Origin of the sequence: Paucihalobacter ruber (genome assembly GCF_006494535.1) — a bacterium.
GTDB lineage: Bacteria > Bacteroidota > Bacteroidia > Flavobacteriales > Flavobacteriaceae > Paucihalobacter > Paucihalobacter ruber.
Genome location: NZ_VHIQ01000003.1, coordinates 57,672 through 115,342 on the forward strand (window position 1 = coordinate 57,672; position 57,671 = coordinate 115,342).

A 57,671-nucleotide genomic window follows, 5' to 3' on the forward strand; every position below is an offset into this window, starting at 1 on the left:
AAGTATCGCCACACGCTGGGATATTGATAGTTCTGCAACCTCTTACACATTTACACTAAGAAACGATGTCTATTTTCACAAACATCAACTGTTTGGCAATGATTCAACCCGCCGGGTAACCGCAAAAGATTTTGAGTATAGCTTAAACCGACTCACCAATCCTAAAATAGCATCGCCGGGTAGCTGGGTTATGCAGCAGGTTGACAACATAGAAGTTTTAAACGATTCAATGCTAACGATTAAACTTAAACAGCCATTTCCTGCTTTTTTAGGCTTGTTGAGCATGAAATACTGCAGTGTTGTACCAAAGGAAGTAGTTGAGCATTATGGTGATGCTTTCAGGTCGCACCCAATCGGTACCGGACCATTTAAATTTAAACGTTGGGAAGAAAACATTAAATTGGTATTCAGAAAAAATGAACTGTATTTTGAAACCGATATCAATAATCAACAACTACCCTACTTAGAAGCAGTTGCCATAACTTTTTTACCTGATAAACAAAGTGAGTTTTTACAATTTACGCAGGGTAATTTAGATTTTTTAAACGCTCTGGACACCTCTTACAAAGACGATATTTTAAATGCCGACGGCAGCTTAAACAGCAGATACGAAACAACAACACAAATGCTGCGTGGACCGTATTTAAATACAGAGTATCTGGCGTTTTTTCTAAAAGCCGAAGTACCCGAAATACAATCAGAACAATTGCGTAAAGCCATTAACCTGGGTTTCGACCGAAAAAAAATGATGCAATACCTGCGCAATGGTGTTGGGATTCCTGCTAATGGCGGATTTATTCCAAAAGGACTCCCGGGATTTAATCCATCTGCGGGATACTCTTACCAACCCGAGCAAGCCAAAATACTGGTCGAAGATTTTAAAAAAACTACCGGTATCGCCAACCCAAGTATTACCATTACCACTACCAGTAACTATTTAGATTTTTGTGAGTTCATTCAGCGGGAATTGCTTAAAATTGGTATAGATGTAAAGGTTGACGTTATGCCGGCATCGGCATTAAAAGACGCCAAAGCCAATGGTAAATTAGATTTATTCAGAGCCAGTTGGGTAGCCGATTACCCCGATGCTGAAAATTATCTGTCACTTTTCTACAGTAAGAATTTCGCACCTAACGGACCCAATTACACACATTTTGAAGATGAAAGTTTTGACAAACTTTACGAAGCATCACTCAGTGTAGCCAATTTAAAAGAACGCGCCACCTACTATGCCCAGATGGATAGCCTAATCATGAAGCAAGCGCCTGTTGTAGTATTATTCTATGATGAAGTTGTAAGATTTACCAGAAAAAATATCGAAGGTTTGGGCATCAACCCCATTAATTTACTCGATTTAAGACAAGTCAGAAAAATACCTTAATCTTTGCGGTATTTCTTGGTCAACTCAAACACGTGCTGTAATATGGCAGCGTCATCTTCGGTAAACGTAACATGCCTTCTTTCCATAACAATTTTGGCAACTTCAAATGCTTTATCGGTTTTGTAGGTGATAAATCCGCTGCTGCCGCCCCAAGAGAAACTTGGAATGAAATTTCGGGGAAAACCGCTGCCAAAAATATTGGCACTAACGCCTACAACCGTTCCGGTGTTAAACATGGTATTGATACCACACTTACTATGATCGCCCATCATTAAACCGCAAAATTGCAAACCTGTTTTAGCAAATCCTTCGGTATTGTAATCCCACAGTCTTACTTCGGCATAGTTATTTTTAAGATTCGAATTGTTGGTGTCGGCTCCTAAATTACACCATTCACCCAACACCGAATTCCCCAGAAATCCGTCGTGGCCTTTGTTGGAATAAGCAAACATCACAGAATTATTAACTTCGCCACCAACACGGCAGTGTGGGCCAACAGTGGTTGCGCCGTAAATTTTTGAAGCCATTTTTACAACAGCATGATCACATAATGCAAACGGACCGCGAATGACGGAGCCTTCCATAATTTCGGTATCCCGACCAACGTAAATAGGGCCATTTTCGGCGTTTAAGGTTACAAAATTGAGCTTGGCGCCCGACTCAATAAAAATATTTTCGGCATTAATCACATTCACAGTTGGCGGAATGGGTTGCGATTTCCTGTTGTTGGTAATCAAGTCAAAATCGTCTTGAATAGCCAAATGATTTTTCGAAAATATATCCCAGGTGTTTTCAATTACAATGCATTCACCTTGATATTCTATAGGTTGAAAGTTGTCAAAATTTTCAACCTCAACATTCTCTTCAGAATAAAAGGCAATGACTTGTTCATTGTGAAAAATGGCCTGATTACTTTCAAGAGACTTAATCATTTCAACCAATTCGGCATTGGGCAGATATGAAGCATTGATCATGATGTTTTGCGGCATTTCAACCATGGGAAACTTTTCAGATAAATAATCTTCGGTAACGGTGGTAATCACGCTACATAAATAAGATTCCCATTTTTCTCTAATAGTTAAGATCCCAACTCTAATATCGGCAACCGGTCTGGTAAAAGTAAAAGGCAATAAATTATTGCGAAAGGGTCCGTCAAAAAGAATGTAGTTCATGAATATCTATTGCTAAAATTACTTAATAATCAAAAGTAGTTCAATTAGGGCACAAAAAAAAGCCTTTCATTCGCGTTTGAATAAAAGGCTTGTATATGCTTTTACGTAGTTTATTTGCTAAACTTGGCGTATTTGTTTTTAAATTTATCGATTCTACCTGCGGTATCAACCAATTTGGCCTTACCTGTGTAGTATGGATGAGAGGTTCTTGAAATTTCCATTTTAATTAACGGATACTCTACACCATTAACGTCAATAGTCTCGTTGGTGATGGCAGTTGATTTTGTTAAAAACACATCTTCGTTAGACATATCTTTAAATGCTACAACTCTATAGTTTTCAGGGTGTATACCTTTTTTCATTACTTCGCGCTTTATAATCGTTGCTTTTTAAGAGGTGCAAATTTAGATAAATTTTGTGAGATTGCAATTATTTTTTCAGATTTTCAGTAGAAAATAAATTTTTACCTATTTACTAAAACTAAATAGAATTGATATTGTAACAAAATTGTAAATTTATTGACCAACTAACAAACTAAAACAATCAACTATGGAACAACAATTGAAATCTTCAGCTATTAATTACGGTATTTATCTGGGTCTGTCTTTAGCCCTTATAAGTGTTTTAATTTATGTAATTAACGCAGAATACGCTATTGCTTGGTGGATTGGTATCATAATGTTATTGTTAATTTTAGCATTCGGAATTGTTTCCACAGCCAAATCCAAGGATTTTTTAAATGGTTTCATTTCATTTAAACAGGCCTTTTCATCCTTTTTCATAACCGTAGCGATAGGCGTTATAATTAATACCGGAATTGGAATTTTAATTTACGGCGTTATCGATACTGAAGCTGCCGTATTCCTTCAGGAGAAAGGTATTGAAAATACTGTTAGTATGATGGAACGATTTGGCGCACCTCAATCTGAAATTGACAAAACAATCGATTCCATGTCCGGTGAAAACTCGTTTTCTATTATGAATCAATTAAAAGCAATTGCTTATCAATTGGTTTTTTACGCAGTAATTGGATTGATTGTCGCTGCCTTTATGAAAAAAAAGAATCCTGATTTAGCTTAATTTTTTTTAACTATTTTTGACTGCAGATAGTTAAACTATGGATATATCGGTAGTCATACCTTTACTTAACGAAGAAGAATCACTCAAAGAACTACACGATTGGATTGCAAATGTTATGCAAGTCAATCGTTTTTCTTATGAAATTATTTTTATTGACGATGGTAGTACTGATAATTCGTGGGAAATCATTGAAAAATTGGTCAAAGCCAATTCAAATGTAAAAGGTATTCAATTTTTAAGAAACTACGGAAAATCTCAGGCCTTACACGCTGGTTTTGCCAAAGCACAGGGCAATGTGGTGATAACCATGGATGCCGATTTACAGGACAACCCCGAAGAGATCCCCGAACTATACCAAATGATTGTTGTCGATCAAATGGATATGGTTTCAGGTTGGAAGAAAAAACGGTACGATGCTGTTTTTACCAAAAATCTACCTTCCAAATTATTTAATTGGGCCGCTAGAAAGACATCGGGTGTAAAACTTAAAGATTTTAATTGCGGACTTAAAGCCTACAACAAGAATGTTGTTAAAAATATTGAAGTTAGAGGCGAAATGCATCGTTATATTCCGGTGTTGGCAAAAAATGCCGGATTTCAGAAAATTGGCGAAAAAGTTGTAAAACACCAGGCACGTAAATATGGTAAAACCAAATTTGGTGCCGAACGATTTATTTACGGATTTTTAGACTTAATAACCATATGGTTCTTATCGCGTTTCGGCAAAAGACCAATGCATTTATTTGGTGCTTTGGGTGTGTTAATGTTTATAATTGGTTTTGCTTTCGCACTGTTTTTAGGGATTGATAAGCTGTTTTTTAATCCCTTAGGAAGACTTATTACACAACGACCCCAATTTTATCTGTCGCTCGCCACCATGATTATTGGCAGCCAATTCTTTATTGCAGGATTTTTAGGCGAACTGATACTAAGAACTAAAGATGCCAAAAATCGCTACTTAATCAAAAAGGAATTAAACCTTAATTAATCACTTTTTTTTGCTAAAGTCTTAGCGCTAATTCATTAAATTTGACAATCAAAACCTAATTGAAATGCTTTATATAGAACCCGACATTTTAGAGAAAGTAAATAATTGGCTTACTCCAACTTTTGATGATGATACCCAAAATAAAATCAAAACACTCATTTCATCCAATCCAACCGAACTTAAAGAAAGTTTTTATAAAAATCTTGAGTTTGGCACCGGCGGTATGCGCGGTATTATGGGTGTTGGCACCAACAGAATAAATAAATACACCTTGGGCAAAAACACACAAGGTTTAAGCAATTACTTGCATCAAAGTTTTAAAGACGAACCTATAAAAGCAGTCATTGGTTACGATTGCAGACACAATTCAAAAACCCTGGCTAAAGTGGTGGCCGATGTGTTTTCGGCCAATGGCATTACGGTATATTTATTTGAAGATTTAAGAGCAACACCAGAGGTTTCGTTTGCTTTAAAACACCTGCATTGCCATTGCGGTATTGTGTTAACTGCCTCTCATAATCCGCCGGAATACAACGGTTATAAGGTGTATTGGCAGGATGGCGGCCAACTGGTGCCACCACAAGACGAAGACATTATAGAAGTTATAGAAACGGTAGCTTACCCCGACATAAAGTTTGAAGCCAACAATGATTTAATTCACTACATAGGCGAAGACATTGATAATGCTTTTATTGACGGTTCTATTAAAAATGGCACTTTTGATACTTCAGATAAAGCACGTGAAGACCTTAAAATTGTGTTTACGTCGCTTCATGGCACTTCGGTAACATCAATTCCTGAAACCCTGAAACGCGCCGGATACACCCAAGTATATCAGGTTGAAGAACAGGCAGAGCCTAATGGCGATTTTCCAACGGTAAAATCGCCTAACCCCGAAGAACCCGAAGCACTTGAAATGGCTTTAAAATTGGCCAATGAAGTCAATGCCGATATCGTGATTGGCACCGACCCCGATGGCGACCGACTTGGTATTGCCGTGAGAAATTTAAAAGGAGAAATGGAATTGCTCAACGGCAACCAAACCATGGTATTAATGACAAGCTTTTTACTTGAAAAATGGCAGCAACAAGGAAAAATAAAAGGTAGTGAATTTATTGCCACCACCATAGTATCAACGCCAATGATGGTAGAAATTGGCAACTATTACAATGTTGAATGTAAAGTAGTTTTAACCGGATTTAAGTGGATTGCCAAAATGATTAAAGACTTCCCTGAGCTTAAATTTATTGGTGGTGGAGAAGAAAGCTTTGGCTATATGGTAGGCGATTTTGTAAGAGATAAAGACGCTACCACTTCTACCCTCTTGGCATGCGAAATTGCAGCACAGGCTAAGTCTAAAGGCAGTAGTTTTTATGAAGCTTTAGTTCAACTCTATGTAAAACACGGCTTTTATAAAGAAAAACTAATTTCACTCACCAAAAAAGGTATTGAAGGTGCTCAAGAAATCAATCAAATGATGGTGGATGCACGCAACAATCCGCTTACTGAAATTGCAGGTGAAAAGGTAGTACGCGTTGAGGACTATAAATTATCGATCGCTAAAAATATTGTAGAAGGCACACAAGAAAACCTGGATATCCCAAAATCGGATGTGCTGATTTACTACACCGAAAAAGGTAGTAAAATTGCTCTGAGACCTAGTGGTACTGAACCCAAGATTAAATTCTATATGAGTGTGAATACTACACTAACCCATAAACATGAATTTGAATCTGCCTCTAAAAAAGTGGATGAGAAGATTGAATCAATTTTAAAGTCTCTTGGATTGTAAGCGTACCTTATCTGTTAACTAAAATAGTTTTACTTAAATTTACACCACATTCGTTCATAAAATGAAAGCAAATTCATTAAATAGAGAGACTTTAATTGAAATTCTCAAGCAAAATAAGACTCAGCTTGAGGAGTTTGGAGTTTTAGAAATTGGTTTGTTTGGGAGTTATGCAACCAGCAATGAAAATGATGACAGTGATGTTGATATTTTAGTAAATTTAAACAAGGATAAAAAAACTTTTAGAAATTTCTTATCTCTAAATTATTTTCTTGAGAAGTTAATCGGTAAAAAAGTAGATTTAGTGACAAGACAATCATTAAGTCCATACATCGGACCACATATTTTAAATTCTATTGTTTATGTACCCTTCGACAATTGAATTTTTGAAACATATACAATCAGAATGCCATTATCTTATAAAAGAATATCATACAAGTTCTTTTGAGGAATTTAAAAATAATGAAAGACTTACTAAAGCTATTTGTAGAAGTCTTGAAATTATTGGAGAAGCAGCCAATAAAGTTGATCTGGATCTTAAAAATCAGCATAGTGAAATTCCTTGGAGGGAAATTAGCGATTTAAGAAATCGTATCATTCATCATTATTTCGGAATTGATTACGAAATCATATGGGATGTTGTTGAAAACGAAATTCCAATTTTATCAAAACAAGTTGAACATATCATCAATAACAACTAACAACTGCTTAAAAGCATTAGAAATATTCAGGAAAAATTACTCTAATAAATGAACTACTTTAAACAAATTCTTCATTTTGCCATTCCTTACAAGCGTTATGCCTATCTAAATATTCTGTTTAATATTTTTTATGCGCTTTTTAGCGCTTTGGCTTTTGTAGCATTTATACCAATGCTGGATGTTTTGTTCAATGAAGAAAAACAAGCCGTAGCAGAAAAGCCGGTTTATTCGGGTATTACAAAACTTGCGTCCTTTATTGAAGATACCTTATCCTATTACATCCATTCGCTAGCCGAAACCAATAAAATGAATGCCTTACTGTTGGCTATTGGTTTAATTATTTCGCTGTTTTTACTGAAAAACATCTCAAATTACCTCGCGATGTTTTTTATTACCTTTTTACGAAATGGTGTTTTAAAAGACTTGCGGAACGCCCTTTACCACAAGTTGGTTGAATTGCCACTGGCATTTTTTTCAGAAAAGCGAAAAGGTGATTCTATTGCGAGAATCTCCAATGATGTGCAGGAAATTCAAGTGTCTTTTCTATCTATTTTAGAACTGATCATACGCGAACCCCTAACCATTATCTTTACCATTATTTTAATGTTTAAGATAAGTACAGAACTCACTTTTTTTGTGTTTATCTTCTTGCCAATTTCAGGATTTATTATTTCAAGAATAGGCAAAAGCCTGAAGAAAAAATCAGACCGAGTTCAAAAGGAACAAGGGGAATTTTTATCTATTGTTGAGGAAACATTGGGCGGATTAAAAGTCATTAAAGGCTTTACAGCCGAAGGTGTTTTTCAGCGTAAGTTTGAAGAATCCACCAACCGTTTTTATAAATTTTCAAATACTTTATTAAATAGGCAGAACTTAGCCTCACCAACCAGTGAATTTCTGGGTATTGTGGTTATTGCCATCATATTGTGGTTTGGCGGTAAAATGGTCTTAGTCGATGATGTTTTAAAAGGTAGTGAGTTTTTGGCTTATTTAGGCTTAGCATACAACATTTTAACACCTGCAAAAGCCATTAGTAAAGCCAGCTATAGCGTTAAAAAAGGTAATGCAGCCGCAGAGCGCGTTCTGGAAATATTGAACACCAAATCACCTTTGGAAGATCAACCAAATGCCAAAATTAAAACAGATTTTAAAGACAATTTAAGCATCAACCGGGTGTCTTTTAAATACGAAGATGATCTGGTGCTTAAAAACTTCAATTTAACGGTACCAAAAGGAAAGAGCATTGCATTAGTAGGCCAATCTGGAAGCGGAAAAAGCACCATTGCCAATTTAGTTACCCGATTTTACGATGTCAACCAAGGCGATATTACTATTGATGGCGAAGATATTAGAAACCTTACCAAACAGTCGCTTAGAAGTTTAATGGGATTAGTTACCCAAGACTCCATCCTATTTAACGACACCATTAAAAACAACTTATTAATTGGTAAAGAAAGTGCCGGTGATGAAGAAATTATCGACGCGCTTAAGATTGCCAACGCATGGGAGTTTGTTGAACAATTACCCAATGGCATTAATACCAACATTGGCGATTCGGGAAATAAGCTTTCGGGCGGACAAAAACAGCGTTTGAGTATAGCCAGGGCAGTGCTTAAAAATCCGCCAATCATGATTCTCGACGAAGCCACATCGGCCTTAGATACCGAGAGTGAGCGACTGGTGCAAAACGCTCTGGAAAATATGATGAAAAACCGCACTTCTATCGTCATTGCGCACCGACTTTCAACCATTCAAAATGCCGACGAAATAGTAGTGATGCACAAAGGTGAAATTGCCGAACAAGGCACACACGCCGAACTTCTCGCTAAAAACGGTGTCTATAAAAAACTGGTGGACATGCAAAGTTTCGATTAACGCAAAAAAGGATAACCATGATGGCTATCCTTTTCGCTTCTACTACCAGATTTGGGGACACTGGTAATATTAGTTAGGTTAAGACGATGTAAACATATAACATAATTTATTATAAAACAAGAAAAAAATGCATTTTATCGGTATTATATTGCATTTCATCGATGATATTAATACTTAGTTACTGTTTATCAGCATTTTAAAAAATATAATAATTTTGATTAAACTTTTCCTACCTTTCAATGTCTAATATCTGTAATACAAAGAAAACGTGATTGACGAAGTTGAATTAATCAACTCATTAAAAACCGAAGCCACGCGCGAAAAGGCCTACCGCTTGTTGGTTAGTACCTACAAAGAACGTTTGTATTGGCATATTAGAAAAATAGTCATAACACACGACGACGCAGACGACGTACTTCAAAACACATTCATTAAAATTTTTAGAAACATCAATAATTTTAAAGGCGAAAGCAAATTGTTCTCCTGGATGTATCGAATAGCCACTAACGAAGCCATTTCGCATTTAAATCACAACGCCAAAATACTTCAGTTAAATTCAGAGGAATTGATCAGTCAAAAAGTTAATAACTTAAAATCTGATGTCTATTTTGAAGGAGATGCCATTCAACTCAAACTACAACAAGCCATCGCCACTTTACCTCACAAGCAGCAGTTGGTATTTAATATGAAGTATTTTGAAGACATCACCTATAAAGATATGGCCGAAATATTAGAAACCTCCGAAGGAGCCTTGAAAACATCATACCATTTGGCCAAACAAAAAATTGAAAAGTTTTTAATAGACAATTAAACTATTTCATTTAAAATGAGTCTTAATAACAAATGAAAAAACAACAATTACATAAAAATCATCACAGCGGGTTTAAAACTCCGGAAAACTACTTCGTGAGTTTTGAAGATAAATTGTTTGCCAATATTGAAACTAATAAACTCTCAAAACAAACGCATGCTTCAGGCTATACAACACCCAACAACTATTTTGAGAGTGTAGAGTCTAAAGTTGTTTCACAAAGCATCAAAAAACAACCCAAAGTAATTTCGATATTTAAAAACCGTTGGACAATATCTTCGGTTGCAGTAGCAGCTTCAGTTACAATCGTATTATTCTTGTTTTTCAATCAACCGGATGACTTGAGCTTTAATGATCTTGAAATGGCTGCTATAGAAAATTATATATTAAACTCAGATGTAAGTGCCGGTGAAATTTCTCAATTTCTTAACGACGAAGATTTTAATAATTCACTAACCGATCATTCAATTTTAACGGAAGACAATCTTGAAAATTATCTTATCAACAATACAAACTTAGAAGACCTTTTAATAGATTAAACAATGAAATATATCATCATAACTTTATTATTATTGCTATTTAGCTTAGATACAACAGCTCAAAACCCGGAAAAATTAGAACGTATCAAAGCCCTTAAAGTAGCTTTCATAACCGAAAAATTGAGCCTTACCGAAACTGAGGCTCAACAATTTTGGCCCGTTTATAACAAATATGAAGAAGCTACCTTCAAACTGCGCAGGGAAAAAAGAGCAGAACGTGCCGATTACGATTTTGCATCGCTCAGCGAAGCCGATGCCAATAATCTGCTCAATTCAATGATGGATACCGAGCGTGAAAAATTTGAATTGCGTAAACAATTGGTAAACGATTTGAAAAAAGTGCTTCCGGCTACAAAAATATTAAAACTGCAATGGACCGAGGATCAATTTAACCGCCGACTCTTAGAAGAAATGAGAAACAGACGTGGTGGAAACACTGGCGGCCAGCAAGAAGGCATTAAGCAAAGAGAACGCCAAAATTAGGATACAATTAGGCCATTCAGCTCAATGCAATAATTGAAAATTGTGTTTTGATTCATCTAACTTTTAGCCCAATCGAATAGCGTTGATAAGTATGTTCAAAATCAATCTGATATTCATAAAAATATTACTAGCACACATGAGTTAATACTTGTGCAACTTGTCTTCAGGGCACTTGGTAAATTCGTGGCTATATTTTAATGACATTTACTTAAAATTCAACTTTGAAATACCACCTTTGCCTGCTGCAAAAGCCGTGGTATCATCAATAAATCTAACAGTGTAAAAAGAGGCATCAGATAATTGCGTCCAATTCAATCCGCTATCAAAACTGTAATCAATACCTTTAAAACCAACAGCTACCATTTGTTGAGCCTCAGAATTTGGCACAAATTGAACACAACTCCTGTAACCGGGAGCTGCGTTGTTAGCTATTAACTGCCAGGTTTTGCCACCATCATCTGTAATTATTTTATTGGCTTCGTTAGCATCAGGATTGGTGTAATCGCCGCCAATGGCCACACCATTCAATTCATCATAAAAATCGAGAGAATAAATACCCGTGGTTTCTAGTCCGCCAATCATTGGGGTTTCAATAACTTTCCAGCTATAACCCTTATCTTCCGAATAAAAAACTCTGCTAACCTTTCCACCGGTTGCTACCCAGGTTTTATCTCCAACAATGGCAATATTGGTATTACTGGCTGCAAAAGCCGCTTCGCCGTCTTTAATTGCAGGTAATTGTTCACAAGGTATTTTTTGCCAGGTATACCCACCGTCTCGAGTAATAATGATACTTAAACAACTATCTGTTGGATCGCCTATGGCAATACCTTCCAAATCATTCCAAAATGTCATGGCATCGTAAAACGCCTTGGGATGGTCTTCTTTATAGACCACTTGCATTTTGCCATCGTCTCCGGTTTTAAAAAGTAGTGCCGGACTGCCAACACTCAACATAAAAAAATCGGTTGAAGTATGTGCAACGGCTCTAAATTCTAATTTCAAGCTGTCATACGGCTGCTGTGCAATTTGCCATTTTTTATTTACTGTTTGATACATCCCGTATGTACCATCATTAGCGGCAAAAACTAAATTGCCGTCATCTAAAATATCAATAGCTCTGATGCTTAAAGTCGAATCTATTAAAATTGGTTCAATTTCAACCTTTGTAAATGGTTCAAAATTTTTGGCTTTTTTGTTACAGCTGCTAATCAATAAACAGGTTATAATAAGTAATAGGAATCTCATTTGTAAAGTTTATTCAAAAATAGCTAATTAAATGTACCTTTGTAGCCTTAATTTTTACTCCATGCGTTTACATAAAAACCTGTGTTTTGCGGTAATTGACGGACTGCACATTATATTTAATGAAGATGAATATGCCGATAAAGTGGTGCAAGCCTTACTCAAGCGCGACAAACGCTGGGGAAGTCGCGATCGCGGTTTTATAGCAGAAACGGTTTATGAAATTGTTCGTTTCAAACGTTTATACGCCGAAATTGCAGAAGTCAAGGAGCCCTTTAACAGAGATAATTTATGGCGAATGTTTGCCGTATGGGCAACCTTACGTGGCATACCTTTACCCAAATGGAAGTATTTTGAAGACACGCCTGCCAGAAAAATAAAAGGAAAATTTGACGAACTCTTAAAAATCAGAAAATACCGCGAATCCATCCCGGATTGGTTAGACCAACTGGCTGTTGAAGAATTGGGCGAAACACTATGGACCAAGGAAATAGCTGCACTCAATCAACAAGCCGATGTTATCTTAAGAGTCAACACCTTAAAAACCAATATCAAAGATTTACAGAACCGCCTTCAATCGGAAAATATTGAAACGGAAACCATTAATGGTTATCCCATGGCGCTCAAATTAAAAGAGCGTGCCAACGTATTTCAAACCGAATGTTTTAAAGATGGTTGGTTTGAAGTGCAAGATGCTTCCTCTCAATTGGTAGCTACCATGCTCGATGTAAAACCGGGCATGAAGGTTGTTGACGCCTGTGCAGGTGCCGGCGGAAAATCACTGCATTTGGCTGCACTTATGGAAAATAAAGGACAGATTATTGCCATGGATATTTACGCCAATAAGCTTAAAAACTTAAAAGTGCGCGCCAAACGAAATGGGGCCTTCAACATAGAACTTAAAGAAATAGATTCTACCAAACCCATTAAAAAACTTCACGATAAAGCTGATAGATTGCTCATTGATGCGCCTTGTTCGGGGTTGGGAATATTGCGAAGAAATCCCGATGCCAAATGGAAACTACAACCTGAGTTTATTGAAAACATCAAACAAACACAACAAGACATTCTCCAAAATTACAGCAAAATGCTAAAACCCGGAGGTAAAATGGTATATGCTACGTGCTCCGTTTTACCGTCTGAAAATGCACAACAAGTTGAGAGATTTTTAAATTCAGAAAATGGTAGCAACTTTAAATTGGTGGAAGATAAACGTATATTTGCTCATGAATCAGGCTACGATGGTTTCTATATAGCTGTTATCGAGAAAAATAAATAATTACAACATCGAATGAAACAACTTTACTTTATCATTTTTTTAGTTTCAACTTTTGCATTTGCGCAACCCCCGGAAGGCTACTATAACTCGGCAACCGGTACAGGTTTTACACTCAAAACACAATTATACACCATTATTTCAGGCAGTCATCAACCACAACCCTTTAATACACATTGGACTTTCTTTGAAACTGCTGATGTCTTACCAAATGGTAAAGTATGGGACATTTATGCCAATTGCAACTTCGAATTTGGAACTCCTGATACCGGTGGTAACCAAGATATTGGTTCAGGCGGCAATGTTGAATGCGAATTTTTTAACAGAGAACACACCTTCCCGACCAGTTGGTTTGGCAATATTGAACCTGCCAGATCAGATGTTGTACAATTATTACCGGTTGATAAAAAAGTAAACAGCGAAAGAGGCAATTTACCATATGGCGAAGCGTCAAGTGCCTTTTTTACAAGTAGTAACGGTACTATTCGCGGAAGTTCAGAAATTACTGAAGTGAACGGACAAGTTTTTGAGGTCATTGATGAATACAAGGGCGATATTGCCAGAATTTTCTTTTACATGGCAACACGATACGAAGACCTTGTTGCCGGTTGGGAAAATTTGAATACCGATGGCGATAAAATGCTGGATGGTTCAAGTAATAAGGTATTTGAACAATGGGCACTTGATATGTTGTATAGCTGGCATTTGAACGACCCCGTAAGCCAAAAAGAAATTGATAGAAATAATGCGATTTACAATTACCAAAACAATCGCAATCCCTTTGTTGATAATCCCGGATATGTGTTTCAAATTTGGCAGAATGTTTTGTCTGTTAATGAATTTTCGTTAAACAGTTCCATTACCATGTTCCCAAACCCTGCTGCTACTAACGAAATTAATATCATTTCTAATCGTGAAATTACAGCCGAAATTTTTGACATTTTTGGCAAAAAAGTTCTTGCGAGAAAAATTAACGCCACCCATAAAACAATTGATATTTCAAATCTCACCAGTGGCGTTTACTTAGTTAAACTAAGCAACCAAAGTCAAAGTGTTACAAAAAAATTAATTCGGCAATAAACTGATAATCATTATTTGTAAAAGGCCATTTTTTAATGGTCTTTTTTTATTTTTATAAGAATGAAACAGAATCTTATAGATCACCTATCAAATACGCTAAACATCAGTATCAAGAGCATCCAACCTGTTACCGGTGGCGATATATCTCGGGCTTATAAAATTGAATCTTCTCACAATACTTATTTTTTAAAGGCGAACGACAAGGCATCAGCATTGAAAATGTTTCAACAGGAAGCCAACGCTTTACAAACCATTTCAAAAACCAAAACCATTAAATCACCGCACGTAATTCAAGTCGCATCATTTGAAAACCAATCCTATATTTTAATGGAATATGTTGAAAGTAAAACACCTTCCAATCAAGATATGGCTTTGTTTGGCGAACAATTGGCACATTTACATCTCACACATTCTGATGCCTTTGGATTTGACACCGATAACTTTATTGGGAGCTTACCACAATCGAACACCACACACAATAACTGGCTTGATTTTTATATAGAGGAGCGATTAGTACCTCAACTCAAAATAGCCATCCAAAGACAGTTGTTATCACCTGCTGAAGTACCCGATTTAAGTGCAATGAAATTAAAAACCGCGGATATTTTCAAAGATGTTCAACCATCTTTGTTACACGGCGATTTATGGAGCGGCAATTACTTGATTTCAAAAGACGGAACGCCATACCTTATTGATCCGGCAACGTATTTTGGTCATAGCGAAGTAGATATTGCCATGAGTTTACTTTTTGGTGGTTTTGGTGACTCGTTTTATCAAGCTTACCACACTGTTATTCCGAAAGAAACACATACCAAAGCCAGAATTGAATTGTACCAGTTGTATTACCTGTTAGTACATCTTAATTTATTTGGAAGCTCCTATTATAATTCGGTTAAGCACATCATCAGTAAGTATTTTTAATTGTGAATTATTAGTGAATAACTTATGCCCGGGATTAAAAAATTCATAGCGCCATAAGCCCAAAAAGACTAAATTTGCATTTTGTTTAAAGCATCAAATTTTTAACAATGATTCACTTTTTCGGCGATGTTAACCACAAGGTTTTCGCAGTACAAACCACTTCAGAATTAAGTCAGGATAACACTCAAAAATTGGTATGGCTTTTTGGCAACCAACCTAAAATAAACGCGGCGTCTTTAGACGCCTTTTTTGTTGGGCCCAGAGCAGCCATGATTTCACCGTGGAGCACAAACGCCGTCGAAATTACCCAAAATATGGGCATTTCTGGTATCATTAGAATTGAAGAATTTACTGCGGTATCAGAAATCTTCACTGACTTCGACCCAATGATTTCTGAGAAATTTAAAGGATTACATCAGGATATTTTTACCATTAACATTCAACCGGAACCCGTAAAAAATATTGAAGATATTCAATCCTACAACCAACAAGAAGGTTTGGCATTAAGTAATGATGAAGTTGAATACCTCGAAAATTTATCTCAAAAACTCAACCGACCTTTAACTGATGCTGAAGTATTTGGTTTTTCGCAGGTAAACAGTGAGCACTGCCGTCATAAAATATTTAACGGCACCTTCATAATTGACGGTGAAACCAAGCCAACATCCTTATTCAAACTCATCAAAAAAACTTCCGAAACACATCCCAATACCATTGTTTCGGCCTATAAAGACAACGTCGCCTTTATTGAAGGACCTGAAGTTGAGCAATTCGCACCCAAACGCGCCGATATTGCCGATTACTATACCACTACCCCATTCAAATCGGTGCTATCGCTAAAGGCCGAAACGCATAACTTCCCAACAACGGTCGAGCCCTTTAACGGTGCTGCTACCGGTTCAGGAGGCGAAATTAGAGACCGTTTAGCCGGAGGAAAAGGTTCTATCCCAATGGCAGGCACAGCGGTTTATATGACCAGCTATGCCCGACTTGAAAACCCTAAACCCTGGGAAAAAAGCATGCCCGCAAGAAAATGGCTCTATCAAACACCATTAGATATTTTAATTAAAGCCAGCAATGGTGCCTCAGATTTTGGTAACAAATTTGGGCAGCCACTTATTTGCGGTTCTTTGCTCACTTTTGAACATGATGAAGCCACAAACGAAAGTATAGAAAATCCGAGACGATTGGCTTACGACAAAGTGATTATGCAAGCCGGTGGTGTAGGCTACGGCAAATTAGACCAGGCCAAAAAAGACACCCCAAAAACGGGCGATAAAATCGTGATTCTTGGTGGTGATAATTATAGAATAGGGATGGGTGGCGCTGCCGTATCAAGCGCCGATACCGGCGAATTTGCCTCAGGTATCGAACTAAACGCCGTACAACGCTCTAACCCCGAAATGCAAAAACGTGCCGCCAACGCCATTAGAGCTATGGTAGAAAGTGAACACAACCCAATTGTGTCTATCCACGACCATGGCGCCGGGGGTCATTTAAATTGTTTATCGGAATTGGTTGAAGAAACCGGCGGACATATCAATATCGATGCGCTTCCCGTAGGAGATCCAACGCTTTCAGATAAAGAAATCATCGGCAACGAATCTCAGGAACGTATGGGATTGGTCATTGCCGAAAAAGACTTACATATCTTAAAAATAATCGCCGAACGAGAACGCGCTCCAATGTATAGCGTGGGTGATGTTACCGGCGATGGCAGATTTAAGTTTCAATCTGAAACCAAACATAGCAAACCAATGGATTTGGAACTAATCGATATGTTTGGAAGTTCGCCCAAAACCATCATGGAAGACCAAACCATCAAACGTGTTTATAATGAAATAACTTTTGATGAAAAACACTTTTTTGATTATCTGGACAACGTCTTACAGCTAGAAGCTGTGGCTTGTAAAGATTGGCTCACCAACAAAGTAGACCGCTGTGTTGGGGGCAAGGTTGCCAAACAACAATGTGCAGGTCCGTTACAATTACCGCTTAACAATGTAGCCGTAATGGCTTTAGATTACAATGGCAAGGAAGGCATTGCAACGTCGGTTGGGCATGCGCCAATTTCGGCCTTAATAAATCCTGTTGCCGGTAGTCGCAATAGTATCGCCGAAGCCTTGACCAATATCATTTGGGCGCCATTACAAAACGGTTTGAGCAGCATCTCATTATCGGCTAACTGGATGTGGCCTTGCAAAAATCCCGGTGAAGACGCCAGATTATATCAAGCTGTTGAAGCGGTTTCAGAATTTGCCATTGAACTGGGCATTAACGTTCCTACCGGAAAAGACTCACTTTCAATGAAGCAAAAATATCCCGATGGCGATGTGCTGGCACCGGGAACTGTTATCATTTCGGCCATAGGACATTGTAACGATATTAACCGTGTAGTTGAGCCAGTATTGCAAAAAGACGGCGGCGCTATATATTATATCAATCTGTCCGGCGACGATTATAAATTAGGTGGCAGCTCATTTGCCCAAACCTTGAGTAAAATAGGAGAAGACAGTCCAACCATCCAAGATGCCGCCTATTTTAAAACGGTATTTAACACCATACAAAATTGTATTAATGAAGGTCAAATTATAGCCGGACACGATGTGGCTTCAGGTGGATTAATCACTACCTTACTCGAAATGTGTTTTGCTGGTAACGATTTAGGAGCCGAACTGGATGTCACCGCTATTGGAGAGAAAAATTCTATCAAGCTGTTGTTCTCAGAAAATGCAGCCATTGTATTTCAGTCTAAAGACGATAACATCGAGCAAACTTTAAGCAAGGCTAATATCAAGTTTTACAAAATTGGTCAAGTTGTAGACCGACATGATTTAAGTATTATCAATTTCAACCGCGTTTTTAATCTTTCTATTCCGCCGTTGAGAGATACCTGGTATAAAACTTCCTATTTATTTGATTCACATCAAACCGCTAATGGATTGGCCAAGCAGCGATTTGATCATTATAAAGATCAGCCTTTAAAATATATATTCCCATCTAATTTATCCGGTAGGGTCGAGTCACGACTCGAACATTCAGAAAATCGCCCAAAAGCCGCCATTCTTAGAGAAAAAGGCAGCAATTCAGAACGCGAAATGGCCAACGCCATGTATCTGGCAGGCTTTGATGTGAAAGATATTCATATGACCGATTTAATTTCGGGGCGTGAAAATTTAGAAGACATTCAATTTTTAGGCGCTGTTGGTGGCTTCTCAAATTCTGATGTTTTAGGCTCGGCTAAGGGTTGGGCAGGTGCATTTTTGTACAACGAAAAGGCGAATACCGCGCTTAAAAATTTCTTTAAAAGAGAAGATACACTATCTGTTGGTATTTGCAACGGCTGCCAGTTATGGATGGAATTGGAACTTATCAATCCCGAGCATGAACAACATGGTAAAATGGTTCATAATGATTCACACAAACACGAAAGCGCCTTTACATCGGTGAGGATTCAAAAGAATAATTCGGTCATGCTATCATCACTCGAAGGTGCAACTTTAGGCGTATGGATTTCGCATGGCGAAGGTAAATTTAGCTTGCCCATGCCCGAAGACCAATACAACATTGTTGCCAAATACGGATATGAAGGTTATCCCGCCAATCCTAATGGATCGGACTTCAATACCGCTATGATGTGCGATAAAACAGGAAGACATTTGGTGACCATGCCTCATATTGAGCGCTCTATCTTCCCTTGGAATTGGGCTTATTACCCAAAAGACCGACAAGATACTGTATCGCCATGGTTAGAAGCCTTTGTTAATGCTAGAAAGTGGATTGAGGAAAACTCATAAGAATTAAATTGGTTTTTAAGGTTTCTTTAGACAAAAGTCATCATCTAAAAGTTTTAAGCGATTTTACCGTGAACACATTTTAAAATTATAAAGACAACCAACCTGTAAATGATTTACTTTCAAGTCTTGTGTTTACAGACTACAGTTAAGAATACGCTGTTTTGATTAATACACATTAAATATTTACAAGTATGAGTTACATAATATTCATATTTAATAATTTTTTAAGGTAATTTTTTCTATTTTCGTAGAACTCAACCCTAGTTTTTCTAATCTAAGCATAATGACTAAAGTTACCAGACTTTTCGATTTTCCTTATTATCAACTTGCTAATAAACCCTTAAAAAACGCCTTAGTTACCAAATACAATGGTGTTTGGCAATCTACTTCAACTCAGGAATACCTGGATAAAGCCAACGCTGTAAGCCGTGCGCTTTTGCGAATGGGCGTTCATAAAAATGATAAAATCGCATTGATATCTTCCACCAACAGAACTGAGTGGAACATTATGGATATTGGCATTTTGCAGGTTGGTGCACAAAACATCCCAATATATCCAACCATTTCGGCTGAAGATTATGAGTATGTTTTAAACCACAGCGAGTCTATTTACTGCTTTGTATCAGACGAAGAAGTGCTGGCTAAAATCAACACTATTAAAGCCAACACAAAACTCAAAGAGGTGTATAGTTTTGATCACATTGAAGGCTGTGAGCATTACTCTGAATTGTTTAAACTGGGTGAAGACCAAAGCAATCAACCCGAGGTTGAAGCCAGAAAAGATGATGTGAAACCGGACGATTTAGCTACTATCATTTACACCTCAGGTACCACCGGAAGACCTAAAGGCGTTATGTTGAGCCACTGGAATATTACCAGTAATGTATTAGATAGCATTCCAAGGTTGCCTATTGTAGGAGAACAACCAAGAATACTAAGTTTTTTACCAATTTGTCACATTTTTGAACGGGTGCTTATTTATATTTATCAATATGCCGCTGTTGAAATTTATTTTGCAGAAGGTCTAGACAAAATTGGTGACAATGCCAAAGAAATTAAACCTAATTTAATGAGTGTTGTGCCGCGTTTACTCGAAAAAGTTTACGATAAAATCATGGCCAAAGCCGAAGAACTGACCGGTATCAAACAAAAGCTCTTTTATTGGGCAGTTGAATTGGGCGAAATTTGGGAACCTTACGGCGCCAATGGCTGGTGGTATGAGTTTAAATTAAGCATCGCACGCAAACTGATTTTTAGCAAATGGCAGGCTGCTTTAGGTGGCGAACTAAAAACCATGGTGTCCGGAAGTGCCGCACTTCAGCCAAGATTATCCCGTATCTTTTGCGCAGCCGGTATGCAGGTCATGGAAGGTTATGGACTAACCGAAACATCTCCTGTTGTTTCAGTAGGAATGTATAAGGATAAGCATTTTAAAGTTGGTGCCGTTGGTAAACCCATTGCCAATGTTGAAGTTAAAATCGCCGAAGATGGCGAAATACTTATTAAAGGACCTAATGTAATGCTCGGTTACTACAAAGACGAAGAAAAAACCGCCAGCGTCATGACGGGAGAATATTTCCACACAGGCGATAAAGGCGAAATAGATGCCGACGGATTCCTCAAAATTACCGGTCGCAAAAAGGAAATGTTTAAAACTTCAGGCGGTAAATACATCATTCCAACCCTTTTGGAAAACGAACTCAAACAGTCCCGATTTATAGAACAGGTAATGGTAATCGGCGAAGGCGAAAAAATGCCGGCTGCTATTATCCAACCCAACTTCGAATTTGTGAGAGATTGGATTCACTACAAAAAATACAATATTAAAGACGATAACCACAGCATTGCCACTTCAGAGGTGGTGATTGACCGAATTCAAAAAGAAATAGAAAAGAGTAATCAGCGTTTTGGCAAATGGGAACAAATTAAAAAGTTTGAACTCACCGAGGATGTCTGGTCTATTGACGACGGTCACCTTACGCCTACCATGAAAATGAAACGTGAAGTGATTAGAAATAAATACGACGATTTGTATCAAAAAATTTATTCCTAAACGTTGCATTTCCTTGGATCTAACACTAAGGTATTTTCATTTATTTAACAATATATTTATATTTTAATTGTTTTTTTAGTAATTTTAGTGTCATCTAACTAATTAAATCAATTAAAATGAAAACTAAAAACTTTCTGGTTTCCGGCGCTGTCGCTGGTATTGTTTATTTTCTATTGGGATGGTTATTTTACGGCATCCTGTTTAAAGACTTCTTCCCCGAACAACCTGAGGAAACTACACAAACAATGCTTATGATTTTTCTGGGTTGTCTTACCTACGGACTTTTTGTCGCTTACATTTTTACTAAATGGGCGCAAATCTCAACAGCCACAACCGGTTTAAAAGGCGGTGCCATCATTGGTCTGTTCACCGCCTTGTTTTACAATTTTTTCAACATGGCCATGGCTAATGGTTCTACCTACGAAATGTTCGCAATGGATACAGCCATTACAATAGTTTCAACAGCTATTATTGGTGCCGTTGCCGGAGCGATAAATGGTAAAATGGGCTAACATATTTTAAAATTTAAAACAATAAGCATCTCTAAATGAGGTGCTTTTTTTATAGTTATACTATGCGTGCATAATTTTTATTTAAATACTATGCATGCATAGTATTTTTTATTATCTTTACAACTAAATATATTTAGATGAAAGATAAAACCATCGACTACGTACTTAGAACCACCTGGTTGGCTGTCAATAAAATGTATAATGAAGAAGCTGCAAAATTCGATACCACCATGGCTACGGGTTTTGCTTTATTAAGTATTGATCCAGAAAATGGCACCCCATCTACTTCGTTAGGCCCCAAAATGGGTATGGAAGCCACCAGTCTTTCAAGAACTTTGAAAGCTATGGAAGACAAAGGTTTAATTATACGAAAACCCAATCCAGAAGACGGTCGCGGTGTGTTAATTTATCTAACAGATTTTGGAAAAGAAAAAAGAAATTATTCTAAGGAACGGGTTTTAATTTTTAATGACACTATAAAAAAAAATGTGTCAGAAGAACAACTAAGGCACTTTTACGAAGTGGCCGATGTGATCAATAATATGATTTCAAATAAAAAAATATATAACCAAAAAGAATCTATACTTAAATACAATGAGCAAACGCAGAATTAAAAAAATAGCAGTCATTGGGTCTGGTATTATGGGTAGCGGCATCGCTTGCCATTTTGCCAATATTGGCGTAGAGGTGTTATTGTTAGACATCATTCCAAGAGAACTCAACGACGCCGAAAAAGCTAAAGGCCTTACCTTAAACGACAAAGTGGTAAGAAACAGAATCGTCAACGACTCCTTTACTGCCGCATTAAAGTCTAAACCATCTCCTATTTACCACCAAAGTTTTGCACAGCGCATTACTACCGGTAACATGGAACATGATATTGCTAAAATTGCCAATGTTGATTGGATCATTGAAGTGGTAGTAGAACGCCTGGACATTAAAAAACAGGTGTTTGAAAATCTGGAAAAATATCGCAAACCCGGAACGCTCATCACCTCAAATACCTCGGGCATTCCTATTCAGTTTATGAGCGAAGGCCGCAGCGATGATTTTCAAAAACACTTTTGTGGCACACACTTCTTCAATCCGGCACGTTACTTAAAATTATTCGAGATTATTCCCGGGCCTAAAACATCTCAGGAAGTCCTGGACTTTTTAAACGGTTATGGCGAACAATTCCTCGGAAAAACATCAGTGGTAGCCAAAGACACTCCGGCCTTTATTGGTAACCGTATCGGGATTTTTAGCATTATGAGCTTATTCCATATGGTAAAAGATATGAATCTTACTATCGAAGAGGTTGATAAACTAACCGGACCGGTCATTGGCCGTCCAAAATCAGCCACCTTTAGAACTGTAGATGTTGTAGGCTTGGATACTTTGGTGCACGTGGCTAACGGTATTGCTGATAACTGCCCAAAAGACGAACGACACGAGCTGTTCAAACTACCAGATTTTATCAGTAAAATGGTAGAAAACAAATGGCTGGGCAGTAAAACCGGACAAGGATTTTACAAAAAAGAAGGTAAAGACATCAAGTCTTTAGATTTAAACACCCTTGAATACCGCGATAAGCAATCGGCTAAGTTCGCCACTTTAGAGCTTACCAAAACAGTTGATAAAGTTATTGATCGTTTCCCGATTTTAGTCAATGGAAAAGACAAAGCAGGCGAATTTTACCGTAAAAATCTTGCGGCACTGTTCGCCTATGTATCACACCGAATTCCGGAAATAACAGACCAGCTTTATAAAATTGATGATGCCATGAAAGCCGGTTTCGGCTGGGAACACGGTCCGTTTCAAATATGGGATGCCGTTGGTGTTGAAAAAGGATTAGAATTAGCAAAAGCAGAAGGTTTTAACGTTGCACCATGGGTACAAGCCATGCTTTCAACCGGAAGTAAAACGTTCTATACCGTGAAAGATGGAGCCAGTTACGCATACGATATCGATAAGACATCGCAAGAAAAAATCCCCGGACAAGATGCCTTTATTATTTTAGATAACATACGTAAATCTAACGAGGTATTTAAAAACTCCGGAGTAGTAATTGAAGATTTAGGAGACGGCATTTTAAACTGTGAATTCCAAAGTAAAATGAATACCATTGGCGGTGATGTTTTAGCAGGACTTAACAAAGCCATCGACTTGGCCGAAAAAGATTTTGACGGACTCGTAGTTGGAAACCAAGCAGCAAACTTTTCAGTTGGAGCCAATATCGGTATGATTTTTATGATGGCCGTTGAACAAGAATACGATGAGCTTAACATGGCTATCAAATATTTTCAAGATACCATGATGCGCATGCGCTACTCCTCTATTCCAACTATTGCAGCACCGCACGGAATGACACTTGGCGGTGGTTGCGAATTGTCTATGCACGCCGATAAAGTGGTAGCGGCAGCCGAAACCTATATCGGACTTGTTGAATTTGGTGTAGGTGTTATTCCCGGTGGCGGCGGTTCTAAAGAAATGGCTTTAAGAGCCCAGGACACCTTTAGAAAAGGCGATGTAGAATTAAATGTATTGCAGGAATATTTCCTAACCATAGGTATGGCCAAAGTAGCCACCTCAGCCTACGAAGCCTTCGATTATGGCATCCTTCAAAAAGGAAAAGATGTGGTGGTGGTCAACAAAGACCGACAAATTGCCACAGCCAAAGCCTATGCAAGACTACTGGCCGATCAAGGTTATACCCAACCGGTTCCAAGAAAAGATATCAAGGTACTTGGTAAACAAGCCCTGGGTATGTTTTTAGTTGGAACAGACGCTATGGAAGCCAGCCATTATATTAGTGAACACGATAAAAAAATTGCCAACAAACTAGCCTACGTTATGGCAGGCGGCGATTTATCAGAACCAACCTTGGTGAGCGAGCAATACTTATTAGATTTAGAACGCGAAGCTTTCTTGTCGCTCTGTACAGAACGCAAAACCTTAGAGCGTATACAACATATGTTAAAAACTGGTAAACCCTTAAGAAATTAGTATTAAGTATTAAGACACAAGTTTTAAGACAAATAAGTATAACTATGATAAATTACGAGTTTCATTTTAAAAATGGATTTTTAACGAGCGAATTATCTTTTGAATATCAAGGTATGTGTCTTAATACTTAATACTCTAATCTTAATACTGTATAGGATGCATAATTTCGAAAAACTTAAAATATGGCAAAAAGCAATGGAAATAGCAGTTGAGGTTTATGAAATCTCTTTAATTCTGCCCGAAGATGAGAAATTCAACCTTATTCATCAGATAAAAAAATGTGCGGTTTCAATCCCTTCTAACATTGCAGAAGGTTCAGGACGGAACTCAGATAAAGAGTTTATTCAATTTTTAGGTATTGCTAATGGATCAACGTTTGAATTAATCACACAACTTATACTTGCTAAAAGATTAAAACTAATAAATGAAGAAGTTGTTCAACCAGTAATCAACCAACTGGTTGAAGTTTCAAATATGAATTTTTCGTTTCAAAAAACATTAAAAAATAAAAATAAATGATTTGATTATTAAGTCTGAACTTCTCTGTCTTCTGTCTTCAGTCTTCAGTCTTAATACTTAATACTTAATACTTAATACCTCTAAAATGAAAACAGCATATATAGTAAAAGCATACAGAACAGCCGTTGGAAAAGCACCAAAAGGCGCGTTCAGATTTAAAAGAACAGACGAACTCGGTGCTGAAACCATTCAGTACATGATGAAAGAATTGCCACAATTGGATGTCTCGCGTATAGACGACGTGATCGTGGGCAACGCTATGCCCGAAGGTTCCCAAGGACTTAACATGGCGCGATTTATATCGCTTATTGGCTTGAACAGTATTGAAGTTCCGGGAGTCACCGTCAACAGATTTTGCTCTTCAGGAGTAGAGACCATCGCCATTGCCACAGCTAAAATACAGTCGGGCATGGCGCATTGCATTATTGCCGGTGGTGCCGAAAGCATGAGTGCGGTTCCAATGACCGGTTTTAAGCCCGATTTAAATTACGACACTATCAAATCAGGCCATGAAAGTTATTACTGGGGTATGGGTAACACGGCCGAGGCGGTTGCCAATCAATTTAAGGTATCTCGTGAAGATCAGGATGAATTTGCCTATAACTCACACATGAAAGCTTTAAAGGCACAAGCTGAAGGCAAATTTGACGAGCAAATTGTTCCCATAACTGTCGACCAAACTTATATTGATGACAATGGCAAAAAAGTCACAAAATCATATACCGTAACCAAGGATGAAGGTCCGCGCGCAGGCACTAGTAAGGAGGCCCTTGCCAAATTACCGGCAGTGTTCGCAGCAGGTGGTAGTGTCACCGCAGGAAATTCATCTCAAATGAGTGATGGTGCTGCCTTTGTAATGCTCATGAGCGAAGAAATGGTTAAAGAACTCAACTTAGAACCTATTGCGAGAATGGTCAATTACGCCGCTGCCGGTGTAGAACCGCGAATTATGGGTATTGGTCCGGTTAAGGCCATTCCGAAGGCTCTAAAACTTGCCGGATTAAAACAAAGTGATTTAGAACTGATAGAATTAAACGAAGCATTTGCTTCACAATCCCTAGCAGTTATTAGAGAATTAGGTCTCAATCCCGACATCATTAATGTTAATGGCGGTGCCATAGCCTTAGGTCATCCGCTGGGCTGTACCGGTGCTAAACTGTCGGTGCAACTTTTCGACGAAATGAGAAAACGCAACATGAGCGGTAAATATGGTGCCGTAACCATGTGTGTTGGTACCGGGCAAGGCGCTTGTGGGATATTTGAGTTTTTGAAATAGAAATATTGAGAACAGAGAAAATAGAACAGAGAACAGAGAGAAGAGATGTTTTTCATTAAAACGATTGACATTTATCTCTTCTCTCTTCTCCCTGCCTGTCGGCAGACAGGTCTTCTCTAAATACTAACATCTATGAGTACCAAGAAAAGACATAACTACAAAAATTTGAAAATTTGGCAATTAGGATTAGAAATTTCTTTCGACATCTCTGATTTACTTGTTCAATTTCCGCAACATGAACCTTATGATCTTTCTTCTCAAATGAGTAGATGCTCTATTTCTATGCCCAGTAATATTGCCGAAGGTTCAGCTAAAAGCAACAAATCGTTCAGTAATTACTTAGACATCGCTCTGGGCTCATCATTTGAATTAGGCACCCAATTATTAATAGCAAATCACAGAACATATATAAACCAAGAAACATTAACAACCCTTGAAGAAAAAATAGAAGAATTTCAGAAAATGACCATGAGCTTCCAAAACAAGCTTAAGGATTAAGTCTCTTTTCTCTTCTCTCTTCTCTCTTCTCTAAAATTAAAATCTATGAACACAACAGTTAAAGAAAAAGAAATCTTACGCGGCGGACAATTCCTCGTGAAAGAAACACATTGCGATGACGTCTTCACCCCTGAAGATTTTACCGAAGAACAAAATATGATGAAAGAAGCGGTCATCGAATTCAACGACCGTGAAATCATTGCACACCGCGAACGCTTCGAAAAGAAAGACTTCGCTTTTACCGAAGCTTGTATGCGCAAAGCGGGCGACCTAGGCTTTTTGAGTGTTGCAGTACCTGAGGAATACGGCGGTTTGGGAATGGGCTTCGTGTCTACCATGCTGGTATGCGACTATATTTCGAGTGGTACCGGCTCGTTTAGCACGGCTTTTGGCGCACATACCGGTATTGGCACCATGCCAATTACCCTCTACGGAACCGAAGAACAAAAACAAAAATACGTGCCAAGATTGGCCAGTGGCGAATGGTTTGGCGCTTATTGCTTAACCGAACCGGGCGCGGGTAGCGATGCCAATTCGGGTAAAACAACAGCCGAACTCACTGCCGATGGTAAACATTATAAGATTAACGGACAAAAAATGTGGATTTCCAACGCAGGATTCTGCAAGTTGTTCATTGTATTTGCCAGAATTGAAAACGATAAAAATATTACCGGTTTCATCGTAGAAAATGATCCGGCAAATGGCATCACCTTAGGCGAAGAAGAACACAAACTCGGTATTAGAGCCTCTTCAACGCGTCAGGTATTTTTTAACGATTGTATGGTGCCGGTTGAAAATATGCTGGCCGGTCGTGGCGAAGGTTTTAAAATTGCCATGAATGCCTTAAACGTTGGAAGAATTAAACTGGCTGCCGCTTGTTTAGATTCGCAACGCCGCATTACTACTCACGCAGTAAAATACGCCACAGAGCGCAAGCAATTTAACACACCTATTGCCGATTTTGGTGCTATCATATCTAAATTGGCCGAAATGGCAACCAGCGCTTATGCCGGTGAGTCAGCCTCCTACAGAGCTGCTAAAAACATTGAAGACCGCATTGAAATGCGCGTTGCCGCCGGTAACAGTCACCAGGAAGCAGAATTGAAAGGGGTTGAAGAATACGCCATAGAATGTTCCATCTTAAAAGTGGCAGTGTCTGAAGATGTTCAAAACTGTGCCGATGAAGGTATACAGATTTTTGGTGGTATGGGCTTCTCTGAAGAAACACCTATGGAAGCCGCCTGGAGAGATGCCAGAATTGCCAGAATATACGAAGGTACCAACGAAATTAACCGAATGCTCTCTGTGGGAATGTTGGTTAAAAAAGCCATGAAAGGTCATGTAGATCTACTGTCGCCCGCCATGAAAGTTCAGGAAGAATTAATGGGCATTCCGTCTTTTGATATTCCTGATTATTCTGAATTATTTGCCGAAGAAAAGGAAATGATTGCCAAGCTTAAAAAAGTATTTTTAATGGTGGCAGGTGCTGCGGTTCAAAAATTCGGACCCGATTTAGACCAACATCAACAATTGCTTCTAGCTGCATCAAATATACTGATCGAAATTTACTTGGCAGAATCTGCTGTATTAAGAACCGAAAAGAATGCCAAACGATTCGGTGAAGATTCTCAAAAAGAACAAATCGCCATGGCCAAATTGTACTTGTTCAATGCCGTTGAAATTATCAAGAAAAACGGTATGGAAGGTATCATATCATTCGCTGAAGGCGATGAACAAAAAATGATGCTCATGGGCTTAAAACGTTTCACCAAATACAACAACTACCCTAACGTAGTTGAATTGAGAAACACCATCGCCGAAAAGGTAAAGGCCGAGAATAAGTACTGTTTCTAAACGGTTAAAATTTCATATAACACATACCAGACCTCATAGTCCCGATGGCAATTGGGACTGCGAGGTCTTCCTTTTTGAAATAATGTAGCTCAACACAATATAAAATACAGTGCTTCTGGTGCTATTCTATGACGAGCGCTAGATGTAGGCATCAGATGTTGAAAAAAATTATTGACAAAACCTTAGCGTTCTTGGCGACTTCGCGGTGCATTTTAATTATTAAGTCATCAATGGACTTTTTATATTTCTTTACTTTAAGCCATCGTATGCTTCACCTTTTCCTCCTCAGTAATTTCAGATAAATTAATAGCCGTTTCTATCAATGCCAAATGCGAATAGGCCTGCGGAAAATTCCCTAACAAACGTTTGGTTTTAAAATCAATGTCTTCGCTAAACAATCCTAAATGATTACTATAAGTCAATAATTTATCGAACATTTTTTTGGCTTTGAGCCGCTCACCTATTTTGTACAAACTGTTGATAAACCAAAACGTACAAATGGTAAACGAGGAGCTTGGTAATCCAAAATCGTCTTCATTTTTATAACGATACATCAAGCCGTCGTAACTCAATTCTTTTTCAATAGCCAAAACCGTACTCACATATTTTGGGTCTTTGGCTTCAATAAATCCGTAATTTTCCATTAACAGTACCGAGGCATCCAGGTATTTACTGCCATAAGATTGGGTAAACGCCTTTACATCTTCATTCCACGCTTTCTCAAAAATATCGTTTTTTATTTCGGCTTCAAGGAGTTTCCACTTATTGATTTTTCGGTATTTATCCAATTTTTCGGCTACTTTAATAGCTCTGTCCACGGCTACCCAACACAGTACTTTTGAGAAAGTGAAATGTCGGTCTTCGGTTCTAAATTCCCAAATACCTTTATCGGCTTCGCGCCAGTGTTTTTCAACTACCCAAACTATGCCTTTAGTGATGGTCCAAAGTTCTTCAGTTCTTTCAACATCAACAGTAAATTTTTCAAACTGCTGGTTAATCACATCCATCAAAATACCATAAATATCGTTTTGCTTTTGCATGTATGCGGCATTGCCAATGCGCACCGGTCTGGAATTTTGGTAACCCGATAAATGATTTAAGGTAAGCTCTGTGAGTTGCTTTTCTTTATTGATCCCATACATGATTTGAAGTTTTTCGTCTTTATCGGGTATCAAATCAATAATAAATTGCAAATACCGCTGCGCGGCACTGCGATGTCCTAAATGAGACAACACTTTAATCACCATCGAAGCATCCCGAATCCAGCAAAAACGGTAATCCCAATTGCGCACTTCGCCAATAGTTTCTGGTAATGAAGTGGTTGCAGCTGCCAAAACGGCACCCGTTTTATCATAGCTTAGTAACTTTAAGGTAACCGCACTTCTTAAAATTTCTTCGTTATATAAATTGTATTTAGGAGTTTTATCTATCCAATTCAACCAATACACCTTAGTGCGTTGGTGCTCTAAATACATATTGTCAACAGTTGGCTTAAATACTTTTTCGTTATAGCCTAAAAGGAAAAACGCATCCGCGATGAGCAAAATAGGTTCACTATTTACAATTTGTTGAAGGTCTAAATTAGAATACATAAAAAGTGTGTCGAACTTTTCACTATGTGTTAGACTTACAATAAATTCATCCTTTACATAGGTGTCGGTAACACCAATGGCATATTCCAATTTGGGCTGATAATCTAATTTAAATGTGGGCTTTCCTGAAATATATTTGATATATCGAACAATTTCGGGCGGTGCTTGGTATTTGGTATTTGTTTTATGATAGCGCGGCATAAAGTCGTGTACTTCAAAAGTATCGAGTCCGTTACTAAATCTCGTTACCAAAATAGCAGTTTGATTGAGGTAGAATTGGGTAATTTGATAACTTTCATCTACAATAAATCCAAAGTGGCCACCAATGTTATCGTCTAAAATTTTAGCAAATACCGACGAAGAGTCAAACTCGGGCAAGCAACACCAGTCGATAGAACCTGTTTTTGAAATAAGCGCAGCGCTTCGGCAATTTCCTATAATGCCATAATGTAAATTGTCTTTCAAATCTTTCTTTTTATGGTTAACACAATTTTTTTCGTTAAATTACAAAACTAAGTATTAATCTAAGAATAGCATTGTGAATAAAACGATTATTGTTTCCAACAGACTTCCACTACAAATTAAATTAAATAATGATAAACTGGAGGTAGTGCCAAGTGTAGGCGGTTTAGCTACAGGCCTAAAATCGGTTCATGCTGATGGTAATGGTATCTGGATTGGCTGGTCGGGTTTAACTGAAGAGGAATTAGATGATAATCTTAAAAGTCTTGTAAAACAAGCGGTTAAAAAGGAAAAATGCGAGGCAGTGTCCTTAACTCAAGATGATATCGACAATTATTATCTCGGGTTTAGCAACAAAACCCTTTGGCCGCTGTTCCACTACTTTATGGAATACACCGAGTTTGAACACGAACAATGGCAAGCCTACAAGCGCGTGAACGAAAAATTTGCCGAAGTCGTTTTAGAACACATTGAAGATGGCGATACCGTTTGGGTACACGACTACCAATTGTTATTGTTGCCAAAACTCATCAAAGACAAAAAACCCAATACTTCCATTGGCTTTTTCCTACACATACCGTTTCCTTCCTACGAAATATTCCGCACATTTCCATGGCGCGAAGAAGTGCTGGATGGCATGCTCGGTGCCGACTTACTGGGCTTTCATACCTACGATTACGAGCGCCATTTTTTAAGTTCAGTCAAACGTATCATGCGTTTAGAAGTGAACTTCAACGAAATTTCAATGGCCGACCGAACTATTAAAGTGGATTCATTTCCTATGGGAATAGATTACAACAAGTTTCACAACGCAGCCCTGGCGCACCTCAATCAGGACGAAAGCCAAAAATCGGAACTGCAAAAACGTCTCGACGACCATATTCAATCAGATGCCGATACCAAACTCGTTTTGTCTATTGATCGAATGGATTATACCAAAGGCATCCCCAACCGCATTCGGGCATTTGAGTATTTTTTAAATAAATATCCGGAGTTTAAAGAGAAAGTAAGGCTAATTATGCTGGCGGTGCCATCGCGCTCTGATGTGCCACAATACAAAAAATTAAAACGCGAAACCGATGAGCTGGTTGGCAGAATTAACGGTCAATTTGCCACCGTAAGCTGGACACCCATCTGGTATTACTACCGCTCGATGCCCTTTGAAAATTTAATCGATTTATACACCTCATCGCAGGTAGCATTGATAACGCCAATACGCGACGGTATGAATTTGGTAGCTAAGGAATATATCGCCACACGCACCAATGGACACGGGGTGTTGGTGTTAAGCGAAATGGCCGGTGCCTCGAAAGAAATGAACGAAGCACTGCTCATCAATCCCAACAATTTTGAGCAAATAGCCGACACCTTAAAAATAGCTCTGGAGATGCCTGAAGCGGAACAATCACGCCGACTTCATATTCTCCAAAAACGACTCAAACGCTACAGCGTAGAAAAATGGGCCGATGAATTTATGAGTTCGCTCAATTCAACTAAAAAATACAGAGAAACTTCAATAACGCGTGCATTAGACACAAATGTGTCCGCAAAAATGGTCTCCGATTTTGAAAACGCACAAAAAAACCTCTTGTTGTTAGATTATGACGGAACCTTGGTTGGCTTTACCAACAATCCGCAAGATGCCTCACCCGATGAAGACCTGATAGCCTTACTGCTTAAATTGAACAGCCTACCAAATACCGATCTGGTTCTCATCAGCGGAAGAGATCGCGAAACATTTGAGCGCTGGCTAAGCGATTACGATTTTAACCTCATCACCGATCACGGCGTTTGGTTAAAATCTAAAAATAAAGACTGGAAAATGTTAGAGCAGGTTAAAACACAGTGGATGGAGAACATTCTGCCCATTTTAGAAACCTTTGTCGACAGAACGCCGGGAACCTTCATTGAAAGGAAAAAATACTCACTGGCCTGGCATTACCGCAAAGCCGACCCCGAACTGGCACAAATAAGAACTATGGAACTCAACACCGTATTGACAAGCTTAATCTCCAACAACGATTTATCGGTTCTGGAAGGTAATAAGGTCATCGAAATAAAAGGCAGCAATGTTAACAAAGGCCGGGCAACCTCGCGATTAATTACTGCAAAACAATACGATAACATAGTAGCTATTGGTGATGACTGGACCGACGAATTTACCTTCGAGGCCTTACCCGAAAAATCGTATACCATAAAGGTAGGTTCTAAAAAAACCAAAGCCAATTATTATATAAAAGACACCAATGCGGTAAGGGAATTATTGGTTAAATTTGTGAAGAACTAAAAACCATTTCCAATGCAAAAGCTAGTGATTCTTCTATTTGTTTTATCTCCTTTTTTAACCAAAGCCCAAACAAATCAAAAGATATACGACATCATCAATGCAGTTTCCGCAGAACGTATTGAAAACGATATCAGAACACTGGCTAATTTTGGCACCCGAAACACCTTTAGCGACACGGTGTCTGATACGCGTGGCATTGGAGCCGCCAGACGATGGATTAAAAATGAATTCGAGAAGATTTCAGCCAACTGTAATAATTGTCTGGATGTCTTTTATCAAAAAGATTTTGTTACAAAAGAAGGTAACAATCGCGTACCAAAAGACGCTTGGGTTGTGAATGTGGTAGCCGTTCAAAAAGGTACCAAATACCCAAATCGCTACATCATTATGAGTGGCGATATCGATTCGCGCGCCAGTAATACAATGGACTTTACCATCGATGCACCCGGTGCCAACGACAATGCCTCCGGTATGGCCGGCGCTATAGAAGCCGCAAGAGTGTTGTCGAAATATCAGTTTGAAAGCAGCGTGGTTTATGTTGGGTTATCAGGTGAAGAACAAGGATTGTTTGGTGGTGCCGGATTAGCAAAATACGCACAGGACAATGGCTGGGACATTATTGGCGTATTGAATAACGACATGATTGGCAACATCGAAGGTGTTGACGGGGTGATTGATAATCGCACTTTCCGCATTTTCTCTGAGCCTGTGCCGCCAACCGAAACAGAACGCCAGCGCAACGCCCGCAGATTTTACGGTGGCGAAGTAGATGGTATTTCACGTCAACTGGCGCGCTACGTTCATAAAACTACCAAAACCTATATGCCCGAAATGAACCCCATGATGGTTTACAGACTCGACAGATTTGGTCGTGGCGGTCATCACCGTCCGTTTAACGATCTGGGATTTTCAGGCATCAGAATCATGGAAGCCCATGAAAATTATAACCGTCAGCATCAGGATATTCGTGTAGAAAATGGTATTGCCTATGGCGACGTAATTGAAGGCGTTAATTTTGATTATGCCGCTAAGCTTACCGCCGTTAACGCCATTAATATGGCCAGCCTGGCATGGGCACCACCGGCACCAAAAAATGTGGGTATTGGCGGCATTGTACAACCATCGGCCAAGTTAAAATGGGACAAAGTTGAAGGAGCAGTTGGCTATAAAATTTACTGGCGCGATACCACCTCACCCACCTGGGATCACAGCCGCTATGTGGGTGATGTCGATAATTTTACTCTGGAAGGTATCGTCATTGACAATTACTACTTTGGTGTGGCTGCAGTTGCTGCCAACGGATTTGAAAGTGTGGTGGTCTTTCCGGAGCAGATTATACGGGAGTAGATGTGAGTATTAAGTAATAAGACGAAAGTATTAAGACTGTTGACTCTCGTAGTTTCGAGTTATGAGTTCGGAGTAATGAGTTTGAAATTTGAAATTTGGAATTTGAAGTTTCACTACCCAACAAACCAATCCCAGGTAAGCCCCAATCCCTCACGCACCGTTACCTCAGGATCATACCCAAGCAACCGTTCTGCCTTGCTGATATCAGCTAACGAATCGCGCACATCACCTTTTCTTGGCGGACCATAAGTAGGCTCTAAATTTGAACCGGCGGCTTCTTTTAAATACTGCCACAACTGATTCACAGAAATACGTTCGCCACAAGCCACATTAAAGACTTCGTTAGCTGCGGTTGCGGGTGCAAAAAACCCTTTGACATTAGCCTGAACGGCATTATCTACATAGGTAAAGTCCCGCGTTTGCTCACCATCACCATTAATTTTTGCCGTTTGGTTGTCTTTCAACGCCTGCATAAATAGGGGGATCACCGCTGCGTAAGCGCCATTCGGACTCTGTTTTGGGCCAAAAACGTTAAAGTATCTCAAACCAATGGTATCGGTGCCATAAGCCGAAGCAAACACATCGGCATAAAGCTCATTTACGTATTTGGTCACCGCATAAGGCGATAACGGTTTACCAATCACATTTTCAACCTTGGGCAAACTTTTACTGTCGCCATAAGTAGAACTGGAAGCCGCATAGACCATGCGCTTCACGGTGTTGCTATTTTTGAGCGCAATCATCATATTTAAAAAGCCGTTAATATTCACGGCGTTGGTAGTAGCCGGATCGTAAAGTGATCGCGGTACCGAACCTAAAGCGGCCTGATGACTCACATAATCAATATCCTTCATAGCCAACTCGCAAGTGGCCAGGTCTCTAATATCACCCTCCATTAATTCAAATGCGGGATGTTCCAAAAACTCGGTAAGGTTATGCCTGTAGCCATTCGAAAAATTATCCAAAACCCGCACCTTCACAGCGCCGTGTTTTAGCAGGTATCCTACCAGGTTACTGCCAATAAATCCGGCACCTCCTGTGATTAAAAAACGGTGTTTTGATATGTTTTGTGTTATCATTTTAATTATTTATTTTACTAAATTAGAACTACTTTAAAAAATTCATGTTTTCAAGCAATTATGAAATGACCCACCCCTTAATCCCCTCCCAGGAGGGGAAGATGACGTCTGCTTAATTTAATATTTCATTATAAAAGATAGTTTTCAAATTTATAATGTTTATAGGATTAACTATTATTTTTTTAATATCTTGTAGTTTACAGAAGTTTGGCTTTAACCACCACTTAATCCCCTCCCATGAGGGGAGAATGGCGATTTTTTAATTTAATTTACTAATAAATACAAAATTATTTTATTCCTTTAAATTTTATTTGCTGTTAAGTTATTTAATAGCCGTTATAAAGTAAATCTTACAAGGTTATTCCCCTCCTGGGAGGGGCTAGGGGTGGGTTTATACCAGATTTCCTAAAAAATGAAATCTTTAATTATCATCGTTGTTTAAGATTTCAATTTTGTTTTTCAATTCATCTAACACTGTATCTAAATTATTTTTAATATCATCATCACTAAACCGAATTAGTTTCACTCCTAAAGATTCTAACTTTTTTTGTCTTTGATGATCATATTTTTCCTGTTCTTCAGTAAAGTGTATTCCTCCATCAACTTCAATAGCTAATTTAAGTTCTTTACAATAAAAATCAACAATATAACTATCAATTGGTATTTGCTTGCTAAATTTATAACCTAACTTTTTACCTTTTATTTCTCTCCATAATGCAATTTCACCATAGGTCATTTTACTTCTTAATGCTTTCGCCAATGCCACTAATTTATGCTGATATGGAATTATTTTAGGCATTAATTTATTTAATTCGTTGATTGATAAAATAGAAATTCTCTGTCAAGTACCCACCCCTTAATCCCCTCCCTGGAGGGGAGAATGACGTCCTTTTAATTTAAGATTTTCCATTTCTCTCCAAATAACTATCTGAATCTCTTCTCTCTTCTCTCTTCTCTCTGTTCTCTTCTCTCTGTTCTCTTCTCTCTGTTCTCTGTTCTCTGTTCTTTGTTCTCTGTTCTCTTCTCTCTGCTCCCCTAAATTAACTTCCAATCACAACCTCGCATTCACCATTTCCTTAGGAAACAAAGACTTCACATCAAATATAACACCATTAGCTGCCTTAAGCGCCTCAACATTTAGTTCTAAAAATTCATTATGAGATACCGCTAAAATGATGGCATGGTAGTCCTCTCCTAGTTGTGCTATATCGCTTAATAATTCTAATCCGTATTCTTCCTGAACTTCCTCTTGAGAAGCCCACGGATCAAACACATCTACATTGACGTGATAACTTCTCAATTCCTGTATGATGTCGATAACCCTTGAATTTCTAATATCCGGACAATTCTCTTTAAAGGTAATGCCCAAAACCAGTGCTTTGGAACCTTTGATGGTGACACCTTCATTGATCATCATTTTAACCGTTTCGGTGGCTACATAACTACCCATACTATCATTCATCTTACGACCCGCCAATATAATCTCCGGATTATAACCACATTCAATGGCTTTTTGGGCCAGGTAATACGGATCGACTCCTATACAGTGTCCGCCCACCAGTCCGGGTTTGAAGTTTAAAAAATTCCACTTGGTACCTGCTGCTTTTAAAACAGCTTCGGTATCGATGTCGAGAATTCTAAAAATCTTCGACAACTCATTCACAAAAGCAATATTGATATCGCGTTGCGAATTTTCAATCACCTTAGCCGCTTCTGCCACCTTTATGGAAGGTGCCAAATGCGTACCTGCCGTAATCACCGATCGGTACAAGGCATCTACTATTTCACCTATTTCGGGTGTAGACCCCGAGGTTACTTTTAATATTTTGGTAACGGTGTGTTCTTTATCACCCGGATTAATGCGCTCAGGTGAATACCCTGCATAAAAATCCGTATTGTAGGTTAATCCACTTACCTTTTCCAGGATGGGCACACACACCTCTTCTGTAGCACCGGGATACACCGTAGACTCGTAAATAACAATATCATCAGCTTTGAGTACATTACCCACAGTTTCACTGGCCTTTATCAAAGGTGTAAAATCGGGTTTGTTGAGCGCATCGGTAGGTGTTGGTACGGTAACTATGTAAATGTTACAATCTTTTAAATCTGCTAAATCGTAAGTCACCAAAAGACCGGTGGTATCAGGTTGATCGTTCAACACCGACATTAAATGGGCATCTTCCACCTCTAGTGTATGGTCTTTTCCCTGGCGTAGTTCGGCTACACGCTTACGGTTGATATCAAATCCAATCACAGGATATTTCTTAGCAAATTCAACCGCTAAGGGTAATCCTACATACCCAAGACCAATGATGGCTATTTTATCTGTTTTTTTATTCATATACTTCAAAATAAAGATTTTAAAAGGCAGTCCAAATCTAAGTAAAAACTCCAATTTTCCGCGTAGTTTTTATTAATTTTCACCTTATCGGGCCAAATAATCGTTCTATTGTATGTTTCAGGGTTATCTTGAAGCGCCAGCAACTGCTCCTCATGCTTATATTTAAGGGTTGCCGGTCCTGTAATTCCGGGTTTAACACTCAAGATCACCCTATCTGCTCCCTCAAGCTTATCGGCAAAACCGGGAACATCAGGTCTGGGACCTACAAAACTCATCTCACCTGTTAGTACATGGTATAATTGTGGCAACTCGTCTAATTTGTGGGCTCTGATCCATTTACCGCTGCGGGTGGCGCTTTGTTCTAACTTCCCTAAATAATGGGGTTCGTTTTTTAAGGTGCGAAGTTTATACATAACAAACGGTTGTCCGTATTGACCGATGCGCGCATGCCGGTAAAGCCCGTTACTTCGGGTTTCAACCGCGCAAATCAGCATTAAAACAATTATTAAAAGACTCACAGGAATTAACAAGACTATAGCCAACAGCAAATCAAATAAACGTTTAATAAGCTTTTGACCTCGTGTCATGTATGTGTTTTATTGTAAACGCTTCAAAAGTCTTTTTAGTCTGGATACCAATCCTTTCTTGTCGCGCTCGTGATAGGCATTGCCATATACTCCGTATCCATAACCATAGCCATAACCATAGCCATAACCATAGCCATAATTGTGATTGGATTTATGCTTATAAAAGTTGAGTAAATAATATACATTCTTCAATTCGCCGGTACGATATTTGGCATTTACCAGAGACAACATACCCTTTTTGGTGTAATCCAGCCTCACCAGAAATACCGTGGCGTCGGCAAAATTCGACAATTCCAGAGCATCGGTCACCAAGCCCAAAGGGGGCGTATCCATTACTATAATATCATAGTTATCCCTCAAATGTGCCATAAAGACTTTGAGATTGTCTCCCATCAATATTTCAGACGGATTGGGTGGTATGGGACCTGATGGTATCACATCCAAATTCTCGATATGACTTTTTAAGGTTACTTCTTCCAGAGTACTGTCGCCAATAAGGTAATTAACAATTCCCAAATCGTTTTGAATATTAAAATCTCCAAAAATTTTAGGCTTCCGCAAATCTAAACCCAATAGTATGGTTTTTTTACCCGATAAGGCATAGGCAGTCGCCATATTAATAGAACAAAACGTTTTACCTTCACCACTCACAGAAGAAGTCACCATCAAAGTTCGACCTTTGTTCTCAGGGTTGGGCTGATTTTTATAAATAAACTGCAAACTCGAACGGATGGCGCGAAAAGACTCGGCTACGGCCGACTTAGGTTTTTCGTAAACCACCAGATTGTTTTTGTAATTGTACTTACCTATCAGACCAATAATGGGGATTTTACTCAACTTCTCAACTTCATCAGACCCATGAATGGTATTGTCTAACAAATACACCACAAAAATGAGGAACATGGGCGAGAAAAAGCCCACCATTAAGGCCATCATATAATTTAACGACTTCTTAGGTCCGATGGGGCCGTTACCAATATCTTTGGCCTCATCTATTACCACAATATCAGATACATTAGCGGCTTTAACAATAGCTGCTTCCCCACGTTTAGACAAGTAAATGTCATAAGCCTCTTGGCTTAAGCTTAGGGTGCGTTCTATTTTAAGAAATTCTTGCTGGTCTTCCGGCAATTTTGACAGCTCAGATTCTAACCTGCCGATACGTTGATTAATGTTAATAAGTTGGCCGTTAATGGTGCGTTTGGTGGCCCCAATGGTTTCCAGCAATACATTTTTCTCAGCATCAATGCGACGGTCCAATTCTTTAAATAAAATAGACCCTTCTTTGGTGGTGTATTCCAGGCTCTGGCGCTCAATCGCCAAACCGGTAATGGTACTCACACTGCTTACAATATTGCCTTCTTGTATACCTACCGAACTGGGTGCTGCAATTTTGGTATAATCAGTTTTGGTGCGCAGGTAGTCTTCCAGACTGTTCAAATATTTAAGCTTCGCATTTTCAGCTTCCCTTTCAACATCAAGCATTTTCAGCTTTTCGTTGGTTGAAATCATCTCTTCGGTAACATTAAAGACTTTGTTTTTTTTCCTAAACTCATTCATCATGTCAGTAGCCCGCCTTACGTCTGCATCTGCATTATTTAAACTGCTGTCAATAAACTTAATGGTGTTGGTGGCGTACAAATTTTTACGCTCCAGTTCGGTACGACTTAAAATGGCGGCTGTAGCATTTAAATAGTCAACAATTTTGGCTTTATTAGTTCCAATAAGAGAAAGGGTTAATACCGCCGAGGATGAACCAGAAAATGGCGCAATTTTTACACCGGATTGATATTGATAGACAACTGAATCAAAATTTAAAAATTGTATATAGTACTCAGTGCCGGGAACAAGTGCTCTTCCCACACGTTTTTCTATGGTTCCACTTAAAAAAGAGAGTTTAATTGGGTTACCAAATTGAAATGTTTGCTGAAATTCACCAAGAGGCAGCGTAATGTTTACTTTTGATTTATCGCCATAGCGCTGAGCTGTAGCAGCCTCACTCTCAAAAACAGCAAAGATTTCGAAGTTGTCGTCGTCTTTAATTCGCACGCCTATGGTTTGCCCAAGTATTTGCCCCTGTTGCATATCTGGCTTAAACTCAAATGGCGCATTTTTATATACATCTTCAAATCTGTATTTTCCCTTCACAAAATAATTCATGTAATACTTCAATGAATCTACTACCAATTCATTATGCGTTCGGGTTTTTACAGAGGTCATTATTTTACCCACCTTTCCTGAAACGCCACCCCAGTTAAAAGAAATAGAAGTGTTGGCAGTAAAAAAAGGATTCTGTTCGCTTTCTATAGAAATAAGAGAGTTAAGTTGATAAATATTCGGTTTGCGTACGTTGATAAAATAAGCCACTAAAAGCGCTATACCTATTGAAAGTAGCACAAGTTTCCAGAGGTTCAAAGCCTTAAATAAAAAGCCCCTGAAATCAAAACCTATCCGGCCTTGTTCACCCTGCTCTATGTCTTGTTCAAAATCGGTCACGTTCGTTTATAGTCTGGTTAATAATAAAATAGTGGTAGTTACTAAACCAAAAACAGCAGCAATGGTTCCAAGTGTTTGTGTACCTGTTGTACCGGTTCCCCAGGATTTTTGCTTAAGCGGTTTTACATAAATCATGTCGTTGGGCTGAATGTAATAGAAAGGCGACTGCATCACGGCACGGTCGGTTAAATCTAGGTAATGTATCTCCTGTCCTTGCGGGTACTGCCTGATGATCATCACTTCCTTGCGGTTACCGGTAAGTGCCACATCGCCAACATTGGCAAGCGCTTCAAATATATTCACGCGCTCCTGAAACAACACGTTGGTACCGGGGCTACCCACTTCGCCGGTGGCCGTATAACGCAAACCGGCCAACTTCACTGTTACAAAAATCTGTGCTGTATCTTTAAATTCATCTTCCAGTAATCGTTGTTCAATCAAGTCCTGTATCTCCTCGGTAGTCAAACCCAGCACCTGTACCTGCCCTAAAATAGGAATGCGAATGTTACCGCGCAAATCCACCGTGAAACCGTCAAAGTAGGCGCGTTCCTGACTACTGGCATTTAAATTGGCATCGCCTGTGGGATTTAAAATTTGGGTGGTTTCCTGATCTAAGGCCTTTACCTGAACGTTTAAGATATCATTAATCTGAACGCGGTAGGGCTTTTGTACTTCGGTGAGCACGCGTAAACTATCGGTTTGCCCTTCCTGTTCCTGTAAATAGGTCAATTCTTTTTGCGAAATGCACGAACTGCTCAAAATTATCAAAGCCAACGCCAATACCGCATATATCTTATTCATAGGGGTGTTTTGTTTCATCACAAATATAGAACATCACTAACAATATCAAAACTATTCGTTTGTTTTTTGGTTATTTACGTTATTTGCAAAAAATATGTTTCATGCATCTGTTAAGCGCTCAGCAAATTTCTAAATCTTTTGGCGAATTGGTATTATTTAAAGACCTGTCTTTCAGTATACACAAAAACCAAAAAATGGCGCTGGTGGCCAAAAACGGCAGCGGTAAAACCACCATCCTCAATATTCTGGCCGGCAGAGACACCCCCGATTCGGGCGAGATCATCTCCCGAAACGGCCTGCGAATTGCTGTTTTAGACCAGGAACCGCAACTGGATGCAGCTTTAACTATTGAAGAATGTATTTTAACCGGCGACATGCCCATTCTCAAGGTGATTGCCAATTACGAGCACGCTCTTGAAAACACTGAAGATGCCGAGGCTTACCAAAAAGCCTTCGAAGCCATGGAGCGCCACAATGCCTGGGAATTTGAAACCACCTACAAACAACTACTGTACCGGCTAAAACTGGAGAATACCCACCAAAAGGTAGGAACGCTGAGTGGCGGACAAAAAAAACGACTGGCACTGGCGCAGGCACTGCTCTCTCATCCCGATTTGCTCATTCTTGATGAGCCTACCAACCACCTGGATTTAGAAATGATTGAGTGGCTGGAGCAGTATTTTGCGCAAAGCGACCTCACACTATTCATGGTCACCCACGACCGCTATTTTTTAGAACGTGTGTGCAATGAAATATTAGAATTAGACGAAGGCCAGCTATTCAGCTACAAAGGCAATTATTCCTACTATTTAGAGAAAAAGGAAGAACGCATCGCCGTTTGGGAAACCGAAACCGGCAAGGCACAACAACTCTTTAAAAAAGAGTTGGACTGGATGCGCCGGCAGCCCAAAGCACGCACTACCAAATCTAAGTCGCGCATAGACGATTTTCACGATATTAAATCCCGCGCCCAACAGCGTCGCAAAGACCATGTAGTGCAATTAGAATTGCAAATGCAACGCCTGGGTTCAAAAATTATCGAGTTCCACAATGTGAGCAAACGCTTTAAAGATGCCGTCATTCTCAACAATTTTAGCTATGTGTTTAAACGCGGTGAGCGCATTGGGGTGATTGGCAAAAACGGCACCGGAAAAACCACCTTTCTCAACATGCTCGCACAATTGCTTACACCCGACAGCGGCAAAGTGGTTTTGGGAGATACCGTGCAACTGGGCTACTATACCCAAACCGGTATAGATATCAAACCTCAGGAGAAGGTTATTGACGTCATCAGAGCGTATGGCGATTATATTCCATTAGCCAAGGGCAGGCAAATCAGCGCACAACAGTTGCTGGAACGCTTTTTATTCGATCGTAAAAAGCAATACGATTTTGTGGAAAAACTCAGTGGTGGCGAGCGTAAGCGCCTCTACCTGTGTACGGTTTTAATTCAAAATCCCAATGTGCTAATACTCGATGAGCCTACCAACGATTTAGATGTGGTAACGCTCAATGTACTCGAGAATTTTTTAATGGACTTCCCCGGTTGTCTGGTAGTAGTCTCGCACGACCGCTACTTTATGGATAAAATTGTAGACCATTTGTTGGTTTTTGAAGGCGACGGCGTCGTAAGCGACTTTCCCGGTAATTACTCCGATTACCGCGCCTATGACAATAGCAAGGCACCGGAACCGGACACAGCCATCACCAAAACAACCCATACTGCCGAAAAACAAGACAAAAACGAGGCTGCCAAACTCAGTTATAACGAACAAAAAGAACTCAAAAATCTCGAGAGTAAAATCCGTTCTCTTGAACTCGACAAAAAAGCCCTGGAACAACGGCTTTACAATACCGACTTAAGTGCAGAAGACCTCACCAAATACGGACTAAAATTACAGGAACTGATTAACGATATAGAAGCCAAAGAAATGCGCTGGCTGGAGCTGCAGGAGAAGATGGGGTAGATGTTGTATTAAGTATTAAGTATTAAGTATTAAGACTGAAGACTTAATACTTAATACTTAAGACTACATGACGTATGGCTAAGTAGTTAGATGGGTTGATGCAGATCCTAAATTCGTTTTAAAGAAGATTTGTGCTGACTCGATGAGATTGCCACGCTCGTCCCAACTATCGTCGGAACTCACTCGCAATGACTCCCTTTTGTTGGGGTTGTGGCTCTATTTTTTACCGCAAAGAGCAAAAGATTTGCACGAAGCGCACTAAGTTTAATACCTTACAAAATCCTAACTCTGGTGCTCGTTTGCAACGAGTACCCACTACGAGAAAACAACAAGAATTACAGCGTTTGTAACGCTGGATTTTTCATGTATTCACCATAGATTCACACAGATTCGCACAGATTTAATTTTCTCTCTCGCAAAGACGCTAAGACGCAAAAAAAATTGTGAAAATTTATTGATACATTTATATGTGAAAATCCTTCGCTTTGCGACTTTGCGACCCTGCGTGGTATATTTATTTGTTTCTCGCCAAGACGCTAAGACGCAAAAGAAATTGTGAAGATATATTGATGTATTCAATTATATAAAGTCCTTATCTTTAAAATTTTACGACTCTCTCTGTGGAACTCTGTGCCTTCTTTGTGCACCTCTGTGTTATAACCATTTAACAGCATTTAAATACGACGGGAGTATTCAATTAACTGGATCAAGCCTATTTAAGACTCTACAAACCATGTATCATGAACCACAAACTATTCATTCAACAATTCAGAAATAAACTTAAGTTGATCACTTTTATCGGCCATAATTTTAAGCAAGCTCACTATTGGAATAAACAAAATCATTCCGGCAGCGCCCCACAACATTCCACCTAGGATGATCATAATAAACATCACCAAAATATTTACCTGAAGTCGCTTTCCAATAATTATTGGAAAAATAAGATAAGCCTCAAGAATTTGTACAATGGTGAACCAGGCAACAACAGCCACAGGGTACCAAACAGAATCAAAGGTGATCCAAGCCACTGTAATTGGTAATAAAGAAGCTATGATAATACCAAAATATGGAATAAAGGTAAAAACAGATACTATAAACCCAAAAAGAATGGGATTGGGCACCCCTATCACAGCCAGTCCAATACTATTGAGGATCCCCACAATCAGATAAATCAACAACATTCCTTTAATAAAACTGTAATAAGTTGTAACGGTTTCAGAGATCATTTTATAAAGATCATTCCTGTTGTTGGAAGGAAACAAACTGTAAAGTGCATTGGTCAGTTTATGACGGTAAAGTAAAATAAGAAAGGCAAAAATGGGTATCATAATCATAAAGAAGAGATTTTCAGACAGAGTTAAGACCGTGCCTCCCGATTCTCCAACCAAATTACCACCCAAATCATCTATAAAGTTTTGTAGTATTTCGGTTTGCTTCTCGGCATTAAAACCCAGATTCTCCGAAACGGTTAAATTAAGTTGTTGTAATAATTCTTGTAATTTTAGCTTCATGTTGTCCAGTTCACTCACCACATTCAACACATAAGTAAATAACAAATACCCCAAACCAACAAATAATGACAAAAGAAAAAAGAAAGGAATGGAGATGGCCAATGTTCTGGGTACACCCTTATTTTCAAACCACTGACACAACGGATACAACACAATACTAATCAAAAAAGCAAAACCCAATGAAATAAAAAGCGATTTTCCAATGTATAAAATCAGTACGGTCAATACTAAAAACTCTAAAACCACCACGACCGATTTTAGTTGATTGAAGAGCGCTGTTAATGATGATCGTTTCATACCCTTAAATTACTCAAAATTTAGGAAATAACGGACATGTAAGAGTCCTAATTTTGGTTCAATAGTTTTTGATAGATGGTGAAATGATTACTAATAGTGAGAATTGGGAGAAGAGAGAAGACCTGTCTGCCGACAGGCAGGGAGAAGAGAGAAGAGAAAAGAGAAATTGTATAAATACATCCTTAGGCAGGCAGGGAATAATTTCGTTATTTTTTATAAAAATTCGTCAGTTGTTATATTCACTGTGAACTTATTTAAAATGAAAATCTACTAAAATAAATTAACCAAACCTTAATTACATTACGTTATCCTCCCCTCCTGGGAGGGGACGAAAGGGGTGGGTCAATCTTATTTAGGACTCAACAATCAACAAACTATGAACCATCAACTATTCATTCCGGTGCTCCAGCCACATTCGCGCAGGCGTTTGCAGCGAGTTCTCTTGGTGAACCTTTGGAGTCTGAGGGCATAAAACTTAATCTGTATAAATCCCAAAGGTTTTAGGGAGTTATAAAAACTAATCAATGCTTTATTATTCAACTTTAGAAAAACTAATTAAGCAAATCAACCGCATATCTGATACTATTAAAATTCAGAATTTAATTATATCTTTAACAAATCAAGAGCTTTAAACCTTTAATCACAAAACATTGTAATTAGAAACAAACTAAGTGTAATATGCCGACAATATTAATAGTAAAGGGCTATCGATTTTTCTTTTACAGTAATGAGCATTTACCAATGCACATTCATATTGAAAAAGACACTAAAACGGCTAAATTTAATTTATTAAATATTGAGTTGGTATATTCAAGAGGTTTCAATGCAAATGAAATTAAAGAAATTCGTAAATTAGTAGATGAAAATGTAGAATTTTTTAAACAAAAATGGAATGAGTACTTTAACAATAACTAAATCGCCTTTTGCTGTAGATATATCATTTACAACTTCAAAAATGGTGATCATTTTAGAAGATGGTCGCGAATTATCCGTGCCACTAGAATGGTTTAAAAAATTGCGAAATGCCTCCATTGATCAACTTACCAATTGGCGATTCATTGGTAAGGGTGAAGGTATACATTGGGAGGAACTTGACGAAGATATTTCAATAGAAAACTTATTGTGAAAAAAAGTTTTAACATCTAACCAATCTGGTGCTCCCGCCACAGGCGCGCAGGCGTTTGCAACCAATCTGGTGCTCGTTTGCAACGAGTACCCACTACGAGAAAACAACAAGAATTACAGCGTTTGTAACGCGGGATCTTTCATTTGTTCACCACAGAATAAGTCTCTCGCCAAGACGCTAAGACGCAAAAGAAATTGTGAAGATTTATTGATGTATTTCAATTATAAAAAATCCTTCGCTTTGCGACTTTGCGACTCTGCGTGGTATATTTATATGTTTCTCGCCAAGACGCTAAGACGCAAAAGAAATTGTGAAGATTTATTGATATTTTCAAATATAAAAAGTACCTCGCTTTGCGACTTTGCGACGCTCTATCAAAATCAACAAACTGAACTCAATTAAAAACACGCAAACCTCCCCTCCTGGGAGGGGACCAAAGGGTGGGTCAATCCTATTTAGGACTCCACAGTCCCACAACCCACAACCTCCAACCTAAAACCAAGAACTACACCACCATCCCCAATCTGGTGCTCGTTTGCAACGAGTACCCACTACGAGAAAACAACAAGAATTACAGCGTTTGTAACGCGGGATCTTTCATTTGTTCACCACAGAATAAGTCTCTCGCCAAGACGCTAAGACGCAAAAGAAATTGTGAAGATTTATTGATATTTTCAAATATAAAAAGTACCTCGCTTTGCGTCTTTGCGACTCTATTTGTGGAACCCTGCCTGCCCTGCCGGCCGGCAGGCGGGCGGCAGGCAGGTCTGTGCCTTCTTTGGGAGCTTCGTGGTTTTATTTAATACAAGTTTTTAAAGGTTTGGTCTTAGGTCTTGTAGTATTGGTGCCACACTATCTTTTTTTACCGCAAAGAGCGCTAAGGTTATACGCAAAGCACACCAAGTTTAAAATCTTTCAAAAAACCTCTTTGTAGACCTTTGTGGTATAATTATTTCCAGAGACTCGTAGAGGCTCACAGAGTTTAATAAACAATAGTAACGATTGATCAATTATATTTAGGACTCCAAAGTCCTACAACCTACAACCTAAAACCTACAACCTACAACCCAACAACTACACCACCATCCCCGCAGCCACAGTTTCATTAGTAGCCTCATCAATCAAAATAATACTCCCCGTAATACGGTTGGTTTTATAATCGTCTATCATCAATCGCTGCGAGCATTTTAAAGTTACTCTGGCAATGGTATTCATCTCCAGTTCGATGTTGTCGGTGATGCGCTGGTAGTTGTTAATGTTAATTTTATAAACCACCTGCTTAATCATCGCTTTTTGCTCGTTACTGGTATGCTGAATCACATATTTGGTTCGTGGTTTGGCCGGTGCATGGTGCAACCAACACAGCATCACATCAAACTCCTGCTGCATTTCAGGTTGATTGTTGGGTTTAACAATCATATCGCCGCGGCTAATATCAATATCATCGCTTAGTGTCATGGCTACCGACATGGGTGCAAAGGCTTCCTCCAGCTCATCAAACCCACAATTAATTGAAGCAATGGTTGAGGAAAAGCCCGAAGGCAACACCATCACCTCATCTCCTACCCTGTAAATACCACTGGCAATTCTACCGGCATAACCGCGGTAGTCGCGATGCTGGGCACTTTGAGGTCGTAAGACGGTTTGCACCGGAAAACGCGCGTCTATTTTATTGATATCACTGCTAATATGAAGTGTTTCCAATACATCTAACAAAGGCGCTCCCTGGTACCAGGGCATCTGCTCAGAACGGTTCACCACATTGTCACCCAACAAAGCACTAATAGGGATAAAGCGCACATCTTTGATGTATAGTTTGGAAGCAAACTCTTCAAAATGCGACAAAATCTCATAATAAACCGCTTCAGAAAAATCTACCAAATCCATTTTATTAATACACACAATAATATGCGGAATCTGCAATAAAGAGGCAATATAGGCATGGCGCTTGGTTTGTTCTACCACCCCATGACGCGCATCAATTAAAATAATGGCAGCATTGGCCGTAGAGGCACCGGTAACCATATTACGCGTATATTGAATGTGTCCGGGTGTATCAGCAATAATAAACTTTCGTTTGGGTGTGGTAAAGTAACGGTAGGCCACATCAATGGTAATGCCCTGTTCGCGTTCGTCTCTTAAACCATCCGTAAACATGGCGAGGTCAACACCCTCGTGTCCTTTTTTCAAACTGGTGGCTGTTACCGAAGCCAGCTGGTCTTCAAAAATAGACTTGCTGTCGTATAACAATCGCCCTATCAGGGTGCTTTTGCCATCGTCTACACTTCCGGCGGTTGTAAATCTCAATAATTGGTTGTTATCTATCATGGGGTACCAATTTCAATTTTATAATGTAAATAGTTTCTTCTTCAGTTAAATTAAGGCAGTATTGTAGCCTTTAAAAGTTTAAAAATAGCCATCGCGTTTACGGTCTTCCATGGCAGTCTCAGAGCGTTTATCGTCGCTGCGATTGCCGCGTTCGGTTTGGCGCATGGCCGCCACTTCGGCTACAATCTTATCAAGCGTATCGGCATCGGAGGTAATACCGCCTGTTATGGTGATATCGCCCAAAGTTCGAAAACGGATGGTTTTGGTTTCCACCTGTTCATGCGTTTCCAAAGTGATGTGTTCTGAATACGGAATCCAGCTGTTACTGCGCCATATCACCTGTCGTTGGTGAGCAAAATACAAACTCGGAATGGCTATTTGTTCTCTTAAAATATAATTCCAGATATCCATCTCGGTCCAGTTACTAATGGGAAAGGCTCTAAAATGTTCGCCTTCAAAATATTTACCATTGAGCAAATACCACAATTCGGCACGCTGATTTTTAGGATCCCACTGTCCAAAATCATCTCTGTGCGAAAAGAAACGTTCTTTGGCTCTGGCTTTCTCTTCATCTCTTCTACCGCCGCCAATGGCACAATCTATTTTATGGGCTTCAATGGTATCGAGCAAGGTGGTGGTTTGTAAGGCATTTCGGGAAGCATGCTTACCGCGTTCTTCGGCCACTCTGCCATTATTAATAGATTCCTGAACAGACCCTACGATGAGTTTCACACCCAAATCCTTCACCAATTGGTCTCTAAAAGCCATGGTTTCCGGAAAGTTATGTCCGGTATCCACATGCATTAAGGCAAACGGAATTTTAGAAGGATAAAAGGCCTTTCTGGCCAAATGGGTGACCACAATAGAGTCTTTACCACCCGAAAACAAGATCACCGGATTCTGAAACTGGGCCCAGACCTCGCGGATGATATAAATAGCTTCGGCTTCTAATTCGTCTAAATAATTTAAATAATATTTGCTCATGGTATGTTTTTAAAGCTTTTGCATTACAAAGTTAACAACTTTTTCAACGGAATCTTCCAGACTTAGCTCGGCGGTTTTCACCACCAGATCAGGGCTGTCGGGAGCTTCGTAAGGGGCACTAACACCGGTAAAATCTTTGATGATTCCCGCTCTGGCTTTGGCGTACAAGCCCTTCACATCTCTGGCTTCGCAGACTGCAACCGGGGTATCCACAAAAATTTCGTAGAAATTATCAGCACCAATAATTTGTTTGATGGTGGCGCGCTGCGACTTTAAAGGCGAAATAAAAGCCGCCAGTGTGATGATTCCCGCATCGGTAAATAATTTACTCACTTCGGCCACACGTCGCAAATTTTCGTCTCTGGCAGCCGTGCTAAAATCAAGATCGGCATTTAAACCTGTTCTTAAGGCATCGCCATCTAAGCTATAGGTTTGCAAATTTTTTGAAAATAACACCTGCTCAACGGCATTGGCAATGGTAGATTTTCCCGAACCCGAAAGTCCGGTAAACCACAGCACAAAAGCACTGTGTTGGTTGCGCTCAGCCCTGAGCTGTTTGTTGATGTTAAAATCGTGTGGAATGATAAATTTACTCATCCTCTATTGTTTTACGGTCCAATCCAAAATTAATACGATACCACATACGCTCGTGCAGGTAATACAACAGCATTTTGGTAAGCACTTCGGCCAATCCTACTTTTAAACCAATCATGGGGTCGCCAGAGATAAGCCAGGCCAGCAGCATGGTATCGAGTGTTCCCACCACGCGCCAGGTAATGGTTTTGGCGATATGTCGGTATTGACTGTTGGCAAATTGATGGTTTTGTTTTAAATCTACTTTAAACCAAACACGCTCATGCAGGTAGTACAAACCAATTTTTGTAACCACCTCTGCCAGACCAATTTTAAATCCGGTGAGCGGGTTCCCCGAAATAAGCCAGGCCAGCAGCATGGTATCCAGCGTACCCAAAATACGCCAGCTCAGTGCTTTTAATAAATGTCGTTTATGCGAAGAACTGATCATGCGCTGCTATAAAGTAAGGGTTCAAAAGATTGGGTTTGTTATATTGCAGTTCGGTGGTTTGGTCTTGCTGATACACTTTAATATCGAGCGCCTTACAAATGGCATGTCCGGCTGCGGTATCCCATTCCATGGTAGGTGCAAAACGCGGATACACATCGGCTTTGTCTTCGCTTAACAAACAAAATTTAAGAGAACTGCCCACACTTACCATTTCAGCACTTGCGCCGGTATCAGTTTTAAGCGTTTCTAAAAACAACAGGGTATCGTCATTCATATGAGACCTGCTGCCCACCACTCGGTTATAAGCCACAGGAGCCTTTGGTGTTAATATTGTAGCTTCTTGAAAAATGCTCTCTACCGACAAAGACTTACCACTTAAATTTATTTTAGCGGCCTGTTTTTCGGCGCTGATGGCAAAATATAAATCGGCGGTAGCAGGGGTATAAATCACACCCATCACCGGAGCACCATCAACAATCATGGCAATATTAACCGTAAACTCGCCATTGCGTTTAATAAATTCTTTGGTACCATCCAGCGGATCTACCATCCAGCAAACGGACCAGTTTTTTCGGTCTTCAAAAGGTACCTGTTTGTTTTCCTCGCTAATCACGGGAATACCACTTAATTTTAAGTGCGACATAATCACCTCGTTAGCACGCCTGTCGGCCAGCGTTAAAGGCGAATCATCAGCTTTGTAGCTAATTTCCAAATCGCCGTTATACACTTCCATAATGACTGCTCCGGCAGCCACTGCAGCATTGATAGCCGTTACCAGATGTACCCTTAATTGACTTGTTTCCATAGATGCGGCGAAGATAAGGTATTGGGTTTTGATATAAAAGTGTGATGGGGATTAATTGTATTAAGTATTAAGATGGAAGTATTAAGTATTAAGACTGGACTTCCCTGTTATAGGTTGAATAATTATGGTAAATACACGAAACTTATTGTCCCCTTGAGGGGACCTTAGGGGTGTAAAACCGATTATTCAAGTCAATTAACCATTCCAATCAAAACCCTCCGCCATATAACGTCGCTTTTTTTCTTTGCCTCCTCCTACGCTAAAGCTCCGGCGGACAGGCTAACCCTAAAGGGTGAAAAAAGCTCTATTTAGGAATTATTCTATACTATTCATTTATTTATTCAATAAATCTACACGTCCTTATTATTGAAATTTCTCTCCTCTCTTCTCTCTTTTCTCTTCTCTCTTTTCTAATATCTATCGTTTAACCTCATAAGTTAAGCACCTCAATCCACTTCTCTCGAACCACGTTCCAATCAAACCCCACCATATTAACGTCGCTTTTTTTTCTTTGCCTCCTCCTTCGCTAAAGCTCCCATGCCAGAGGCAGGCAGGCGGCGGACAGGCTAACCCTAAAGGGTAGAAAAAAAGCTCTATTTAGGAATAATTCTATTCTGTTCATTCTTTACCTTAATAACTCCGAACTCCAAACTCATCCCTGCAGCTATCGGGAATCATAGACTCAAAAAACCACATCCGTCACCTAACATCTGTCATCGGTCCATTTAACTCAGAACTTCATAAAACGGTCAACCCAAACTATCAAAATACTTAATACACCTAGCGTGTTTAACGCGAGGTGAATCTCTTAAAAATACAACCTGATAAACTTATAATAAGTAGTTAGTTAACCACAACATAAGATCAAAAATATTAGAATAAAATTTGAAATTTATACCAATAGTTGGTATATTTACATTAAAGTTAATGTTATGGCAAAAAACACATCTATTTTATTAGGGGACTATTTTGATGACTTTATTAATAAGCAGGTGAAAACCGGAAAATACGCTTCTGCAAGTGAAGTCGTTCGAGCCGCATTACGAATGTTTGAAAAGGAAGAATCCAAAAGAATTGAGTTGATAGAGGAATTAAAAAAAGGCGAAAAATCAGGTTTTATTGAAGATTTTGACCGAACAGATTTTTTAAATAATCTTGAACAAAAGCATAGGTCAAAAAATGAAGTATAAAATAAGTCGAGAAGCACATCTTGACCTTGAAAATATTTGGCTTTATACATTTGAAAATTGGTCTAAAGAGCAAGCCGACAGGTATATTAATTTAATAATTGACGAGATTGAATATTTAGCAGAACATCCTGATTCAGGTCAAAATTATGAAAATATAAGAAAAGGATATTTTCGTTCACGTATAAAGTCACATTTTATATTCTATAAAAATAATCATAAAATAAGTAAAATTGAAGTCATTAGAATTTTACATCAACGAATGGATATTAAAACAAGATTGACAGAATAAAAAAGGCGCTATCTAACAGTAACTATGCGCAATTAGGGTCTCATTCCAGTGCCCATTCTGGTGCTCACTCTGGTGCTCCCGCCACAGGCGCGCAGGCGTTTGCAACGAGTACCTAACTATCAAAATACTTGGTAGATAAAGCGTTTACAACGCGGATTAATTTCACCAAGTTCCACAGAGGTTCGCGGAGTTTGATTTATTGATAAATGTATTTTTTTTCATAACCACTAAGAGCACAAGGTTTGCACAAAGCGCACCAAGTGTAATAACTTTCAAAAAACACTCTGTGGAACCCTGCCTGCCCTGCCGGCCGGCAGGCGGGCGGCAGGCAGGTTTGTGCCTTCTTAGTGAACTCTGTGGTATAATCACTTAAGAGTATTCAATTAACTGAGGCAATTTTATGTGATCAATCCTTCTATTTTTAAATTCATTTTAAAGAACATTTGTGCCAACTCGAGGAGATTGCTTCACCCCAACAAGTTGGGGTTCGCCCGCCTGCCGGCCGGCAGGCAATGACGCCCTTTTGTTGAGGTTTTGAATTAATTTCTATAACCACAAAGAGCACAAGGTTTGCACAAAGCACACCGAGTTTAAAATCGTTCAAAAAAGGCTCTGTGGAACTTTGTGCCTTCTTCGTGAACTTTGTGGTATAACCATTTAACAGAGTTTAATTGCAGTGGGAGGATTCAATTAGCTGTTTAAATCCTATTTAGAACTCAACAAACAACAAACTCTGAATTAGAAACTAGGAACTAAGAACCTTGATCCATTTCTCTCGAACCACATTCCAATCAAAACCCTCCGCCTTAACCCGTGCGGCAGCACTTATATTCTGCGCTAACTCCGGATCCTCTTTCAATTTCAAAATCCCCGCAACCATCGCTTTCACATCTCCATCAGGGACCAACAGCCCATCTACCCCATCTTTCACCAAATACGGCATACCGCCCACACCGGTACTCACCACCGGTAAGCCCAGCGCCATGGCCTCAATAACGCTTACCGGCATATTATCGAAATGCGTGGTATTGATAAACACATTGTGCTGTTTGGCCAGGGCATGCCACTGTGGTTTTGGTAATTTCCCGGTAAAGTTCACCGTTACCCCCAATTGTTCTGCCAGTTGCTTTACCTCCTTTAAACTGCCGTCTGCGTCGGGGCCTACCATGGTAAGGCTGGCCTGATTACCCTGTTGCTGCAAAGCGTGTAAGACGCTTACCGCCATTTGCGGATTGTAAATACTGCTAAAAGAGCGCACCCATAGCAATTGGATGGTACTAATGGCCTTGAATTGATAGTGGTATTTGTCTAAAACAATGGTGTTTGGAATGTAAGTAATGTTATGATAACCGTGCGACTTAAAGGCTTCCAGTAAATAAATGGAAGGGGTAATATTAACCGCCGCATTCGAAAAAATCATTTTAGACATCAACGGACTCCTTTTTAATCTATGCGGCAGATTGCCACCATTTAAACTTGGTATGTAAGGCACTCTAAAAATTCTGGCCAGTTGCGACATAATAAAAGCATAATTAAAATTAAGGGTGCTGTAGGTATCTATCAAAATAACATCAACGGTTTTAAACCTTTGAAAAAAATTAAACAACATCCCCATCATGCGCAACACTTTGCTGTTACTGCTAGAGGATAAATACACGGTATAACCCTCCTGTTGCAGCAAAGCACTTAAGGTTTGTATGGTAGACACATTACTGCGTTTGTTATTAACGTTGTTTCCTATGTAAAGCAGGCGTTTCATTGGTGACGTTGATTAAAGATAAGGCGTATAAAAAAGCCGGTGCGGCGATGCGCATACCGGAGTGGTTGATGGTGGCAAACCAAAAGGCCAAAAAGGCAAAAAACAACAAATTATTGCGATTTCTACTCCTATAATCTAATGGTTTAATAATTAAAATTAAAATGATGACAATCCCCAAAAAACCATGCTCAGACATTAAGCGACCTAATTCATTGTGGGAAGGTAAGTGATCGCCATCTCGCTCCACACGAATATCCTTTACCCTGCTGGCCCCAATCCCCAAAAAAGGGTGGTTGATAAAACCGTCTACTTCTTCTAAAAATAATTGTACCCTTCCCGTAGTGAGATCACTCTTCTCTCTACCTAATGCGTCTTGATTGGCATAGCGTTTGTCAATTAAGCCATAAGTTTGCGTAGAGCTGATATTCCAGGTCATGAGAATGGCTACAAAAAACAAGCCCATGGAGATAATGATTTCGCCTTGTCTTCTTGCCTTGGCCTGAAAGAAATATATGGCCAAAAACGCTACAATGGCTATGACCGCTGCAAAAATCCCACCACGACTAAAGGTGACGATGGCCCGATAGGTCATGGCACTTAAAATAATGGTATTGAGCACTTTTAAAAAAACGGTTGGCGATTGCAAAAAAATACGTATCGCAGCCGCAAACATCCCCAAACCTAAAATAGTCGCCACCTGATTGGGCCCAAAACCACCGGAGGCCGCAGCATTCGATGCTGTACCCGACAAAACATCCTTAATAGAAGGATTGTACAAATAAATGTAAGTGGTGGTGGTAATAATGGGGAGTAAAATGTAAAGATTAACATCCAATAAGGTTTTTACCGAAACTTTACGGTCGTAACAAAACAAAGCAGCCATGCCCAAACAAACGGGGCCGCTTAATACAAAGGCAATATTGGTCCTAAAATTAGCACCCCAACTCAAGGTATTAGAGGCCACCAGAATGGCCGGCACCATTAAAATCAAATAAATAAAATAAGGATAACCTTTACCCGAAACCCCTTTATAAAAAATGCCCATCGACATAAATAAAATTACCAAATACTTAGAAGATTCGTAAGCCAGACCGCCTTTGGTCATTCTAAAAAAAATTTCGGCGCCTGTAAAATAAGCACAAGCCAGTAAAATTTCTCTGGTTTTAGCCGATGGCGGTACCAGAATGATGCGCAGTAAAAAATAGAATGTAGCCAGTAAAAAGAAACCATTGGCAAGCGGCTGAAAAGCAAAAATAAGCACTCCCAAACCAATATGTAGCAGCACCAATTGCAGATATTTATCTTTAGTGTTAAAGGCCATCTTTGTTTTTAAAGGTGTTTGGAGCTTCTAAGATATCCTTTTTGAGGCGTTTTTGATAATGTTCAAAGGTGAATTTAGCAGCAGTATCTCTGCCGGCCTTCATCATGGCCTGATGCATGTGAGGCGACAGTTGTAATGCCTTTATAATGCCATTCGTAACTTCTTGTGCATTGGGCGCCTCCAATAGAAAGCCGTTGACGCCGTTGTGAATGTAATGACCAATGGCCGAAATATCAGACACCATCGGCATACAGCCAAAATTCATGGCTTCGGCCAATACTTTTGGAAATCCTTCAGAGGCGGTGGTAGGCATCACAAAAAAGTGCGACGTCTTGTAGATGTCGAATAAGCGGTTGCCGGGTAAAGCGCCGTAAAACCTGATACGGTCTTGATTGCGGTATTGTGCTTTAAAAGTTTCAAGGTCCTTACCTTCACCCACAATATGCACGGTGCTAATGCGCTGTTGTAATTTTGGGTCTAAGGCCTCATAGGCCTTTAAAAAAGTCCCAACGCCTTTTTCAAATTCCACCCTACCGGCGTAACACAATTCTAAAGGCTTATCCAAGGATTTGGCTTGACAGACCTCAGCACCCAGGGCATACTCGGCTGCTGTTAAACACGGGTTTTCAAACGACAGGCAATGTTTGGGTTGCTGCGGCCAAAAACCGTTAATGGTGACGGTTCGGCGCTGATGTTTCAAGCACCAGCGTTGCCAGGCGTATCCCAATGGTGCCTTTTGTTGCCTCCAGTTTCCGGCATATTTGTACCAGCCGTGTTTGCGAGTGAAGAATGTTAAAAGCGGAATAAGGACCACCCCAATACCGGTGGGCGCTCTAAACTGAAAAACCTCTACCTTTTTTAAATATTTAAATACCTGATGGATGACCCCCGACATATGCCATAACAACTGAATCTTTGCTATTAAACTCTTTCCGCCCAGTGGCTTCAATGGAATGAAATGAATGTTTTGCGCCGTATAAGGCAAGGCACTTAAGGGCGGCGTTCCCTCATGTAGCATGGCCATGTGATAAATATCGTCGAACATATCGGCCAGAGCGTTGAGCTCCCGCACGGTGGCACCCCAACCTACGACCGTTCCATCGGGCAGTTGGTAATGTTCGGTATGGGATATGATGAGCAGTTTCATAGCGCGATGCTTTGATAATAGGCTTCAAAAGTTGTCTGCCAATGGTGACGGTTGGCCCATGATATGGCCTGTTTACTATAGGTGTTGTAT

50 protein-coding genes (2 of these 50 cut by a window edge) are annotated in these 57,671 nt (G+C 39.3%); 29 read left to right on the forward strand and 21 right to left on the reverse strand.

What is annotated here, in order from left to right; all coding sequences use genetic code 11:
* A protein-coding gene (locus tag FJ651_RS06440; RefSeq protein WP_140989656.1) for an ABC transporter substrate-binding protein crosses the window boundary here: on the forward strand, positions 1-1,381 show its 3' portion. Its footprint begins 251 nt before the window's first position; only the last 1,381 of its 1,632 coding nucleotides appear in the window; its start codon lies off the left edge, out of view; it ends in the stop codon at positions 1,379-1,381.
* Here FJ651_RS06440 and FJ651_RS06445 read toward each other — a convergent pair.
* Both FJ651_RS06445 and FJ651_RS06450 read right to left on the reverse strand, forming a co-directional pair.
* Positions 1,378-2,553: a GlmU family protein gene (locus FJ651_RS06445; RefSeq protein ID WP_140989657.1), complete on the reverse strand. Its 1,176-nt coding sequence runs from the start codon at positions 2,551-2,553 to the stop codon at positions 1,378-1,380. The genes FJ651_RS06440 and FJ651_RS06445 overlap by 4 nt on opposite strands.
* A 110-nt stretch (positions 2,554-2,663) precedes the next feature.
* Entirely contained in the window at positions 2,664-2,915 is a 252-nt protein-coding gene (locus FJ651_RS06450; RefSeq protein WP_140989658.1) for a type B 50S ribosomal protein L31, read from the reverse strand.
* Between the two features lie 187 nt (positions 2,916-3,102).
* Between FJ651_RS06450 and FJ651_RS06455 the strand changes: the two genes are divergently transcribed.
* The 9 genes from FJ651_RS06455 to FJ651_RS06495 all read left to right on the forward strand — a co-directional run bounded on the left by FJ651_RS06455 (position 3,103) and on the right by FJ651_RS06495 (position 10,819).
* Positions 3,103-3,633 carry a DUF4199 domain-containing protein gene (locus FJ651_RS06455; protein ID WP_140989659.1) on the forward strand — a complete coding sequence of 177 codons (531 nt, stop codon included), beginning with the start codon at positions 3,103-3,105 and terminating at the stop codon, positions 3,631-3,633.
* A gap of 37 nt (positions 3,634-3,670) precedes the next feature.
* On the forward strand, positions 3,671-4,621 hold the full coding sequence (locus FJ651_RS06460; protein ID WP_140989660.1) for a glycosyltransferase family 2 protein: 951 nt from the start codon (positions 3,671-3,673) through the stop codon (positions 4,619-4,621).
* 64 nt (positions 4,622-4,685) lie between these two features.
* Positions 4,686-6,413, forward strand: coding sequence for a phospho-sugar mutase (locus tag FJ651_RS06465; RefSeq protein WP_140989661.1), 1,728 nt, complete (start codon positions 4,686-4,688; stop codon positions 6,411-6,413).
* A 61-nt stretch (positions 6,414-6,474) separates the two neighbouring features.
* Positions 6,475-6,792, forward strand: a complete 318-nt coding sequence (locus tag FJ651_RS06470; protein WP_140989662.1) for a nucleotidyltransferase family protein — start codon at positions 6,475-6,477, stop codon at positions 6,790-6,792.
* 4 nt (positions 6,793-6,796) lie between these two features.
* The gene (locus FJ651_RS06475) at positions 6,797-7,111 is read left to right on the forward strand and encodes a HepT-like ribonuclease domain-containing protein (RefSeq protein WP_216746097.1); all 315 of its coding nucleotides are present in this window, start codon (positions 6,797-6,799) and stop codon (positions 7,109-7,111) included.
* Between the two features lie 48 nt (positions 7,112-7,159).
* Positions 7,160-8,986, forward strand: coding sequence for an ABC transporter ATP-binding protein (locus FJ651_RS06480; protein WP_140989664.1), 1,827 nt, complete (start codon positions 7,160-7,162; stop codon positions 8,984-8,986).
* Between the two features lie 268 nt (positions 8,987-9,254).
* The gene (locus FJ651_RS06485) at positions 9,255-9,797 is read left to right on the forward strand and encodes an RNA polymerase sigma factor (RefSeq protein ID WP_140989665.1); all 543 of its coding nucleotides are present in this window, start codon (positions 9,255-9,257) and stop codon (positions 9,795-9,797) included.
* A 32-nt stretch (positions 9,798-9,829) separates the two neighbouring features.
* On the forward strand, positions 9,830-10,336 hold the full coding sequence (locus tag FJ651_RS06490; RefSeq protein ID WP_140989666.1) for a hypothetical protein: 507 nt from the start codon (positions 9,830-9,832) through the stop codon (positions 10,334-10,336).
* A 3-nt stretch (positions 10,337-10,339) separates the two neighbouring features.
* Positions 10,340-10,819 carry a sensor of ECF-type sigma factor gene (locus FJ651_RS06495; protein WP_140989667.1) on the forward strand — a complete coding sequence of 160 codons (480 nt, stop codon included), beginning with the start codon at positions 10,340-10,342 and terminating at the stop codon, positions 10,817-10,819.
* Between the two features lie 204 nt (positions 10,820-11,023).
* On the opposite strand, the gene FJ651_RS06500 is transcribed toward FJ651_RS06495, so the two are convergent.
* Entirely contained in the window at positions 11,024-12,067 is a 1,044-nt protein-coding gene (locus tag FJ651_RS06500) for a WD40/YVTN/BNR-like repeat-containing protein (protein WP_140989668.1), read from the reverse strand.
* A gap of 61 nt (positions 12,068-12,128) precedes the next feature.
* Here FJ651_RS06500 and FJ651_RS06505 point away from each other — a divergent pair, with 61 nt between their 5' ends.
* The 12 genes from FJ651_RS06505 (at position 12,129) to FJ651_RS06560 (ending at position 28,838) form a co-directional block, all read left to right on the forward strand.
* Positions 12,129-13,343 carry an RsmB/NOP family class I SAM-dependent RNA methyltransferase gene (locus tag FJ651_RS06505; protein ID WP_140989669.1) on the forward strand — a complete coding sequence of 405 codons (1,215 nt, stop codon included), beginning with the start codon at positions 12,129-12,131 and terminating at the stop codon, positions 13,341-13,343.
* Between the two features lie 12 nt (positions 13,344-13,355).
* The gene (locus FJ651_RS06510) at positions 13,356-14,420 is read left to right on the forward strand and encodes an endonuclease (protein WP_140989670.1); all 1,065 of its coding nucleotides are present in this window, start codon (positions 13,356-13,358) and stop codon (positions 14,418-14,420) included.
* A gap of 60 nt (positions 14,421-14,480) precedes the next feature.
* Positions 14,481-15,341, forward strand: a complete 861-nt coding sequence (locus tag FJ651_RS06515; protein ID WP_140989671.1) for a fructosamine kinase family protein — start codon at positions 14,481-14,483, stop codon at positions 15,339-15,341.
* A gap of 107 nt (positions 15,342-15,448) precedes the next feature.
* A complete protein-coding gene (gene purL, locus FJ651_RS06520) occupies positions 15,449-19,138 on the forward strand; it encodes a phosphoribosylformylglycinamidine synthase (protein WP_140989672.1) in 3,690 nt (1,229 codons plus the stop codon).
* A 283-nt stretch (positions 19,139-19,421) separates the two neighbouring features.
* Complete coding sequence (locus FJ651_RS06525; protein WP_140989673.1) at positions 19,422-21,191, forward strand: AMP-dependent synthetase/ligase; 1,770 nt, start codon at positions 19,422-19,424, stop codon at positions 21,189-21,191.
* Between the two features lie 116 nt (positions 21,192-21,307).
* Positions 21,308-21,703: a DUF1761 domain-containing protein gene (locus tag FJ651_RS06530; RefSeq protein ID WP_140989674.1), complete on the forward strand. Its 396-nt coding sequence runs from the start codon at positions 21,308-21,310 to the stop codon at positions 21,701-21,703.
* Between the two features lie 137 nt (positions 21,704-21,840).
* Positions 21,841-22,317, forward strand: a complete 477-nt coding sequence (locus tag FJ651_RS06535) for a MarR family winged helix-turn-helix transcriptional regulator (protein WP_140989675.1) — start codon at positions 21,841-21,843, stop codon at positions 22,315-22,317.
* On the forward strand, positions 22,298-24,691 hold the full coding sequence (locus FJ651_RS06540) for a 3-hydroxyacyl-CoA dehydrogenase/enoyl-CoA hydratase family protein (protein WP_140989676.1): 2,394 nt from the start codon (positions 22,298-22,300) through the stop codon (positions 24,689-24,691). The genes FJ651_RS06535 and FJ651_RS06540 overlap by 20 nt, the downstream gene beginning before the upstream one ends.
* A 156-nt stretch (positions 24,692-24,847) precedes the next feature.
* Entirely contained in the window at positions 24,848-25,210 is a 363-nt protein-coding gene (locus FJ651_RS06545; protein WP_140989677.1) for a four helix bundle protein, read from the forward strand.
* A gap of 85 nt (positions 25,211-25,295) precedes the next feature.
* Entirely contained in the window at positions 25,296-26,486 is a 1,191-nt protein-coding gene (locus tag FJ651_RS06550; protein WP_140989678.1) for an acetyl-CoA C-acyltransferase, read from the forward strand.
* A 132-nt stretch (positions 26,487-26,618) separates the two neighbouring features.
* Positions 26,619-26,984, forward strand: a complete 366-nt coding sequence (locus FJ651_RS06555; RefSeq protein WP_140989679.1) for a four helix bundle protein — start codon at positions 26,619-26,621, stop codon at positions 26,982-26,984.
* A 45-nt stretch (positions 26,985-27,029) separates the two neighbouring features.
* Positions 27,030-28,838: an acyl-CoA dehydrogenase family protein gene (locus FJ651_RS06560; protein ID WP_140989680.1), complete on the forward strand. Its 1,809-nt coding sequence runs from the start codon at positions 27,030-27,032 to the stop codon at positions 28,836-28,838.
* A gap of 254 nt (positions 28,839-29,092) precedes the next feature.
* Here FJ651_RS06560 and FJ651_RS06565 read toward each other — a convergent pair whose 3' ends face one another.
* Positions 29,093-30,895 carry a glycoside hydrolase family 15 protein gene (locus FJ651_RS06565; RefSeq protein WP_140989681.1) on the reverse strand — a complete coding sequence of 601 codons (1,803 nt, stop codon included), beginning with the start codon at positions 30,893-30,895 and terminating at the stop codon, positions 29,093-29,095.
* 73 nt (positions 30,896-30,968) lie between these two features.
* Between FJ651_RS06565 and FJ651_RS06570 the strand changes: the two genes are divergently transcribed.
* Together FJ651_RS06570 and FJ651_RS06575 are read left to right on the forward strand one after the other, a co-directional pair.
* The gene (locus FJ651_RS06570; RefSeq protein WP_140989682.1) at positions 30,969-33,179 is read left to right on the forward strand and encodes a bifunctional alpha,alpha-trehalose-phosphate synthase (UDP-forming)/trehalose-phosphatase; all 2,211 of its coding nucleotides are present in this window, start codon (positions 30,969-30,971) and stop codon (positions 33,177-33,179) included.
* Positions 33,180-33,191: 12 nt separating this feature from the next.
* Entirely contained in the window at positions 33,192-34,526 is a 1,335-nt protein-coding gene (locus FJ651_RS06575; protein ID WP_140989683.1) for a M28 family peptidase, read from the forward strand.
* Between the two features lie 113 nt (positions 34,527-34,639).
* Here FJ651_RS06575 and FJ651_RS06580 read toward each other — a convergent pair whose 3' ends face one another.
* The 7 genes from FJ651_RS06580 to FJ651_RS06610 form a co-directional block, all read right to left on the reverse strand.
* The gene (locus FJ651_RS06580) at positions 34,640-35,605 is read right to left on the reverse strand and encodes an SDR family oxidoreductase (RefSeq protein WP_140989684.1); all 966 of its coding nucleotides are present in this window, start codon (positions 35,603-35,605) and stop codon (positions 34,640-34,642) included.
* Positions 35,606-36,026: 421 nt separating this feature from the next.
* Positions 36,027-36,404 (reverse strand): endonuclease domain-containing protein, encoded by a 378-nt coding sequence (locus tag FJ651_RS06585; protein ID WP_140989685.1) that lies wholly within the window; start codon positions 36,402-36,404, stop codon positions 36,027-36,029.
* Between the two features lie 57 nt (positions 36,405-36,461).
* A complete protein-coding gene (locus tag FJ651_RS06590) occupies positions 36,462-36,656 on the reverse strand; it encodes a hypothetical protein (protein WP_140989686.1) in 195 nt (64 codons plus the stop codon).
* Complete coding sequence (locus tag FJ651_RS06595) at positions 36,657-37,949, reverse strand: nucleotide sugar dehydrogenase (protein WP_140989687.1); 1,293 nt, start codon at positions 37,947-37,949, stop codon at positions 36,657-36,659. It abuts the gene before it with no gap.
* Positions 37,950-37,954: 5 nt separating this feature from the next.
* Entirely contained in the window at positions 37,955-38,536 is a 582-nt protein-coding gene (locus FJ651_RS06600; RefSeq protein WP_140989688.1) for a sugar transferase, read from the reverse strand.
* Between the two features lie 9 nt (positions 38,537-38,545).
* Positions 38,546-41,032: an exopolysaccharide transport family protein gene (locus tag FJ651_RS06605; protein ID WP_140989689.1), complete on the reverse strand. Its 2,487-nt coding sequence runs from the start codon at positions 41,030-41,032 to the stop codon at positions 38,546-38,548.
* A 6-nt stretch (positions 41,033-41,038) separates the two neighbouring features.
* A complete protein-coding gene (locus FJ651_RS06610; protein ID WP_140989690.1) occupies positions 41,039-41,833 on the reverse strand; it encodes a polysaccharide biosynthesis/export family protein in 795 nt (264 codons plus the stop codon).
* Between the two features lie 101 nt (positions 41,834-41,934).
* Here FJ651_RS06610 and FJ651_RS06615 point away from each other — a divergent pair, with 101 nt between their 5' ends.
* Entirely contained in the window at positions 41,935-43,800 is a 1,866-nt protein-coding gene (locus FJ651_RS06615) for an ABC-F family ATP-binding cassette domain-containing protein (protein ID WP_140989691.1), read from the forward strand.
* Between the two features lie 752 nt (positions 43,801-44,552).
* Here the strand turns inward: FJ651_RS06615 and FJ651_RS06620 are convergent.
* Positions 44,553-45,608, reverse strand: coding sequence for an AI-2E family transporter (locus FJ651_RS06620; protein ID WP_140989692.1), 1,056 nt, complete (start codon positions 45,606-45,608; stop codon positions 44,553-44,555).
* Positions 45,609-46,286: 678 nt separating this feature from the next.
* Between FJ651_RS06620 and FJ651_RS06625 the strand changes: the two genes are divergently transcribed.
* Positions 46,287-46,523: a DUF4160 domain-containing protein gene (locus FJ651_RS06625; protein WP_140989693.1), complete on the forward strand. Its 237-nt coding sequence runs from the start codon at positions 46,287-46,289 to the stop codon at positions 46,521-46,523.
* The gene (locus tag FJ651_RS06630; protein WP_140989694.1) at positions 46,501-46,734 is read left to right on the forward strand and encodes a DUF2442 domain-containing protein; all 234 of its coding nucleotides are present in this window, start codon (positions 46,501-46,503) and stop codon (positions 46,732-46,734) included. The genes FJ651_RS06625 and FJ651_RS06630 overlap by 23 nt, the downstream gene beginning before the upstream one ends.
* Positions 46,735-47,808: 1,074 nt before the next feature.
* Here the strand turns inward: FJ651_RS06630 and FJ651_RS06635 are convergent.
* The 5 genes from FJ651_RS06635 to cysQ form a co-directional block, all read right to left on the reverse strand.
* On the reverse strand, positions 47,809-49,062 hold the full coding sequence (locus FJ651_RS06635) for a sulfate adenylyltransferase subunit 1 (protein WP_140989695.1): 1,254 nt from the start codon (positions 49,060-49,062) through the stop codon (positions 47,809-47,811).
* A 78-nt stretch (positions 49,063-49,140) separates the two neighbouring features.
* Positions 49,141-50,046: a sulfate adenylyltransferase subunit CysD gene (cysD, locus tag FJ651_RS06640; protein ID WP_140989696.1), complete on the reverse strand. Its 906-nt coding sequence runs from the start codon at positions 50,044-50,046 to the stop codon at positions 49,141-49,143.
* 9 nt (positions 50,047-50,055) lie between these two features.
* Positions 50,056-50,643: an adenylyl-sulfate kinase gene (gene cysC / locus FJ651_RS06645; RefSeq protein WP_140989697.1), complete on the reverse strand. Its 588-nt coding sequence runs from the start codon at positions 50,641-50,643 to the stop codon at positions 50,056-50,058.
* A complete protein-coding gene (locus FJ651_RS06650) occupies positions 50,636-51,070 on the reverse strand; it encodes a DUF2061 domain-containing protein (protein ID WP_140989698.1) in 435 nt (144 codons plus the stop codon). The genes cysC and FJ651_RS06650 overlap by 8 nt, the downstream gene beginning before the upstream one ends.
* Positions 51,051-51,875, reverse strand: a complete 825-nt coding sequence (gene cysQ / locus FJ651_RS06655) for a 3'(2'),5'-bisphosphate nucleotidase CysQ (RefSeq protein ID WP_140989699.1) — start codon at positions 51,873-51,875, stop codon at positions 51,051-51,053. The genes FJ651_RS06650 and cysQ overlap by 20 nt, the downstream gene beginning before the upstream one ends.
* Before the next feature lie 932 nt (positions 51,876-52,807).
* Here cysQ and FJ651_RS06660 point away from each other — a divergent pair.
* A complete protein-coding gene (locus FJ651_RS06660; RefSeq protein WP_140989700.1) occupies positions 52,808-53,065 on the forward strand; it encodes a type II toxin-antitoxin system ParD family antitoxin in 258 nt (85 codons plus the stop codon).
* A complete protein-coding gene (locus FJ651_RS06665; RefSeq protein ID WP_140989701.1) occupies positions 53,055-53,354 on the forward strand; it encodes a type II toxin-antitoxin system RelE/ParE family toxin in 300 nt (99 codons plus the stop codon). Before FJ651_RS06660 ends, FJ651_RS06665 begins: the two co-directional genes overlap by 11 nt.
* 745 nt (positions 53,355-54,099) lie before the next feature.
* Here FJ651_RS06665 and FJ651_RS06670 read toward each other — a convergent pair.
* The 4 genes in view from FJ651_RS06670 to FJ651_RS06685 are tightly spaced (each overlapping or abutting the next) and all read right to left on the reverse strand, a layout consistent with a single transcriptional unit that may run on beyond the window.
* Positions 54,100-55,113 (reverse strand): glycosyltransferase family 4 protein, encoded by a 1,014-nt coding sequence (locus FJ651_RS06670; RefSeq protein ID WP_140989702.1) that lies wholly within the window; start codon positions 55,111-55,113, stop codon positions 54,100-54,102.
* A complete protein-coding gene (locus FJ651_RS06675) occupies positions 55,079-56,434 on the reverse strand; it encodes an O-antigen ligase family protein (RefSeq protein ID WP_140989703.1) in 1,356 nt (451 codons plus the stop codon). The genes FJ651_RS06670 and FJ651_RS06675 overlap by 35 nt, the downstream gene beginning before the upstream one ends.
* Positions 56,424-57,581, reverse strand: a complete 1,158-nt coding sequence (locus FJ651_RS06680) for a glycosyltransferase (RefSeq protein WP_140989704.1) — start codon at positions 57,579-57,581, stop codon at positions 56,424-56,426. Before FJ651_RS06680 ends, FJ651_RS06675 begins: the two co-directional genes overlap by 11 nt.
* On the reverse strand, positions 57,578-57,671 hold the 3' portion of the coding sequence (locus tag FJ651_RS06685) for a glycosyltransferase family 4 protein (protein WP_140989705.1). The gene runs 1,004 nt beyond the window's last position; 94 of the gene's 1,098 nt are visible here — the last part of the coding sequence; its start codon lies beyond the right edge, outside the window; it ends in the stop codon at positions 57,578-57,580. Before FJ651_RS06685 ends, FJ651_RS06680 begins: the two co-directional genes overlap by 4 nt.

Bases quoted from the DNA above. Each gene is read 5' to 3' on its own strand.
- FJ651_RS06585 (WP_140989685.1), bottom strand. From the start codon at position 36,404: ATGCCTAAAATAATTCCATATCAGCATAAATTAGTGGCATTGGCGAAA.
- FJ651_RS06560 (WP_140989680.1), top strand. From the start codon at position 27,030: ATGAACACAACAGTTAAAGAAAAAGAAATCTTACGCGGCGGACAATTC.
- FJ651_RS06675 (WP_140989703.1), bottom strand. From the start codon at position 56,434: ATGGCCTTTAACACTAAAGATAAATATCTGCAATTGGTGCTGCTACAT.
- cysC (WP_140989697.1), bottom strand. From the start codon at position 50,643: ATGAGTAAATTTATCATTCCACACGATTTTAACATCAACAAACAGCTC.
- purL (WP_140989672.1), top strand. From the start codon at position 15,449: ATGATTCACTTTTTCGGCGATGTTAACCACAAGGTTTTCGCAGTACAA.
- FJ651_RS06545 (WP_140989677.1), top strand. From the start codon at position 24,848: ATGCATAATTTCGAAAAACTTAAAATATGGCAAAAAGCAATGGAAATA.
- FJ651_RS06465 (WP_140989661.1), top strand. From the start codon at position 4,686: ATGCTTTATATAGAACCCGACATTTTAGAGAAAGTAAATAATTGGCTT.
- FJ651_RS06625 (WP_140989693.1), top strand. From the start codon at position 46,287: ATGCCGACAATATTAATAGTAAAGGGCTATCGATTTTTCTTTTACAGT.
- FJ651_RS06580 (WP_140989684.1), bottom strand. From the start codon at position 35,605: ATGATAACACAAAACATATCAAAACACCGTTTTTTAATCACAGGAGGT.
- FJ651_RS06600 (WP_140989688.1), bottom strand. From the start codon at position 38,536: ATGACACGAGGTCAAAAGCTTATTAAACGTTTATTTGATTTGCTGTTG.
- cysD (WP_140989696.1), bottom strand. From the start codon at position 50,046: ATGAGCAAATATTATTTAAATTATTTAGACGAATTAGAAGCCGAAGCT.
- FJ651_RS06450 (WP_140989658.1), bottom strand. From the start codon at position 2,915: ATGAAAAAAGGTATACACCCTGAAAACTATAGAGTTGTAGCATTTAAA.
- FJ651_RS06660 (WP_140989700.1), top strand. From the start codon at position 52,808: ATGGCAAAAAACACATCTATTTTATTAGGGGACTATTTTGATGACTTT.
- FJ651_RS06460 (WP_140989660.1), top strand. From the start codon at position 3,671: ATGGATATATCGGTAGTCATACCTTTACTTAACGAAGAAGAATCACTC.
- FJ651_RS06495 (WP_140989667.1), top strand. From the start codon at position 10,340: ATGAAATATATCATCATAACTTTATTATTATTGCTATTTAGCTTAGAT.
- FJ651_RS06525 (WP_140989673.1), top strand. From the start codon at position 19,422: ATGACTAAAGTTACCAGACTTTTCGATTTTCCTTATTATCAACTTGCT.
- FJ651_RS06535 (WP_140989675.1), top strand. From the start codon at position 21,841: ATGAAAGATAAAACCATCGACTACGTACTTAGAACCACCTGGTTGGCT.
- FJ651_RS06530 (WP_140989674.1), top strand. From the start codon at position 21,308: ATGAAAACTAAAAACTTTCTGGTTTCCGGCGCTGTCGCTGGTATTGTT.
- FJ651_RS06680 (WP_140989704.1), bottom strand. From the start codon at position 57,581: ATGAAACTGCTCATCATATCCCATACCGAACATTACCAACTGCCCGAT.
- FJ651_RS06575 (WP_140989683.1), top strand. From the start codon at position 33,192: ATGCAAAAGCTAGTGATTCTTCTATTTGTTTTATCTCCTTTTTTAACC.
- FJ651_RS06505 (WP_140989669.1), top strand. From the start codon at position 12,129: ATGCGTTTACATAAAAACCTGTGTTTTGCGGTAATTGACGGACTGCAC.
- FJ651_RS06540 (WP_140989676.1), top strand. From the start codon at position 22,298: ATGAGCAAACGCAGAATTAAAAAAATAGCAGTCATTGGGTCTGGTATT.
- FJ651_RS06515 (WP_140989671.1), top strand. From the start codon at position 14,481: ATGAAACAGAATCTTATAGATCACCTATCAAATACGCTAAACATCAGT.
- FJ651_RS06615 (WP_140989691.1), top strand. From the start codon at position 41,935: ATGCATCTGTTAAGCGCTCAGCAAATTTCTAAATCTTTTGGCGAATTG.
- FJ651_RS06470 (WP_140989662.1), top strand. From the start codon at position 6,475: ATGAAAGCAAATTCATTAAATAGAGAGACTTTAATTGAAATTCTCAAG.
- FJ651_RS06480 (WP_140989664.1), top strand. From the start codon at position 7,160: ATGAACTACTTTAAACAAATTCTTCATTTTGCCATTCCTTACAAGCGT.
- FJ651_RS06665 (WP_140989701.1), top strand. From the start codon at position 53,055: ATGAAGTATAAAATAAGTCGAGAAGCACATCTTGACCTTGAAAATATT.
- FJ651_RS06630 (WP_140989694.1), top strand. From the start codon at position 46,501: ATGAGTACTTTAACAATAACTAAATCGCCTTTTGCTGTAGATATATCA.
- FJ651_RS06635 (WP_140989695.1), bottom strand. From the start codon at position 49,062: ATGATAGATAACAACCAATTATTGAGATTTACAACCGCCGGAAGTGTA.
- cysQ (WP_140989699.1), bottom strand. From the start codon at position 51,875: ATGGAAACAAGTCAATTAAGGGTACATCTGGTAACGGCTATCAATGCT.
- FJ651_RS06670 (WP_140989702.1), bottom strand. From the start codon at position 55,113: ATGAAACGCCTGCTTTACATAGGAAACAACGTTAATAACAAACGCAGT.
- FJ651_RS06610 (WP_140989690.1), bottom strand. From the start codon at position 41,833: ATGAATAAGATATATGCGGTATTGGCGTTGGCTTTGATAATTTTGAGC.
- FJ651_RS06550 (WP_140989678.1), top strand. From the start codon at position 25,296: ATGAAAACAGCATATATAGTAAAAGCATACAGAACAGCCGTTGGAAAA.
- FJ651_RS06510 (WP_140989670.1), top strand. From the start codon at position 13,356: ATGAAACAACTTTACTTTATCATTTTTTTAGTTTCAACTTTTGCATTT.
- FJ651_RS06445 (WP_140989657.1), bottom strand. From the start codon at position 2,553: ATGAACTACATTCTTTTTGACGGACCCTTTCGCAATAATTTATTGCCT.
- FJ651_RS06455 (WP_140989659.1), top strand. From the start codon at position 3,103: ATGGAACAACAATTGAAATCTTCAGCTATTAATTACGGTATTTATCTG.
- FJ651_RS06500 (WP_140989668.1), bottom strand. From the start codon at position 12,067: ATGAGATTCCTATTACTTATTATAACCTGTTTATTGATTAGCAGCTGT.
- FJ651_RS06490 (WP_140989666.1), top strand. From the start codon at position 9,830: ATGAAAAAACAACAATTACATAAAAATCATCACAGCGGGTTTAAAACT.
- FJ651_RS06595 (WP_140989687.1), bottom strand. From the start codon at position 37,949: ATGAATAAAAAAACAGATAAAATAGCCATCATTGGTCTTGGGTATGTA.
- FJ651_RS06620 (WP_140989692.1), bottom strand. From the start codon at position 45,608: ATGAAACGATCATCATTAACAGCGCTCTTCAATCAACTAAAATCGGTC.
- FJ651_RS06650 (WP_140989698.1), bottom strand. From the start codon at position 51,070: ATGATCAGTTCTTCGCATAAACGACATTTATTAAAAGCACTGAGCTGG.
- FJ651_RS06555 (WP_140989679.1), top strand. From the start codon at position 26,619: ATGAGTACCAAGAAAAGACATAACTACAAAAATTTGAAAATTTGGCAA.